Genomic DNA, 52,146 nt, shown 5'->3' with positions numbered 1-52,146 from the left:
AGCGGCCAACGCGGGCGTCGGCGGGGGATTTTTCAACGGCCTGTTAGAAGGGTTCTTGCCACCTGCCGCTTTTTTGCCGGCCAAGGCCTGCTTATGCGGGCGCCGCCGGCTCCCCTCCTCTCTGCTTTCCCGGGCCGCGGGCACCGAGGCGGATCGACCATCCATGGCCGCTGCCGAGGAACCGCGTTTCGCGCCATCCCTGGACTTAGGGCCTTTGGTGGAGAAACCGTCGCCGGCTTCGTGCACCAGCCGGAAGTCGATCTTGCGGCCATCGAGGTCGACGCGGCTGACCTGAACACGCACGCGTGCACCAATCGCATAGCGGATACCCGTGCGCTCCCCCCGCAATTCTTGCCGCGCCTCATCGAACTTGAAGTACTCCCCACCCAGTTCCGTGATGTGCACCAACCCTTCCACATAGAGGGCATCAAGCGTCACGAAGATGCCGAAGCTCGTCACCGTGCTGACGACACCGCCGTACTCTTCACCCAGATGCTCACGCATGTACTGGCACTTGAGCCAGGCTTCCACGTCGCGACTGGCCTCGTCCGCACGGCGTTCGTTCGCACTGCAGTGCAGTCCCGCGGCCTCCCACGCCTGCGTCTCCCGGACGCTGATAACGCCACCCGTCTTGGAAGGGCGTGCAGAGGATTCACCCCCCTTGGAAGCCAGACGCTTGGCCAGCTTGAACTGAGCCTCCCCCGGCGTCGGCAGCGCGGGCAGCACATATTTGGTGCCGCTCAAGATGGACTTGATCACGCGATGCACCAGCAGATCCGGGTAGCGGCGAATAGGACTGGTGAAGTGTGTATAGGCTTCGAATGCCAAACCGAAGTGACCGCTGTTGACAGGCGTGTAGATCGCCTGCTGCATCGAACGCAGCAGCATGGTGTGGATCTGCTGCGCATCCACCCGGTCCTTGGTGGCCTCGGCAATCGCCTGGAATTCTGCCGGCCGCGGGTCGTCCCCGATCGACATGCCAACACCCATGGCTTTGAGATATGCACGCAGGATCTCTTGCTTCTCCGGCGCAGGCCCCTCATGAACGCGATACAGCCCCGCCCGGCCGGCATGACCGATGAAATCGGCGCTGCAGACGTTGGCGGCGAGCATCGCCTCCTCAATCAGGCGGTGCGCCTCGGTGCGTACACGCGGGACGATTTTCTCGATACGGCCATTGTCATCACAGACGATTTGCGTCTCGGTCGTCTCGAAGTCCACGGCGCCGCGCGCCTGCCGCGCCGCTAGCAATGCGCGGTAGACCTCGTAGAGGTTGAGCAGGTTGCCCACGCGCTCTTGATGCTTCAGCGCTTCCGGGCCGCGCGTATTGGCCAACACCGCAGCCACCTCGGTATAGGTAAGCCGCGCGTGGCTGAGCATGACCGCAGGATAGAACTGATAGGCGTGAATTTCACCTTTGGCGGTAACCATCATGTCGCACACCATGCACAGGCGCTCGACATGGGGGTTCAGCGAGCACAGCCCGTTGGAGAGCTTCTCCGGCAGCATGGGGATAACGCGCCGCGGGAAATAAACGCTGGTCGCGCGGTCGTAGGCGTCAATATCGATGGCATTGCCCGTCTCCACATAGTGGCTCACGTCCGCGATGGCCACGAGCAGGCGCCACCCCTTGGCGCGCCCGATCTTGGCGGGCTCGCAATACACCGCGTCGTCGAAGTCGCGCGCGTCTTCACCATCGATGGTGACCAGGGGGACATCTGTCAGATCAACGCGTCGACGCTTGTCCTGAGCGCGCACCTTGTCCGGCAGCGCCTTCGCCTGGTCAAGGCACGCTTCGGAGAATTCGTGCGGAACCCCGTATTTGCGCACGGCAATTTCCACCTCCATCCCGGGGTCGTCTACCTCCCCCAGCACTTCGACCACCCGCCCCACGGGTTGCCCAAACAAAGCCGGCGGCTCGGTCAGTTCCACCACCACGACCTGTCCCGTCGCAGCAGCCCCCGTAGCACCCTTGGGAATCAGCACGTCCTGGCCGTACCGTTTGTCCTCAGGGGCGACCAGCCAGACACCGCTCTCCTGAAGAAGGCGCCCGATGATGGGTTGGGGCGGGCGCTCCAGAATCTCGACCACGCGGCCTTCAGGCCGGCCGCGCCGGTCCTGGCGCGCGATGCGCACGCGCACCCGGTCCTTGTGCAATACCGCCCGCATCTCATTGGCAGGAAGGTAAATGTCAGGCTGGCCGTCATCGCGCAGGACGAAGCCATGCCCGTCGCGGTGTCCCTGGACGGTGCCTTCGATCTCGTCCAGTGAAACTTTGGCGACGGATGATTCAGAGTGATTTTTTTTGCTATACAATCTATGACTTTCCTGAAATGCCCAGGTGGCGGAATTGGTAGACGCACTAGTTTCAGGTACTAGCGAGTAACATCGTGGAGGTTCGAGTCCTCTCCTGGGCACCAAAGACAAGCAAAAGCCGCTGATTTTTCAGCGGCTTTTTTGTTTGTAACGCCCCTGCAGGCCCGAGATTCACTGCTGGCGCAGCGAGCCACACAATAAACATTACCGGAGGAGAATCATGAAGCGACCCACTTTCGCCCTGCTGGGACTGATGCTCACACTGAGCGCTCCACATGCCCTGGCCCAAGATGCCGTGATCGGCCGGTATGGCCATCATGTGTATGTGATGGTGCCGACCGACAAGGCAGGCAACCGCGCCTATGTGCAGCGCGCCGCGGCCAATGCCTGCGAAGGCAAGAGCCTGTGCCATGCCTCCGTGTGGGCCGAGAGCCTGGACCGCCCCGAAGGCGCGCCGCCCCATCCGCGCTACGAAGAGAACAAGCTGGCGGCATTCCAACGCAACCGCAACGCCGGCGTGGAAGCAAGCCACTCGATCAATTGCCGGCTGTTCGCGCGCGACATCAATGTGCCCTGTCTCGCGGGCACTGAGTAGGCTTTCCCACCGATTCGCCCTACCGCCGGCGGACGCGCGGCCAGGGCCGTGAACGCCTCAGCCAGCCGAGTCGCGCGCCGCAGCGCTGGCATGGAGGCAGATGGCCGCGGCGGCCCCCACGTTGAGCGACTCCTCGCCCCCAGGCTGCGCAATGCGGATGTGGCGCCGCGCACGCTGCTGCAGGGCGGGCGAGACGCCCTGCCCTTCGTGGCCCATGATCCAGCCACACGGCCAGGGCAAGGCTGCGCGATGGAGGAAGTCGCCCTCGTGCGAGCTGGTTGCCAGCAACGGGACCTCCAGCCGGTCGATGTCTGCGGGCGCCAACCCCTCGACCAGCCGCAAGGCGAAATGGGCGCCCATGCCCGCGCGCAGCACCTTGCCACTCCAGAGCGCAGCTGTGCCTTTCAGCGCCGCCACTTGAGTGAACCCGAATGCCGATGCGCTGCGCAGGATGGAGCCCACGTTACCCGCATCCTGCAGGCGGTCGAGCACGACAGTCGGCATCCTGCCGTCCAACCCCTCCGCTTCAGGCAGCGGCAACACAAACCCCATGGGCGCCGGAGATTCCAGAGCGCTGATGTCACTCCAGAGCACATCAGCGATCACTACATTTTTTATAGCTGCTCGCGCATATTCAGCAGGCGCTTGGGGCCAAAATGACTCCGAGAACACCGCTATCGCTGGCTTTTGTCCACGCGCCAGCGCGGCGCTGCACAGATGATCTCCCTCCAGCCACACACGGCCCTGCTTGCGGTATGCGGAACTGTCCTGCGACAGGCGGCGCAACTCCTTGAGCAGTGCGTTGTCGCGCGATTGGATGAAAGCAGGCGTGGCGTGCATAGGAAACGCAAAGGGGGATAGCGATCTGACTCAGGCAGCGACGGGCGCCTGCAAGGCGCGCGCCACCGGCGCGAACGAGCGCCGGTGCTGGGGACAGGCCCCATGCACTTCCAGCGCGGCCAGGTGCTCTGCCGTGCCGTAGCCCTTATGGCCGGCAAAGCCATACACCGGGTATTGCTGGTGCAATTGCGCGCACCAGCGGTCGCGCGTGACCTTTGCAAGGATGGAGGCGGCTGAGATCGACGCGACCAGCGCATCGCCCTTGACGATGGCCTCCGCCGGAACGTCCAGCGGCGGCAAGCGATTGCCATCCACCAACACCCGCACCGGCTTCAGCCGCAGCCCCAGCACCGCACGGCGCATGGCCAGCATCGTGGCTTGCAGGATGTTGTGTTGATCGATCTCCTCCACCGATGCTTCCGCAATGCTGCAGCACAGCGCCTTGGCGCGGATCTCGTCGTAGAGCTTCTCGCGCCGTGCGGCCGTAAGCACCTTGGAGTCGGCCAGGCCGGCGATGGGCTGCAGGTCGTCCAGGATCACCGCAGCCGCCACCACGGGGCCGGCCAACGGCCCACGCCCGGCCTCATCCACGCCGGCGACGAGGCCGGGCGGATGCCAGTCCAGGGCGGCCTGTTCAAGCAAGGAGGTTCTGGATCGCATGGGCAGCCAGTCGCGGGGTATCGCGCTGCAGATCGTCGTGCAATGCCGTGAAGCGCTGTTCCAGCCGTTGGATACGGGCCGGATCCTGCAACCGCGCGTCCAGCCAGTCCTGGACCGCGGTGGCCAGTGCGTCGGGCGTGGCGGCGTCCTGCAACAGCTCGGGCACCACGAACTCCCTGCACAGGATGTTGGGCAAGCCCACCCAGGGCTGCAACTGCTTGCGGCGCATGAGGCGCCAACTGATCGGATGCATGTGGTAGGAGATGACCATCGGCCGCTTGAACAGCGCGGCCTCCAGCGTGGCGGTGCCACTGGCAATCAGCGTCACGTCGCAGGCCGCGAGCACCGAGTGCGATTGGCCCGTGACGATGGTCAGCGCATCCAGCACCCCGCATTCGCGCGCGATCTGCTCGATACGAGCCCTCAGGGCCGGCACAGCGGGCACTACTATTTTTATAGCTGATCGCGCTTTTTTGATAAGCGCTGCAGCCTGAAAGAACGGCTTGGCAATGTAGGCCACCTCTGCCGAGCGACTGCCCGGCAGGATGGCCAGCACTTCATCGTGTACCGCCAGGCCCAGCTGTGCGCGCGCAGCCGCCTTGTCGGGCACCCGGGGGATGACACTGGCCAATGGGTGGCCGACATAGGTGGCGGAGATGCCCTGGCGCGCGAGCAGTTCCGGTTCAAACGGAAAGATGCACAGGACATGGTCCGCGCTGGCACGAAGCTTCTCGACCCGTTCGGCGCGCCACGCCCAGATCGAAGGGCAGACGAAGTGCACCGTCTTTATACCCGCGGCACGCAGATCCGCCTCCAATCCCAGGTTGAAATCGGGCGCATCCACGCCGATGAAGACGTCGGGCTTGTCCGCCAGCAATCTGGCACGCAGCTGCCAGCGGATCCGCAGGATGCCCAGCAGGCGCCGCACCAGCTCGACGCTGTAGCCGTGCACGGCCAGCCGTTCGCTGGGCCACCAGGCCTGAAAGCCCCGTTCCTGCATGCGCGGCCCGCCGATGCCCATACTGGCCACGGCGGGCCACCGCGCACGCAGGCCGTCCAGTAGCAGGCCGGCCAGCAGGTCGCCGGAGGTTTCGCCGGCCACCATTGCGACGCGGGGAGACTCAGCCACCATGGCGCCAGTGGCGTCTCAGCGCGCGATACCGCGCTGCGACGCGATCACGAAATCACGCAGCAGGGCGATATCGCCTTCCGCCTCGGGATGCGAATGCGGCACGTCGGCCATGGCCGACAGCGCGGCCTCCAGCGTGAGGCCCTGGCGGTACAGCAGGCGGTAGGCCTGCTTGATGCCCGCCATGCGCTGCGCGGAAAAACCCCTCCGGCGCAGCCCTTCCAGGTTCAGCCCGCGCACGGCCAGCGGATTGCCGTCCACCATCATGAAGGGCGGAACATCTTGCGAGATGCGGCTGGCAAAGCCCGCCATGACGTGGGCGCCGATGCGTGAAAACTGGTGCACGCCGGTCAAGCCCCCGATGATGGCCTGGTCACCCACCTGCACATGTCCGGCCAGCGTGGCGTTGTTGGCCAGGATGGTCTGGTTGCCCACCACGCAGTCGTGCGCGATGTGCACATAGGCCATGATCCAGTTGTCGTCCCCGATGGTGGTGACGCCCCGGTCCTGCACGGTGCCGACGTTGAAGGTGCAGAACTCGCGGATCGTGTTGCGGTGGCCGATCTCCAAACGCGTGGGCTCGCCCGCGTATTTTTTGTCCTGCGGAGCTGCTCCCAGCGAACTGAACTGGAAGATGCGGTTGTCTTCGCCAATGCGCGTATGGCCCTCGATCACGCAGTGCGCGCCAATCGACGTGCGCGCGCCGATTTGCACATGGGGGCCGATAACCGCATACGGCCCCACCGTAACAGTAGGGTCCAACTGCGCGGCCGCATCAACGAGGGCCGTGGAATGTATGTTGGGCGCCAAGCGAAATCCTCGGCCTGTCAGGCCACCGTGCGCATGGTGCACATGATCTCGGCCTCGCACGCGACGCTGTCGCCCACGCGCGCGACGCCCTTGAACTTGTAGATGCCGCCCTTGATGCGGTCCAGTTCTACGTCGAGGATGAGCTGATCGCCTGGCTCCACGGGGCGCTTGAAGCGCGCACCATCGATACCGACGAAGTAAAAGACCTTGTCGTCGCCCGGCGCCTCACCCATCATGTCGAACGACAGCAAGCCCGCCGCCTGCGCGAGTGCTTCGAGAATCAACACCCCCGGCATCACCGGGCGTGCGGGGAAGTGCCCCGTGAAAAACGGCTCGTTGATGGTCACGTTCTTGATGGCCAGGATGCGCTTGCCGCGTTCGAGCTCATTCACCCGATCCACCAGCAGGAACGGATAGCGGTGGGGCAGGAGTTTGAGAATTTGGTGGATATCCATCATTTTTCTGTGAGCGGCCTAGCCGTCTTTTCGTGTTTGTTCGAGAGCCTTGATGCGTTCACGCAGCCGGTACAGCTGCCGCAGCGTGGCCGCGTTCTTTTCCCACTTCGCATTGTCGTCCATGGGAAACACCCCGGTGTACTGCCCCGGTTGCGTGATCGAGTGCGTCACCACCGTGTTGGTGGAGATGTGCACATTGTCCGCCAACTGCAGGTGCCCCACGATGGACGCGGCCCCTGCAATCGTGCAGTGCGCGCCGATGCGGGTGCTGCCCGCCACCGCGGAACAGCCCGCCATGGCGGTGTGGCGGCCGATGTGCACGTTGTGCGCGATCTGGATCAGGTTGTCGAGCTTGACGCCGTCTTCGATGACCGTGTCGTCGAGCGCTCCGCGGTCGATGCAGGTGTTCGCACCGATCTCCACATCGTTGCCGATGCGCACCGCGCCCAGCTGCTCGATCTTGATCCATTCGCCGCGCTGCTGCGCAAAGCCGAAGCCGTCGGCCCCGATGACCACGCCAGGGTGCAGGATGCAGCGCTCGCCAACCGTGCAACGCTCGCCGACCGTCACCCGCGACTTGAGCACCGTGTGCGCTCCAATCACTGCGCCGCGCTCGACCACGCACAGGGGACCGATGGAGGCCGTCGGGGCCACCTGGGCTTGAGGATCAACCACGGCGCTGGGGTGAATGCCCGCAGGCGCACCTTGGCCATGCGCGCGCACCCACAGCTGCGTCACGTGTGCAAAGTACGTGTAGGGCTGCTCCACAACGATGCAAGCGCCGCGCTCCAAGGCTGCATTGCGCATCGCGGGGGCCACAATGACACAGGCCGCCTGGGAGGCGGCCAGTTGTGACTGGTAGCGCGGATTGCTCAGGAAGGACAGGTCACCCGGGCCGGAGGATTCCAGCGGGGCGATGCGGAGGATTTCGGTATCCCTGTCCCCTCCTTCCAGGCTGCCCCCAAGTGCATCGACGATCTGCCCGAGTCGCAAGCTCACGCGCTACTGCCTCGTGCCGGTGCTTTACTTGCCGCCGTTGGCAGCGTTCATCGCCTTGATCACCTTGTCGGTGATGTCGTGCTTGGGATTGATGTAGACGGCCTCCTGCAGGATCACGTCGTACTTCTCCTGCTCGGCCACCTGCTTGACGACGCGGTTCGCGCGCTCGAGCACCTGGCCCAGTTCCTCGTTCTTGCGCGCGCCCAGGTCCTCCTGGAATTCGCGGCGCTTGCGCTGAAATTCGCGGTCCTGGTCCACCAACTGGCGTTGCCGTGCGGTGCGCTGGCTCTCGGCCATCGTGGGCGCCTCACGCTCGAACTTCTCGGTGGCGGACTTGAGCGAATTGCCCATGTCCACCAGTTCTTTCTCCCGGCGGGAGAACTCCTGCTCCAGCTTGGCCTGCGCCGCCTTGGCGGTGTTGGCTTCGCGGAAGATGCGGTCGGTATTCACAAAGCCGGCCTTGAACTCCTGTGCCTGTGCAGGCACGGCGGCAGCCAGGGAGCCCAACAGGACGACCAGGGGAATGTGGCGGGAAAGGGATTTCATTAGAAAGACGTTCCGATCTGGAATTGCAGTTTCTGGATTTTATCGCCGGCGAACTTGCGCACCGGTTGCGCGATGGCGATACGTAGCGGGCCCAGCGGGGAAATCCAGCTCAGGCCCAGACCAGCCGAGACGCGCATGTCGCCCAGCTCCCAGCTCTCATCCTCGCCGTACACGTTGCCCGCGTCCACGAAAGTGAACCAGCGCAGCGTGCGGTCGTTGCCGGCGCCGGGGAACGGCGCGATGAGTTCGGCATTCAGCGTGATCTTCTTGGGGCCGCCCAGCGACGCACCGGTCACGTCCCGCGGACCCAGTGTACCCTGGTCGAAGCCGCGCACCGAGCCCAGGCCGCCGGAGTAGAAATTCTTGAACACCGGGAAGGGACGGCCATTCATGCCCTTGCCTAAGCCCAACTCGCCGTTGAAGGCGATGGTGAACTGCTTGTTCAAGGGAATGTACTGCTGGTATTGGTAGTTGGCTCGCACATAGCGCGCATCGCCGGCTACGGACCATTCGGAGTTCAGGCGCTGGTACCGCCCGGAGTTCGGTGCCAACGCACTGTCACGGTCATCGCGCGACCAGCCAATGGTGAGCGGCACGGATAGGCTGTTTTCACCAAACTGCTGCGCATAGGCGAGGTAGGCGGCGGGGATATTGGTACCGGCCTTGATGCGCGTCTGCTCCACTCCCCCCCCGAAGAACACGGTGTCGGTCTCGCTGAAGGGTACGCCCAAGCGCACACTGGTGCCCGCGGTGACCAACTCATAGTTGCCGCCCTGGTCTTCATAGGGCTTGGCCGTGCGGTAGTACACGTCGAAGGTACGGGAGATGCCATCCTGCGTGAAGTATGGATCGGTGGTGGAGAACACCAGCGTGCGACGGTATTTGCTGGTGTTGACGTCCACGCCAAGGTAGTTGCCCGAACCGAAGACGTTCTCTTGCTTGATGGCAAACGACACCGATACCTTCTCGGCGCTGGAAAAGCCCGCCCCCAGTTGCAGCGATCCCGTAGGCTTCTCGGCCACGTTCACCACCAGGTCCACCTGGTCGGGCGCGCCCGGCACCTCCTGGGTTTCCACATTCACCTCAGTGAAATAGCCCAGGCGGTCCACGCGGTCGCGCGACAGCTTGATCTTGTCGCCGTCGTACCAGGAGGCTTCAAACTGGCGGAATTCGCGGCGGATGACTTCGTCGCGGGTGCGGTTGTTGCCGCTCACGTTGATCCGGCGCACATAGGCGCGGCGCGAGGGCTCTGCACGCAGCACCAGGGCCACGCGGTTGTTCTCGCGGTCGATCTCGGGCACAGCCTCCACACGCGCGAAGGCGAAGCCGAAGTTCCCGAAGTGGTCAGTGAAAGCCTTGGTGGTTTCGGCCACCTTGTCGGCGTTGTAGGGCTCGCCAGGGCGGATGGTGATGAGCGACTTGAACTCGTCATCGCGGTCCAGGTAGTTGCCTTCCAACTTCACTCCTGAAACCACATAGCTCTGGCCTTCGTTCACGTTGACGGTGATCGAGATGTCCTGCTTTTCGGGCGAGATTGCCACCTGCGTGGACTCGATGCGGAACTCCAGGAAGCCGCGCGCCAGATAGTACGAGCGCAGCGTCTCCAGGTCTGCATTGAGCTTGGCGCGCGAATAGCGGTTGGATTTGGTGTACCAGCTCATCCAGCCGCCCGTGTCCTGGTCGAACAGCCCCTTGAGCGTGGATTCGCTGAAGGCCTTGTTGCCGACGATGCGGATTTCCTTGATCTTGGCGGGCTCGCCCTCGGTGACGGTGAAGGTGAGGTTGACGCGGTTGCGCTCAATCGGCGTGACGGTGGTCACCACCTCCGCGCCGTACAGGCTGCGGTTGATGTACTGGCGTTTGAGCTCCTGCTCGGCGCGGTCGGCCAGGGCCTTGTCAAAGGGGCGCCCCTCGGTCAAACCCACGTCGCGCATGGCCTTCTTGAGGGTGTCCTTGTCGAACTCCTTAGTGCCGGCGAAATCCACGTCGGCGATGGTCGGGCGCTCTTCCACCACCACCACCAGCACGTTGCCGGAAGCCTCCAGGCGCACGTCCTTGAACAGGCCAAGGGCAAACAGCGCGCGGATGGCTGCTGCACCCTTGTCGTCGTTGTACTCGTCACCCACGCGCAGCGGCAACGACGCGAAGATGGTGCCCGGCTCCACACGTTGCAGGCCTTCCACACGGATGTCCTGCACCTTGAACGGCGCCAGCGCCCATGCGGCTTGGGAGGCAAAAACCATGGCTGCGAGGGCGGATGCCGTACGCACGCCCAGGCGATTGATATGTTTTCTCATGGATGAAGCTGGAGCCGACAGTGCAGCGCAACGGCGGCGAAAAGGTTAGCCAAAAAGCCGGGTGAGGTCGTTGAACAGGGCGATGGACATCATGAGGAGAAGCACCGCGACGCCTGTGCGCTGCAGCCGCTCCATCCAGGCTTCGGACACGCCCCGTCCCGTCACCCCCTCCCAAAGATAATACATCAGGTGCCCACCATCCAATACGGGCAGCGGAAGCAGGTTCAGCACTCCCAGGCTCACGCTGATGAGTGCGAGGAAGCTGAGGTACTGGGTCAGCCCCATGCTGGCGGAACGGCCTGCGTAATCGGCGATGGTCAGCGGCCCGCTGAGGTTCTTGAGCGAAGCCTCACCGATCACCATGCGGCCCATCATGCGCAGCGTGAGGACCGACACCTCCCATGTGCGCACCGTGCCTTTCCAGAGCCCTTCCAAGGGGCCGTAATGCACGTTCACCATCTCGGGCGGCGCGCCCACATAGGCGCCGACGCGTCCCACGGCGCCGCCCGCCTCCTGCGCCACTTCGGGCGTGACTTCCAGGTCGCGCGGCTGACCGTCGCGCTCGATGCGCCAGACCTGCGTGAGCGGCTGGCCCGCCTGCACGGACGCGCGTATCAGCTCGCGCAGTTGCACGCCATCCACCACCGCCGCACTGCCCAGGCGCAGAACCACATCGCCAGCGCGCAGCCCCGCACGCGCAGCCGCGCCGCCTGGCACGACCTCGCCCAGCACGGGTCGCGTCCAGGGCGCGGTGATGCCGATGCGGCGATACAGCTGCACATCGGCCTCGCGCACGTCCAGCTGATCTATGCGCAACAGCACCTCGCGCGGCGTCGATCCGCGCTCAGGCTGCAGCAGCAGCCGCACGTTCTGCCCGTCCAGCGCGCCGCGCGTAAGCGTCCAACGCAGGTCTTCGAACGAGCGCACGGGCTCGAAATCGCCCTCGCCCAGCCCGGCGGACACCACCAGTTCGCCGCCGCGCAGGCCCGCCTGCTCGGCCACCGAGCCCGCTACAGGGCTGGCCAGGTAGGCCTTGGGCTCGTCCACGCCGCTCCAGTTGACGGCGGCATACAACAACACCGCCAGGAGCAGATTGGCCAGCGGCCCCGCGGCAACGATGGCGGCGCGCGAACGCAGGGGCTGGGTATTGAAGGCCAGGTGGCGTTCATGCGGCTCGACGGGCGCCTCGCGCTCGTCCAGCATGCGCACGTACCCTCCCAGCGGAAAGGCGCCGATGACGAATTCCGTGGGTGAGCCCTTGGGCTGCCAACGCAGCAAAGGCTTGCCAAAGCCGACCGAGAAGCGGAGGACCTTGACACCGCAGGCCACCGCCACGCGGTAATGGCCGTACTCGTGCACGGCGATCAGCACGCCCAACGCGACGATGAAGGCAACGACAGTCAACAGCATGCCTGGGGTTTCCTACAAAAATCAGAGCGCCTTGCGCTTATCCAGCAATGGTTTGAATATAAAACGCACCTGTAACCCTTGTGTGACAAGCGCAAAACGCTCACCTTTTAAGAGCATCCTCACAAGCGCACCATCAACTCCGCGGACCGCGCACGCGTGCGCGCATCCAGCGCCAGCAGTGCGTCCAGCGAGTCCGGGTTGGACGGTTCGACGGCTTCCAAAGTTGCAAGGTTGAGCGCATGGATCTGGTCGAAACGTATGCGCTGCTCCAGGAAAGCCGCCACTGCCACCTCGTTGGCTGCATTGAGCACGGCCGTGGTGCCGGGCGCCGCGCGCAACGCCTGCCAGGACAGGTGCAGGCCGGGAAAGCGCGTGGCATCCGCTTCTTCGAAGGTCAGCGCTGCCAGTTGCGTGAAATCCAGGGGTGCCGCGCCGCTTTCCACCCGCTCGGGCCAGGCCAGGCCACAGGCGATGGGCACGCGCATATCGGGCGTGCCCAACTGGGCAATGATGGACGCGTCCACAAACTGCACCATGGAGTGGATGATCTGCTGCGGGTGGATGACCACCTTGATCTGCTCGGGCGCCAGGTTGAACAGCCAGCGCGCCTCGATCACCTCCAGCGCCTTGTTCATCATCGTGGCCGAGTCGATGGAAATCTTGCGGCCCATCGAGAAGTTGGGATGCGCGCAGGCCTGCGCCGGCGTCACGTCGCGCAGCGTGGCCGGTTCGCGCGTGCGAAACGGCCCACCCGATGCGGTGAGCAGCACGTGGTCCACGCGCCGCGGCCAAGTGGCGGGGTCTTCGGGCAGGCTCTGGAAGATGGCGGAATGCTCGCTGTCGATGGGCAGCAGCGTGGCGCCGCCTTCGCGCACCGCGGCCATGAACACCTCGCCCCCGACGACCAGCGCCTCCTTGTTGGCCAGCAGCAGGCGCTTGCCCGCACGCGCGGCCGCCAGGCACGGCGCCAGTCCCGCCGCGCCCACGATGGCCGCCATGACCGCGTCCACCTCTTCGTGCGAGGCAATGGCTTGCAGCGCATCGGGTGTTTGCAGCACCTCGGTGGGCAAGCCGCTCTGCTGCAGTTTGTCTGCCAGCTGCCGCGCATGCGCACTGCTGGCCATCACCGCATAGCGCGGACGGAACTGCGCGCACTGCGCCAGCATCAGGTCCACCTGCGTGGCCGCGCTCAGCGCAAAGACTTCGTAACGATCGGGGTGGCGTGCCACCACGTCGAGGGTGCTGGTGCCGATGGATCCCGTAGAACCCAGCACCGTGAGACGTTGTTTCATGCGGATGCGAAATGAGAAAGCATCATGGCCAGGGGTAGCGTGGGCAGCAGCGCATCAATGCGGTCCAGTACGCCGCCGTGGCCGGGCAGCAGGCCGCTGCTGTCCTTGACACCGGCGCTGCGCTTGATGAGCGACTCCACCAGGTCGCCTACCACGCTCATGGCGGCCATGAACAATGCGCCAACGACCAGCAGCCATACGCCCTGGGCTGCCAGGCGTGAGTACAGGCTGGGCACGCTGGCCTGCCAGGCCCCATCGGCCGCGGTCCAGGCCGCGGCCAGCACCAGCACACCCAGCATGCCACCCCACACCCCTTCCCAGCTCTTGCCGGGGCTGATAGAGGGAGCCAGCTTGTTGTGCGTGAAGCGCAGGCCAAAAGCGCGGCCGGCAAAGTAGGCAAAGATATCGGCCGCCCACACCAGGGTCAGAACCGACAGAAGGAAATTGACCCCCACCACGCGCGCCTGGGCCACGGCGAGCCAGGCCATCCACAGCGCCAGCACGCCGCCGGCCACGCGCAGCCCGCGCGGCAGCTGCGGCCAGCCGGCCACGCCCACGCGCAGCAAGGCGGCCCCACCCAGCACCCAGGCAGCGCCGCCCACCAGCCACAGCCAGGGCAGCGGCTGGTGCAGCCAGCCCGCGGCCCACCCGAGGCCGCACAGCACTACACACACCGCCCCCAGGCCGATGCTGGCGCCGCCGCCGAGACCGTTGAGCCGACCCCATTCCCACGCCGCCGCAGCCATCATGACCAGCGTCACCACGGCAAAGGGCACGAACGAGGGATAGAACAATGCCGGCAGCAGAATGGCCAGCAGGACCAAAGCGGTGATGACACGTTGCTTGAGCATCCAGGCCCCTTCAGCGATGTGCGGTGGACGGAATCAGGCACGCAGCGAACCGGGCTGCTGCGCTTGTACCTGGTCGGAGGTTTGGCCAAAGCGGCGCTCACGCGCCGCGAAGTCCGCGATGGCTTCATCCAGTGCGGCCTCGTCGAAATCGGGCCACAGGCGGTCACTGAAATACAGTTCGGTATAGGCGGCCTGCCACAGCAGGAAGTTGCTGATGCGCCGCTCGCCACCGGTTCGGATCAGCAGATCCGGATCGGGCACATGGGCCATGCCCATGGCGGCATGCAGGCTGGCCTCGGTGATGGGCTCGCCCCGCGCTGCAAGCGCAGCTGCGGCCTGCGTGATGTCCCAGCGGCCGCCGTAGTTGAAGCAGACATTGAGCACCAGGCGCTGATTGCTTGCGGTGGCCGCCTCGGCACGCTGAAGCCCTTCGCGCACCTGCGCCGAAATGCCCGATTTTTCCCCCACGAAGTGCACCTGCACGCCATCCCGGGCCAGTTGCGGCACCTCACGTGTCAGCGCCTTGGCAAGCAGATCCATGAGACCGGACACCTCGTCCGCCGGACGGTTCCAGTTCTCGGAGGAAAACGCGAACACGGTAAGCACGCCCACGCCGCGTTGGACGCAAGCATGTACGCAGCGCCGCAGCGATTCCACGCCCTGCCGATGCCCCGCCAGGCGCGGCAGGAAGCGGCGCGTCGCCCAGCGGCCGTTGCCATCCATGACGATGGCAATGTGGTGGGGAATGGCTCCCTGCACGGTGGGCATGAATCCAGGATCTATCCGCAAAACTGGATCAGATCGCCATGATTTCCTGCTCCTTGGCCGCCACCAAGGCATCGATCTCTGCAATGTGCTTGTCGGTGGTTTTCTGCACATCGGCCTCGGCGCGCTTTTGGTCGTCCTCGGAGGCGAGCTTGTCCTTGACCAGCTTCTTGACGCCCTCATTGGCGTCGCGGCGCAGATTACGGATGGCTACCTTGGCGCCCTCGCCTTCGGTGCGCGCCAGCTTGGTCATCTCCTTGCGGCGCTCTTCGCTCATGGGCGGCATGGGCACACGGATCAAGTCGCCCATGGAGGCCGGGTTCAGGCCCAGTTCGCTCTCGCGGATGGCCTTCTCGATCTTGGCGCCCATGTTCTTTTCCCAGGGCTGCACACTGATGGTGCGCGCGTCCAGCAGCGCCACGTTGGCCACCTGCGACAGCGGCACCATGGAGCCGTAATACTCGACGTGGATGGTGTCGAGCAACTGCGGGTTGGCGCGGCCGGTGCGGATCTTGGCCAGGTTGTTCTTGAAGGCGGCGATGGACTGATCCATCTTGGCTTCGGTGTTCTTCTTGATGTCGGCTATCGTCATGTGAGGTTCCTCTGCAAGCAGGCAATCAGTGCGTGAATGCCGTACACGGCAAAGCTTTCAAGCGTACACCAATGTGCCTTCGTCCTCGCCCATCACCACGCGCTTGAGCGCACCCGGCTTGAGAATGGAGAACACGCGGATCGGCAGCTTCTGATCGCGGCACAGGGCAAACGCCGTCGCATCCAAGATGCCCAGGTTGCGCACCATGGCCTCGTCGAACGTGAGCTTGGCGTAACGCGTGGCGGTCGGGTCTTTCATGGGGTCGGCGGTATAGACACCATCCACCTTGGTCGCTTTGAGCACCAGCTCGGCGCCGATCTCGGCGCCGCGCAGTGCCGCCGCCGTGTCCGTCGTGAAGAACGGGTTGCCCGTTCCGGCGGCGAACACCACCACCTTGCCCTCTTCGAGGTATTGCAGTGCCTTGGGCCGCACGTAAGGCTCCACCACCTGCTCGATGCCGATGGCGGACATCACGCGCGCCGTCAGCCCTTGCTTGTTCATGGCGTCGGCCAGGGCCAGCGCATTCATGACGGTGGCCAGCATGCCCATGTAATCGGCCGTAGCGCGATCCATGCCCACGGATCCGCCCGCCACACCGCGGAAGATGTTGCCCCCACCAATCACCACGGCCACCTGGACGCCCAGAAGCGTGACCTCTGCGATCTCCTCGACCATGCGCACGATGGTGGCGCGATTGATACCAAATGCATCATCGCCCATGAGCGCCTCACCAGACAACTTGAGCAGGATGCGCTTGTGGGCTGGTGCGGCGGGGGTCATGGGCAATTCTCCGTAAGGCTGGGCAGGATGGGGCGGACGAGGCGAAGGGCGGACGCTATCAGGCGGCAGACTTGGCGGCTGCGACCTGTGCGGCCACTTCGGCGGCGAAGTCGTCCACCTTCTTCTCGATGCCTTCGCCCACCACGTACAGGGTAAAGCCCTTCACATTGGTGTTCGCAGCCTTGAGCATCTGGGCCACGGTCTGCTTGCCGTCAGCAGCCTTCACAAAGACCTGGTCGGCCAGCGAGACTTCCTTGAGGTACTTTTGCACCGCGCCGTCGATGCGCTTGGCGGTGATTTCCGCGCTCTGCGCGGGCTTGCCGGCAGCCACCAGCTCTTTGTTGGCTTCTTCGGCCTTGCCCTCGGCCACAGCACGCTCCTTGGCGATCAGCTCGGCAGGCACGTCGGCGCTGGTCAGGGACACGGGCTTCATGGCAGCGACGTGCATGGCCACATCCTTGGCAGCCGCTGCGTCACCGTCGAACTCGACGACCACGCCGATGCGCGAGCCGTGCAGGTATGCAGCCAGGTTGGAGCCGTCAAAGCGCTTGAAACGGCGGAACGACATGTTCTCGCCGATCTTGCCGATCAAGCCCTTGCGCACGTCTTCCAGCGTGGGACCGAAACCATCCTGTTCGTAAGCCAGTTGGCCCAGGGCTTGCAAGTCCGCGGGGTTGTGCTCGGCGATCAGCTTGGCGGCGGCATTGGCCATGGCGATGAAGCTGTCGTTCTTGGACACGAAGTCGGTCTCGCTGTTCACCTCGATCAGCGCACCCACGGTGCCGTTGATGAAGGACGCCACCACGCCTTCGGCCGTTACGCGGGAAGCGGCCTTGCCAGCCTTGGTACCCAGCTTGACGCGCAGCAGTTCTTCGGCCTTGGCCATGTCGCCCTCGGCTTCGGTCAGGGCTTTCTTGCACTCCATCATGGGGGCGTCGGTCTTGGCGCGCAGTTCTGCGACCATGCTTGCGGTAATTGCAGCCATCGTGTTTCTCCAGTTCTCGGGTTCAGTTCTTGCAGGATCAAAAGCTAAAAAAAAGGGGGCTCACCAGGGGCCCCGCTTTTTTGCGACGCATCGCGCAGCCCGTTATCAGGCGGCGTTTTCGTCCACTTCCACGAATTCGTCGGAGCCTTCGCCGGCAACAGCCTTCACAACGTCGTTCACGGCGTTGGCGCGGCCTTCCAGGATGGCGTCGGCAATGCCGCGAGCATACAGAGCCACGGCCTTGGCAGAGTCGTCATTGCCAGGAATCACGTAGTCGATGCCTTCGGGCGAGTGGTTGGAATCCACCACGCCGATCAGCGGAATGCCCAGCTTCTTGGCCTCAGCCACTGCAATCTTGTGGTAGCCCACGTCGATCACAAAGATGGCGTCAGGCAGGGCCGTCATGTCCTGGATGCCGCCGATATCCTTTTCCAGCTTTTCCAGCTCGCGGGCAAACATGAGCTGCTCTTTCTTGCTCATGCTTTCGAGGCCGGCTTCCTGCTGGGCCTTCATGTCCTTCAGGCGCTTGATGGATGTCTTGACGGTCTTGAAGTTGGTCAGCATGCCGCCCAGCCAACGCTGGTCCACGAAGGGCACGCCAGCGCGCTGCGCCTGCTCGGACACCAGCTCGCGGGCCTGGCGCTTGGTGCCGACCATCAGAATGGTGCCGCGATTGGCCGCCAGCTGCTTGGCGAACTTCTGCGCCTCCTGGAACATCGGCAGCGATTTTTCCAGGTTGATGATGTGAATCTTGTTGCGATGGCCAAAGATGTAGGGGGCCATCTTGGGGTTCCAGAAGCGTGTCTGGTGACCAAAGTGGACACCGGCTTCCAGCATTTCGCGCATGGTGACGGACATGAAGTTTCTCCGAAGGTTGGGTCTAAAATCCAGCGCCAATAATCACGATCCGCCAGAGCCAGCAAGTGCGCGCCGGCAATATGCCTGGCATTTGAATCACTGCTGTTCAACTGTGTTGTGCGGGCCGCAACACCTTGTGGGGGCTGGTTTGCGATTAGCCTCACCGATTACTGCGCGCCGCGCCTGCGTTGATTACGCATCCACAGCGGCCCAGATACCAGCAAAGCCGAAAGAGTTTAGCACATGCCCATGCATCCCGACCTTATATCTGTCCGCAGCCAGATCACTGGCGAGCGTGTCAGTGCGCTTGACGTACTGGAGCGCTGCATCGCCGCGGCCGAGTCCCCCGTCTGCGCCCATGTTTTTCGCCAGACCTGCTACCCCGCAGCCCGCGCAGCGGCCACCGCCGCGGGCGTGGAGCAACGGCCGCTGGCCGGACTTGCCGTATCGGTCAAGGATCTGTTTGACGTCCAGGGCATGACGACTGCCGCGGGCTCCGCCGTGCTGGCGGACGCACCACCCGCGCAGGCTGACAGCCCGGCCGTGGCGCGCCTGCGCCGCGCAGGGGCGGCGATCATCGGGCGCACCCATATGGTCGAGTTCGCCTTCTCGGGCGTGGGTGTGAACCCCCATTTCGGCACGCCAGCAGCCTACGACACACGCCACGGCGCCCTGCCCGGCCCGGCGCGCGTGTGCGGCGGTTCCTCGTCGGGCGCGGGGGTGTCGGTGGCCACGGGCGCGGCCTTCATCGGGCTGGGCTCGGACACCGGTGGCTCCATCCGCATACCGGCCGCGCTCAATGGCATCGTGGGTTTCAAAAGCACCGCGTGCCTGGTGCCCACGACAGGCACGGTGCCGCTGTCCACCACGCTGGACACCGCCTGTGCGCTGACCCGCACGGTGCGCGACGCCATCGTGGCGCACGAAATCCTGGCCGCGCGGCGCATCACGCGCAGCCCTGCGCCGTTGTCTGCATGGCGGCTGGCCGTGCCCTCCACGCTGTTTCTTGACGGGTTGGATGACACCGTCGCTGCGGCATTCGAGCGCACGCTGACCCAGTTGCGCCGCGCGGGCGCGCACATCACCGAGATCGCCCTGCCCGAGACTGCGCAGCTGGCCGAGGTGAATGCCACAGGCGGTTTTTCCGCCGCCGAGAGCTACGCCTGGCACCGGACGCTGCTGCAGCGAAGCGGCAGCGGCTACGACCCGCGCGTCAAAAGCCGCATCGAGCGCGGCGCCAGCATGTCCGCCGCCGACTACATCGACCTGCTGCAGGCGCGCCGCGCATGGATTGAGCGCATGCGGGCGGCCACAGCGGGCTTTGACGCCCTGCTGTCGCCCACGGTGCCCATCGTGGCGCCCACCATCGCGTCGGTGGCGCCTGGCAACGAGCGCGATGCCGAATTTTTTCGCGTCAACGGTCTGCTGCTGCGCAACACCGGCGTGGTCAACATGCTGGACGGCTGCGGCCTGTCGCTGCCCTGCCACCAGGCGGGCGAGCTGCCGGTGGGCCTGATGGTGTGGCATGGCGCGCTGCGCGACGACGCGGTGCTCAACATCAGTCTGCTGATCGAGAAGGAACTACAAAAATAGTAGCTGCCAGCGCTTATCCTTTCTGGGTTAGACGCACTTTTCACTCAAACTCATGCAGATCGCAATCGTGGGCGCCGGCATTGTCGGCGCGGCCACAGCTTATGAACTGGCCGCCGACGGCCACCAAGTCACCGTTTTCGAGCAGCGCGCCGCTGCTGCTGAAGAAGCCAGCTTTGGCAGCGCGGGCATGCTGGCACCATCGCTTCTCGTGCCCTGGGCTGCGCCGGGCATCGGCGGGCCGCTGCGCCGCCAAATCCGAGGCACAAACGCCACGCCGCGCCTGACCAGCGGCGCAGGCATGACCGGCCTGGGTTGGCTCTGGCGCTGGTCGCGGGCCGCGCGCGGGCCGGATGCGCAGGCACGCCTTGGCGCGCTGCAGCGCCTGGGCAGCTACAGCCTGGAGCGCACGCGCGCGCTGGCGCAGCGGTTTGAAGCAGACCTGGAAACCAGCCGCGGCACCCTGGTGCTGCTGCGCCGGCCGCAGGATCTGCAGCGTGTGCAACCTGCGCTGCAGGTGCTGCGCGATGCGGGCGTCGCCCTGAGCGAAGTGGACGCCGCCACCGCCCGCCTGATCGAGCCCGGGCTGGCCGCCGACGTGCCGCTGGCCGGCGCCCTGCACGCGCCCGATGGCGAGGCCGGCAATTGCCGCCTGTTTGTGCACGCGCTGCGCCAGGCTGCCCAGAGCCAAGGGGCGCGGTTCCTGTTCAGCACACGGGTGCACTCGCTGTCCGCCCGCTCGGCGAGCCTGCGCATCGAGGGCGAAGACGCACCCCGGCACTTTGATGCCGTGGTGCTGTGCGCCGGTCTGGCCAGCGCAGCCCTGCTGCGCCCGGTGGGGCTGCGCCTGCCCATGGCGGGCGTGCACGGCTACACCGTCAGCGCGCCCGTGCGTGAAGACACCCATGCGCCGCAGGGCACCGTGATCGACCCGGTGCACCGCATCACCATCACCCGCCAGGGCCAGCGCGTGCGCGCGTCCGGCGGCGCCGAGATCGGCCGCGGCGCCAGTTCCCACCACGCGCACCATGCGCCCACGCTGCAGACGCTGTACCTGGCGCTGTCGGGGTGGTTTCCGGGCGGCGCGCTCACCTCGTCACCCCAGGTGCAGGTCTGGCGCGGCGCACGCCCCACGCTGCCCGACGGCGCGCCCGCCATCGGCGCCAGCGGCATTTCGGGGCTGTGGCTCAACGCCGGACACGGCGCCTGCGGCTGGGCCCAGGCCTGCGGCAGCGCGCGCGCCCTGGCCGACCTGATCGCCCAGCGCACACCCGCCATTGACCTGCAACCCTTTGCGCCGCAGCGCTTTTGACCCCGGCGGCCTGGCGCCACAATGCAGCGCATGCAGCGCATCGCACCTGACCAGCCTCACGCCCTGTTTGACACCGCGGCCACGCGTCGCATCGAATCCGCGGCCGCCGCGGCCCTGGCGCCACACACCCTGATGCAGCGCGCCGGGCAGGCCACCGCGCGCCTGGCGCTGGCGCTAGCCCCGCATGCGCGCACCATCTGGATCGCCTGCGGCAGCGGCAACAACGGCGGCGACGGGCTGGAGGCCGCCATGCTGCTGCACCGCAGCGGCCACCCGGTCGTGGTGACCTGGCTGGGCACGCCCGACACCGCACCCGCCGACGCCCGCCAGTCCTGGCAGCGCGCGCACGACGCCGGCGTGCCCTTTGCCGCCGAGCCACCGCCGCTGGGCCCGCAGGATCTGTGCGTGGACGCCCTGCTGGGCATCGGCCTGCGCGCTGCCGCACCCGCGTCAACGCACACCCCGCGCACGCCCGGCGCACGCCTGCTGCAATGGCTGACCCACATGCGCGCCAGCGCAGCGCCCACGCTGTGCGTGGACCTGCCCTCGGGACTGATCGCAGAGACCGGCCAATACGCCCCCGGGCTGGCGCCCGCCACGACGGCCACCCCGGCAGCCCCGCGCCACACGCTGGCGCTGCTCACGCTCAAACCGGGGCTGTTCACCGGCCACGGGCGCGATGCGGCGGGCAGCGTGTGGTTTGACGACCTGGGCGTGCCTGCGACAGCCGAATTACCCTGCGCCTGGCTGGCCGGGCCGCCCGCCGTGGCTGCACGCGCGCATGCCAGCCACAAAGGCAGCTTTGGCGATGTGGCCATCGTCGGCGGTGAAGGGCTGGCCGCACGCGGCATGGGCATGACGGGCGCGGCGCTGCTGGCCGCCAGCGCGGCCCTGCACGGCGGCGCCGGGCGCGTGCTGGTGGCGCTGCTGGACGCAGGCACGCTCACATCCACGCCACACCGCCCCGAGCTGATGCTGCGCCGCTTTGACGCGCTGGCGCTGCAGCACACCACGGTGGTCTGCGGCTGCGGCGGCGGCGCAGCCGTGGCCGCCGTGCTGGAGCAAGTGCTGCAGCAGGCGCCGCGCCTGGTGCTGGATGCCGACGCGCTGAACGCCATCGCCGCCAACCCTGCACTGCAAGCGCTGCTGCGCGCACGCGGCGGACAGCCCGACCGCGCCACCGTGCTCACGCCGCACCCGCTGGAGGCCGCGCGGCTGCTGGACACCCCCACCGCCAGCGTGCAGGCCGACCGCCTGGCAGCCGCCCATGCGCTGGCTGACCGCTACGGCTGCGCGGTGCTGCTCAAGGGCTCGGGCAGCGTGATCGCCGCGCCGGGGCGCGCTGCCGTCATCAACCCCACGGGCAACGCACTGCTGGCCACGGGCGGCACGGGCGATGTGCTGGCCGGGCTGGTGGGCGCGCGGCTGGCTGCCGCCGCAACCCACCGCCCGGACGGCGCCAATGCCCCCGGCAGCGCCTTTGCAGCTGCGGACATGGCCTTTGACGCCGCCGCCCACGCCTGCTGGCAGCACGGCGAAGCGGCCGACCGCTGGCCGCAGGGCCACACGCTGACGGCCGGCGCCCTTGCCAGCCTTCTGCCACCAGGGTGATGCAGGGGTGGGCCCCCAGCCAGCAAGCCTGACTACTTGCTTGCAGAAGTAATTGTGTTTGCAGGCATCGACAAACGGCCTTTTTGTACGCCCGGTCTGACACACGGGGCTCAGCTTTGGCAGTTAAATGGGGCCTGGCTTTAGCGCCTTCACCTTACCGATTTTTTCACCATACCGGAGGTCACTGCCATGAAACGCCGCCTGCGCCCCGGATCACACGCATCCGCAGCTTTTGCGATCACCGTGCTGCTGGCCGTTGCGGCCAGCGTAACGACCCTGGTGCCGCACCAAACGGCCCAGGTGGCTGACTCGCTGGTGCACAGCCAACTGGATCAGCTGGTGCCGGCGGGCCTGTTTGACTGACACCAGCACCACGACTGCAACCGCGCCAGGTCCGCACCAGGGCCGGATGCAGCCGCAGCGCCGAGGGCGATGTTCACCGGCGATTTTCCGCAGGCGCCCCGGCGCTTTCCACCAGGGCAATGCGCCGGCGCAGCGCGGCCTCCAGGGGCGCATCGCCCGCCTGCGCGGCGCGCTCGGCGCGCAGCAGCAGCCAGGCCAGCAGCGGGCGGCGCCAGCCCTGGGCGGAGGCGGTGTCGGTGGCCAGCACCATCACCTCGGGCGTGGCGCGGCCGGCCTGGTATGCAGCGCCGGCAGCCACCAGACGGGCCAGCGGGTCGGCAATGGCTGCGATAGCCTGCACACTGGCAGTTGCGGCGCGCTGCGCATCGGGCAGCAGCGCGGCCTGCGCGGGCGTGGCGCGACCGGCCAGGTAGTCGGCATAGGCTTGTTCGGGCGCCGCCGCATCGGCGCGCAGCGGCTCGAACGCGGCGCAGGGCTGCAATTGCACGCTGGCCACCTGGGCGGCGCAGCGCATCAGCTCCAGGCGCGACAGCAGTTCGGGGCGGCCGGTGCGTGCCACCTCGGCGCGTGCGCGGGTCCATTCCTGTTCAGCCACGCGGGTGTTGCCGGATAGATAAGCCTCGGTCGCCCGCCCGGCCGCGCTGTGGGCGTTCATCTGCCAGTCGGGCACCGGCGGTTGGCTGGTGCAGGCGGGCAGCAGCGCGGCCAGCAGCAGGGCCTGCGCAATCGCTGCGCGGCAGCGAAAAGCCGGGATCAAGGCGGGGACGCGCCGCATGGCAGTGATGACGGTCATGGCAGTTTCAGCTCCGTGTCGCGGGCAAAGGGCCATTTGCGGTTGATCTCGTTGACCAGACTGTCCACCTTGCGCAGACTGCTCTCGACCTCGGCGCGCAGCGCGCCCAGGTCGGTGGTGGCCTCGCGGGCGTTGGCGCCCACGGCCTGGGCCTCGGCCAGCACGGCGTCCACCTTGGTCAAACTCTGGCGTGCGTCGGCCAGCAGGGCATTGAGCTGCACCACGGCGGCGCGCACCTCGGGCACCAGGCCGGCTTCGCCCGGCGCGCCAAAGACCTGCCTGTCCGCCTTGGCCGCCATGCCGTCGATGCGGGCGAGCAACTGGTTGGTGCGCTCCAGCGTGGTCAGTATCTTTTTGGCATCCGCCTCGTTGCCCATCAGCACGCCCAGGGCGCCGCCGGGCGCGTTGAGCCGCTCAGTCAGCGTGCGCACCTGGACCAGGGCGCCGCCCAGGGCGGAGTCGGCGCCGGTCATGGCATTGAGGTTGTCCAGCAGCTGGCGCGCCGATGCCATGAGCTGCGGAATCTCCGCCGTGGCGTCGCCGCGCAGCACCGGGCGCTCGGCGCCGTCGGCCAGCGGCGGGTCGGTCAGGATGCCGCTGTAGGCCTTGATGGTGGTGCCGCCCACCAGCCCGCGCACCAGGGTGAACACGCTGGACGTGCGCAGCCAGTGCGCGTCGCGCCGGGCCACGTCGATGAGGATGCGCACATTGCCGTCCCGCGCCAGCTCGATGCGGCGCACCCGGCCGATAGGAAAGCCCGAGAACGTCATGTCCATGCCCACTGCCACGCCTTCGGAGTCGTCTGCAGTGAGCACCAGGCGCTGCGTGGGCTCGAAGGCGCCGCGCGCATACAACAGGTACAGGCCGGCGCCCACGATCAGCAGCAGTGTGAACAGCAGCAGCGCCACGGTCTTGCGCTCCAGATGGGCCACGGGCGGCGGCAACTCGGCCAAGGGCGGCTGGGACAGCGGTGGGTTGGGACTTTGCGGGTCGGTCATTGCATGAGTGCCGGGAAAATCAATGGCGTGGGTAGTGTCGGCAAGGTCGGTGACGTCGGTAATGTCAGTAGTAATTGCCCATGAGCGAGATCACCTCGATGAGCAGCAGCACGGCGAACATGCGTGCCAGCCCGCCCAGCTCCGAGTCGGGCTGCTGGGCCTGGCGTGCGTCGCCGCTCTCGTAGAGCCCCGAAGCCATGGGAATCAGCGCCACGGCCAGGCTGAAGAACACGGTCTTGAGCACGAACACCAGCGTGATCTGCGGCGCGAACACCTGGCCAAACATGCGCGTGTACACCGGCAGCCCCGCCGTGTTGAGCCCGTACACGCCCAGGTAGGCCATGACCAGCGCCACCACGCACGACAGCGCCGCCAGCGTGATGCTGGCGTACACGCCGGCCACCACGCGCGGCAGCAGCTCCATGCGCACGGGGTCGGCGCCGCGCTGGCGCAAGGCCTGAAGGTGGCCCGACTGGCGCATCAGCGCCAGCTGCGTGCCGTTGGGGATGGTGGCGCGCATCGCCACGAACAGCGCGGCGGTCAGCGGAATCAGCTCCAGCACCAGCACGCGGATCACCATCTCCAGCGCATAGCGCGACAGGCCGTAGCTGAGCGCCGTGACGACCACGATGCGCGTGATGACCAGACTGATGAGCGCCGCCAGCACCGTGAAGCCCAGCAGGATGGGCGCGGTGTCCTGGTACATGTGGCGCGCCAGCCGCCAGCGCGTGGCGCGGCCGTAGCTGGACGGCGAGAGCATCAGCACCATGACCACGGCGCCCAGGTAGATGATGCGCCACCACGCCACGGCCCAACGCCGCGCCTGGGCCCACAGGCGCCGGGGCACGATGGAAGGGTGCAGGCTGGCGTTCATGCGCGGATCATAGGCGAAGGCTGCATTCGATAAGTAACAAATTAGCCGCTAGCGCTTATGCAGCAAGCGCTAGCAGCTATTAACACCATAGCAACCTGTGCCATGGGCCTCATACATGCCTGCGGGTCGCCGGCCCTGCGGGCGGCACGGGATCGGCATCGGCGCGTGCATGCAACGCCTCGATCACGTGGCACTGCCCTCCCGTGCCGTCGCAACGGCTGCGCAGCGACAGCAGTTCCTGCTCCAGCGTCGCCAGCTCGGCCATGCGCGTGCGCACGTGCGCCAGGTGCTCGTCCAGCGTGACGCAGGCGGCATGGCCGTCGGCGGTACTGCAGGCGTCCAATGCCAGCAGGCCGCGCACCTCTTGCAGCGACATGTCCATGGCGCGGCACAGCCGCACGAAGCGCAGGTGGTGCACCTCCTCGTCGCTATAGAGGCGGTAGCGGTTGTCCGCACGGGTCTGCGCGGGCAGCAGGCCTTCTTTCTCGTAGTAGCGGATATTGGCCGGCGGCACGCCCGAGAGCCGGGCGGCATCACCAATGCGGTGGCGGGGGCTTTGTCGCAACATGGCTTGACCTTCGAGTGGCTTCAAGGTTTCCAATCATGGCATGAGCCACAACCTCCAATCCCGTTCCTACTCCCCTTCCCAAGACCCGGTCACGGCGCCCCTGCCCGCCCCCATTGCCGCCAGCGCGTGCAGCGGCTGCGCCTGCAGCGCACCGGCGGGCGATGGTCCCGACCACGGCACGCTGCCCGGCTGGCCGCGCATCGCCGCGGCGCTGGCCCTGGCCGCCAGCGCCGAGGTGGCGCACTGGCTGCAACAGGACTACGCAGGCATGGCTCTGGCCCTGGTGGCGATCGCGCTGTCGGGCCTGGGCGTGTACCGCGTGGGCCTGCAGGATCTGGCGCGCCTGCGCCTGGGCATCCATGCCCTGATGGCCGTGGCCGTCACCGGCGCCTTCCTCATCGGCCAGTGGCCGGAGGCGGCGATGGTCATGGCGCTGTACGTGGCCGCCGAGCGCATCGAGGACGGCGCCATGGATCGCGCGCGTCACGCCATTCGCAATCTGCTGCAACTGGCGCCCGCCACCGCTGACGTGCTGCAGCCCAATGGCACCAGCCAGCGCTTGCCCGTGAACGAGGTGCCGCTGGGTGCCACCGTGCGCATCGCCCCGGGCGCACACGTACCGCTGGACGGGACCATCGTCCAGGGCAGCAGCAGCGTGAACCAGGCCCCCATCACCGGCGAAAGCCAGCTGGCAGACAAGGCCCCGGGCGATCCGCTGTACGCCGGCAGCGTGAACCAGCAGGGCGAACTGCTGATGCAAGTCAGCACCCCGCCGGGCGACACGCTGCTGGCGCGCATCGTGCGCGCGGTGGAGCAGGCACAGGCCAGCAAGGCCCCCATCCAGCGCTTCGTGGACCGCTTTGCCGCCATCTACACGCCCGTCGTGTTCGCGCTGGCCGTGCTACTGGCGTTGCTGGCGCCGCCGCTGATGAAATGGACCTGGGCGCAATCGATCTACCAGGCGCTGGCGCTGCTGGTCATCGCCTGCCCCTGCGCACTGGTCATCTCCACCCCGGTCACGGTGGTCAGCGCACTCACCGCAGCGGCGCGGCGCGGCATCCTCATCAAGGGCGGTAGCGCGCTGGAGGCCGCGCGCAGCCTGCGCGTGGTGGCTCTGGACAAGACCGGCACGCTGACCACCGGCAGCCCCGCGCTGGTGCAGTGGCAGACGGTGAGCGGCGCCGATGCCGACGCCGCCGCCGCCGTGGCCTGGCAACTGGCCAGCCGCTCCGAGCACCCCGTCTCACGCGCCATCGCAGCCGGCCTGCCTGCGGCCACCCACAATGGCGTGCAACACCTGCAAGCCCTCCCCGGCCGCGGCGTGCAGGCCGACATTGGCGGACAGCGCTGGCTGCTGGGCAACCTGCGCCTGATGCGCGAACAGGGCCTGGCCGACGCCGCGCTCGAGAACGCCCTGGCGCAGCATGAGCGCCAGGGCCGCACCGTCACCCTGCTGGCCGACACGCACGCCGTGCGCGCACTGTTCGCCGTGGCCGACCCGTTGCGTGCCCAGGCGCGCCAGGCCATCGACCAGCTGCGCGCGCTGGGTCTGCATCCTGTCGTGCTGAGCGGCGACAACCCGGCCACTGCCCAGGCCATTGCGGCAGAGGCGGGTATCCGCGACACACAGGACGTGCTCGGTGGCCTGCTGCCGCAGGGCAAGCTGGATGCGCTGGCCGCGCTGCAGCGCACCCGCGGCCCCACCGCCATGGCGGGCGACGGCATCAACGATGCGCCCGCGCTGGCCCAGGCCGACGTGGGCTTCGCCATGGGCGGCGCACACAGCACCGGCATGGCCATGGAGACGGCCAACGTGGTGCTCATGAACGACGACCTGCGCCGCATTCCCGACACCGTGCGGCTGGCACGCCGCGCACACGCCGTGCTGTGGCAGAACATCACCCTGGCGCTGGGCATCAAGGCCGCGTTCTTCACCCTGGCGCTGCTGGGCATGGCCAGCATGTGGATGGCCGTGGCAGCCGACATGGGCGTGAGCCTGCTGGTGGTGGCCAACGGGCTGCGCCTGCGCCGCGGTGCCTCTATCGCGGCGAAGGAGGCCGCATGACCATGACCCAATCACCACAAAGCCGCCAGCGCGCCGCCTACGACTACCTGCTGCAGCGCTGGCGCACCAGCGTGGATGCGCCCACCGAACAGCGTTGGCGCTACCTGGAGGCCGCCCATGTGGTGGGCCAGAACCGCCTGGGCCTGCACTGGCGCGCGCACTGGCAGATGCTGCGCTTTGCGCGCCAGTTGGGCGACGCGCCGGAGGCTCGGGGCCAATGGGCGCGGCTGGGCCTCACGCTGGTGGGCCACCTGGTGCGCCGGCTGCCGCAGGGCAACATCGGCCGTGCCAGCGTGCCCGCGCTGCGGCCCATGGTGCCCAGCGTGGCCGTGCGCGCATGCATCACCGAAGCCATGCAGGCCACCCAGCCCCCCGGCACGCCGGGTGCGTCAGAGATGAGTCAAATCGACCTCTAGCGCCCGCCTGACAAGCGCAAACAGCTCACCTTTTAGGAGCATCACACCACCCAGACACGGGAATTTGACCCAGCGCAAGACACAACGACCGATGCCGTGGTGCAATCGCGCCCCCGCCGGTCACCACGGCGACTGCCGATCCCGCCCATGTCCACCACCACCGCCAACGCCGCTCCCGCCATGGTCCCGCACACCCGCACCGAAGACGCCGTGGCGATTGGCGTCGGCGTGACGCTGATCTCCGTGGGCGTGGCCTTCCTCGCCAGCGCCGGGCTGCTCACCGGCGGCATGGCGGGGCTGGCCTTCGTGCTGCACTACGCCACGGGCATCGGCTTCGGCAAGCTGTTCTTCGCGCTCAACCTGCCGTTCTACTGGCTGGCGCTGCGCAAGCTGGGCCTGGCCTTCACGCTCAAGACCTTCGCGGCCGTGGCGCTGCTGTCGGTGCTGTCGGAGCTGCAGTCGCAGTTCCTGCAGATCAGCGAACTGCAGCCGCTGTATGCGGCCATCACCGGCGGGCTGATCATGGGTATGGGCTTTTTGGTGCTGTTTCGCCACCGCTGCAGCCTGGGGGGCGTGGGCATCATGGCGCTGTACCTGCAGGACCGCTTCGGCTGGCGCGCCGGCAAGGTGCAGATGGCCGTGGACTGCTGCATCGTGCTGGCGGCGCTGGTCACAGTGGAGCCGCTGCGCGTGCTGTGGTCGGTCATCGGCGCCGTGGCGCTCAACCTGGTGCTGGCCATGAACCACCGGCCAGGGCGCTACATGGCGGTCTGACGGCACGCGGCCGGACCATCGCCGGGCGCTCGCTCTGGCGGGAACTTCCTGCACCGCGCCGGTATCATTCGCTGCATGCGCCACGCCGTTGCCATGATCCTGGGTCTGCTGCTGGTCCTGCGGGGCCTGCTGGGCGACGCCATGGCCATGGGCGTTGCACCGACCACGCCCGCGCAGCCCACCATCGCGGCAGCTGCTACCCACCACGCTATGGCAAGCGACACGCACGACCACGGTGGTCATGACGGCGACCATGCCAGCGCATCAGCACAGCCGCACTGCTGCGANCCGGCGGGGCGGTCCACGCGGAACACCCAGCCGGCTGTTCGGCCTGCGGCGCCTGCCATTCGGCCTTCTACGCGCCGGTCTGGGCGCCCGCCTTCCATGGACGGCACGACAGCACGTTGCAACCGCACCATGGCACCCCCTTTGCCAGCGCCACGGCTGCGCAAGCCATCAAGCCACCCATCTCCTGAGCACTGACGCCCGAAGTGCGTCCGCAATCGGCGGCATGTCCCCCGACGGGGCCGCAGCCGAGCGTCGCGGACGCGGTTGTGTCATGTTTGACGGGAGACTCCCATGCGCTTCGCGCACCCCACCAGCCCTGCGGCCATGATGGCCCTGGCGGCCCTGGCCGGCATCGCACCGCCGACCTGGGCGCAGGTTGACAATGTTCCTGCCGCCCCATCGCAGACCGCCACCGCCGACTCGGCACAGGCCCCCAGTCTGCCCTTGCACCACCAGCCCCTGCTCCCCAGCGGCGACGTGGCTGAGGCCGACATCGGCTGGAAGGCCGCCAACACCGCCGTGGGCGCCTTTCCCGGTGGCCACTCCGACATCGTGCGTTGGGAAGCCGAGCAGGCACGCGCCGCGCCGCCCAGCCATGCCATGCCCACCCCGAAACACCACCACGGAGGCCGGCCATGAGGCGCCCTCCGCTCGCCCTGGCTGCGCTGGCCGCTGCACTGGTGTTGGCCGGCTGCGCCAGCGTCGCCCCCGATGGGCTGCGCGGCGACGTGCAAAGCCATGTCCGGCCCCGCCTGCCCGACGGCGCGCAACTGCCCGCGCCCGATGCGCAAAGCCGCGGGGACGCGCAGGCCCAGATCACCGAATGGCTGCGCCTTCCCGTGGATGCGGACACTGCCGTGCGCGTGGCGCTCTTGAACAGCCCCGCGCTGCAGGCCCGCCTGGCCAATCTGGCCGCGCAGGATGCGCAGCGCGCACAGGCGCTGACCCTGTTCAACCCCACGCTGACGCTGGGGCGATTCACCAGCGGGCATGAGCGCGAGATCGAGCGCCAGCTCGGCTTCAGCCTGGTCAACGTGATCACCCTGCCCTGGCGCACGCGTTGGCAAGGCTGGCAGATGGAGCAGGCCACGCTGGCCGCCGCACAGGACGTGCTGCGCCTGGCCGCGGACACACGCCGCGCCTGGCTGCGCGCCGTGGCCGCCCGGCAGGTGCTGGCCGCGCGCGAACGCATGCACGAGGCGGCCGAGGCCGGCGGCGAGCTGGCGCGGCGCATGGCGCGCGTGGGCAACTTCAGCCGGCTGCAGCAGGCACGCGAAATCGCCATCACACAGGACGCGGCAGCACAGCTGGCCCGCGCGCGGCTGAATGCCGCGCTGGAGCGCGAGCAACTGGCGCGGCTGATGGGGCTGTGGGGCGCGCAGGCCGACTTCACGCTGCCCGATGCGCTACCCGCCTTGCCCGCGGCGGATGCACTGCGCAGCGGCGACGACGCCGAAGCCACGGCCCTGCGCGAGCGGCTGGACCTGCGCGCACTGCGCCGCGACCTGGACACCACCGCCGACCGCAGCGGCTGGGCCGGTGTTGGATCCGTGTTCGGCGACATCGGCCTGAGCTACAGCCGCAACACTGCCACCGAGCGCGCCTCCGGCCACCGCGAGACCACACGCGGCTGGGAGGTAGAGCTGCCTCTGCCGCTGTTCGACTGGGGCGGCGCCGCCACGGGCCGCGCGCGGGCCGAGCTGCAGCACAGCGCCGCACAACTGCAGGATGCCGCCATCCGCGCGCGCAGCGAGGCACGCAGCCACTGGCTGCGCTACCGCACCGCCTGGGACCTGGCGCACCAGCAGCAGGCCGAGGTTTTGCCGCTGGCGCGCTTCATGCAGGACGAGGCCGTGCTGCGCTACAACGGCATGTTCATCAGCGTGTGGGAGCTGCTGGCCGAGGCGCGCCGCGCCAGCCAGGCCGTGGCTGCCGCCACCGAGGCGCAGCGCGACTTCTGGCTCGCCCAGACCGACCTGCAACTGGCTCTCACGGGCACATCGCCCGGCGCGCCCACCGGCCTGCCGTCCGCTCCCACCACCCCCAACGCCCCTTCGGAAGGCCACTGACATGCAGCGCCGCCATTTCTTCTCCGGCGCCGCCACGGCCGTGGTCGCAGCCTCCGCCGCATCGGTGAGCCGCGTGGCCTTGGCCGCGCTGCCCGAGGCGCCCTCGCAATCCTCTGCCGACACGGCCGCGCCGCTAACCCCGTCCAGCGGCCGGCCCTACCAGCCCGTGGTCACGCTCAACGGCTGGACGCTGCCATGGCGCATGAACGCCGGCGTCAAGGAATTCCACCTGGTGGCCGAGCCGGTAGTGCGCGAGGTGGCGCCCGGCTTCATGGTCAACATGTGGGGCTACAACGGCCAGAGCCCGGGCCCGACCATCGAGGTGGTGGAAGGCGACCGCGTGCGCATCTTCGTCACCAACCGCCTGCCCGAGCACACCAGCGTGCACTGGCACGGCCAGCGCTTGCCGAGCGGCATGGACGGCGTGGCCGGGCTTACCCAGCCGCACATCCCCGCGGGCAAGACCTTTGTGTACGAGTTCACGGCGCGCCGCCCCGGCACCTTCATGTACCACCCGCATGCGGACGAAATGGTGCAGCTGGCCATGGGCATGATGGGCCTGTGGATCACGCACCCGAAGGCGCGCCACCCCCTGATCGCTGAGGTGCAACGCGACTACGCCTTCCTGCTCAGCGCCTACGACGTGGAGCCGGGCAGCCTCACGCCCAAGGTCAACACCATGACCGACTTCAACATCTGGACCTTCAACAGCCGGGTGTTCCCCGCCATCGACCCGCTGGTGGCACGACAGGGCGACCGCGTGCGCATTCGCGTGGGCAACCTGACCATGACCAACCACCCCATCCACATCCATGGGCATGAGTTCGAGATCACGGGCACCGACGGCGGGCCGACCCCGAAGGCCGCGCGCTGGCCCGAGGTGACCACCGACGTGGCCGTGGGCCAGATGCGGCAGCTGGAGTTCATCGCCGACGAGCCCGGCGACTGGGCGCTGCATTGCCACAAGAGCCACCACACCATGGGCGCCATGGGCCACGGCGTGCCCACCATGATCGGCGTGGACCATCGCGGCCTGGTCGGGAAGATCCAGAAGATCATTCCCGACTACATGGTCATGGGCGAGCGCGGCATGGCCGACATGGGCGCGATGGAAATGCCGCTGCCCGACAACACCTATCCCATGATGACCGGCACCGGCCCCTTCGGCCCGCTGGAGATGGGCGGCATGTTCACGACCTTGAAGGTCCGCCAGGGCCTGGCCGCCCAGGACTGGCGCGACCCGGGCTGGTACCAGCACCCGGCGGGCACGGTGGCGCACGAATGGGCCGGTGCGCCCTTGGACGCCACAGCCCCGCGGCAGACCCCGCCCGGCCGGGCCCCCGGCGCCCCCAGCGTGCGCAAACCGGGCGCCAGCCACGAACACCATTGAACTCTCGGAGAAACCCATGAAATCTATCAAATTCATAGCTGCTTGCGCTTTACTGGCGGGCGCTACAGCCAGTTTTGGCCATGAGAACATGCACAACAGCCACCCTGCCGTCGCACCCCAGCAGCAGGAATGGGGGATTGCGGGAGAGGCCAAGGGCGCAAAGCGCACCATTACCTTGCGCATGACAGACGACATGCGCTTTACCCCCTCGCACTTCACCGTCAAGCAAGGCGAGACCGTGCGCCTACGCGTGGAGAACAAGGGCCAGGTCATGCATGAGGTGGTGCTGGGCACACAGGGCACGCTGGACCAGCATGCGGCCATGATGCGCCAGTACCCCGACATGGAGCACGCCGAACCCCACATGGCCCACGTGGCCCCGCGCGCCAAGGAAGACCTGGTCTGGCACTTCAACCGGCCCGGCCGCTTCGACTTCGCCTGCCTGATCCCCGGCCACTACGAAGCAGGCATGCGCGGCACCTTCACCGTCACGCCCTGAACAACACCACCATCCGCATCATCAGGAGTCCACCATGCGAATCACGCAACCCACCCGCCGCCAATGGATGACGGCCCTCGCCGCCGGCTTGGCCGGCGCTGCCCTGCCCGCCCTGGCCCGTGCCGCCGCCCCGCAGACTGCCGTGGAGGTCTGGAAAGACCCCAACTGTGGCTGCTGCAAGGATTGGGTGACCCACATGCAGGCCAACGGCTTCACGGTCACCGTGCACGAAACGGGCAACGCCGCCGTACGCGCCAAGCTCGGCCTGCCCACGCGCCTGGGCTCATGCCACACCGCGCTGGTGGGCGGCTACCTGCTCGAAGGCCATGTGCCCGCCGCCGACGTGCGCAAGCTGCTCAAGGACAAACCCAAGGCCCTGGGCCTCACCGTTCCGGGCATGCCGGTGGGCAGCCCCGGCATGGACGGGCCCGAGTACAACGGCCGCAAGGACCCGTACGACGTGCTGCTGGTCACCAAGAACCTGATGAACAGCGACGTCTCCACGCGCGTATTCACCAGCTACCGTTGATGCACACCATGAAAGGCCACGCCATGCCATCGCACACCCTGCCAGCGCGCGCGCCGCGCATCGCCCTCGCACCCGTGGCCGCTCTGGCACTGCTGGGCCTGCCCGGCAGCTGGGCACATGCCCAGGGCTCGGACCACGACGCCCATCACACCGAAACGCCCGCCGCGTCCGGCGACAGCACGCAGGATCTCAGCGAGGGTGAAGTCACGCGTTGGGATGCACGCAGCGGCAAGATCACGCTGCGCCACGGCGAGCTCAAGAACCTTGCCATGCCGCCCATGACCATGGTGTTCACGTTGCGCGACCCGGCACAGGCGGCCACCTTCAAGCCCGGCGACAAGGTGCGCTTTCGGGCCGAACGGGTGAAGGGCGTATTCGTCGTCACCCATATCGAACCATTGCGCTGACGCCCCACGGACCGGGCGGCAGTTGCCCGGCCCCTTGCCGCACCAAGGAGCCCTCATGCATTCCCACAGCACGCCGCCCGCAGCTACCCCACACGGGCAGCACCTACACCACAGCCCCCACGTGCCCCGGCCATCGGCCGCTCCACACGCCCCACCAACCGCCGACACGGTCTATACCTGCCCCATGCACCCGCAGGTGCGACAGAGCGGCCCCGGCCACTGCCCCAAGTGCGGCATGGCGCTGGAGCCGGTACTGCCCAGCCTGGACGCAGCCGATGACAACCCCGAACTGCGCGACTTCTCGCGCCGCTTCTGGTGGACGCTGCCGCTCACCATGGTCGTCACCACGCTGGCCATGGCCGGGCACCGGCTGGGTTGGGTCGGCATGGCCACGCAAAGCGGGGTAGAGCTGGTGCTGACGCTGCCCATCGTGCTGTGGGCCGGCGCGCCGTTCTTCGTGCGCGGTTGGCAATCCGTGGTGCAGCGCAGCCCCAACATGTGGACTCTGATCAGTCTGGGCACGGGCGCGGCCTTCCTCTACAGCGTGGTGGCCACCGTGGCGCCGGGCGTGTTCCCGGCCTCATTCCAGTCCATGGGCCGCGTGGGCGTGTACTTCGAGGCGGCCGCGGTCATCATTTCGCTGACGTTGCTGGGCCAGATGCTGGAGCTCAAGGCGCGATCACAGACCTCGGCCGCCATCCAGTCGCTGCTGGGCCTGGCACCAAAGACCGCGCGCCGCATCGCCGCCGATGGCGGCGAGGAAGACGTGCCGCTGGCCCACGTGCATGTGGGCGACCTGCTGCGCGTGCGTCCCGGCGAGAAGGTGCCGGTGGACGGCGTGGTCGTCGAAGGCAGCAGCGCCGTGGACGAGTCCATGCTCACGGGCGAGCCGCTACCAGTGAGCAAGCGCACGGGCGACAAGCTGATCGGCGCCACGCTCAACACCAGCGGGGCGCTGGTCATGCGCTCCGAACTCGTGGGTGCGGCCACGATGCTGTCGCAGATCGTGCAACTGGTGGCGCAGGCCCAGCGGTCGCGCGCGCCCATGCAGCGCATGGCCGACCGCGTTGCGGGCTGGTTCGTACTGGCCGTGGTCGGCGTGTCTGTGCTCACGCTGCTGGGCTGGGGACTGTTCGGGCCCGAGCCCAGGTGGGTCTACGGCCTGATCAACGCTGTGGCGGTTCTCATCATCGCCTGCCCCTGCGCGCTGGGCCTGGCTACGCCGATGTCCATCATGGTGGCCACGGGGCGCGGCGCCACGCAGGGCGTGCTGTTCCGCGATGCGGCCGCCATCGAGCATATGTGCCGCGTGGACACGTTGATCGTGGACAAGACCGGCACCCTGACCGAGGGCCGGCCGCGCTTTGAGCGCACCGTGGCCGCGCCCGGCTGGGGCGAGGCAGAGGTGCTGCGCCTGGCCGCCAGCCTGGACCAGGGCAGCGAGCATCCGCTAGCGGCGGCCATCGTCGCCGCGGCACGCCAGCAGGGGCTGGCGCTGGACGCGGCCGAACAGTTCGACTCGGCCTCGGGCATCGGCGTGCGCGGCCGGATCGCGGGCCGCACCTTGGCGCTGGGTAACACGGTGCTGATGCAGCAGTCCAGCGTGAATACGGGACCGCTGGCGCAGGCCGCCGAGGCACTGCGCGGCGAAGGCGCCAGTGTGATGTTCCTGGCCGTGGATGGGCAACTGGCGGGCCTGCTGGCTGTCTCCGACCCCATCAAGGCCAGCACGCCCGACGCGCTGGCCGCCCTGCATGCGGCCGGCCTGCGCATCATCATGGCCACCGGCGATGGCCTGACCACGGCAGGTGCCGTGGGACGGCGCCTGGGCATCGACGAGGTGCACGGCGAGGTATTGCCCGCCGATAAGCTGGCCCTGGTCGAACGCCTGCAGGCCGAGGGACGCACCGTGGCCATGGCCGGCGACGGCATCAACGACGCGCCGGCACTGGCGCGCGCCGACGTGGGCATCGCCATGGGAACCGGGACGGACGTGGCCATGAACAGCGCCCAGCTCACCCTGGTCAAGGGCGACCTGCGCGGCATCGCCACGGCGCGCGCACTGTCGCAGGCCACGGTGGCCAACATGCGCCAAAACCTGGGCTTTGCCTTCGTCTACAACGCGCTGGGCGTGCCGCTGGCCGCCGGCCTGCTCTACCCGTTCACGGGCTGGCTGCTGTCGCCGATGATCGCGGCGCTGGCCATGAGCCTGAGCTCGGCCTCGGTGATCACGAATGCCCTGCGGCTGCGCCGCGCACGGCTTTGAGAGCACCCCGCAAGACGCGGGGACAGGTGCCGGCGCGGCACCATAATCGGCGCCCATGCAAGCTTGCTCCCTGCACAGCGCCTGCGGCGCCATCACCGACGTTGCCGGCATCGAGGTCGGCCACTTCACCGACCCACGCCGCCCCACCGGCTGCAGCGTGGTGATTGCGCGCGAGGGTGCCGTGGCAGGCGTGGATGTGCGCGGCGCCGCCCCCGGCACGCGCGAGACCGACCTGCTGGCCCCGGGCAACTTGGTGGAGCAGGTGCACGCCATCATGCTGGCGGGTGGCAGCGCCTGGGGGCTGGAGGCCGCCACCGGGGCCGTGCGCTGGCTGGAGGAGCACGGCGTAGGGCTGGACGTGGGCGTGGGCCGCCTGCCACTGGTGCCAGCGGCCGTGCTGTTCGACCTGCACGTGGGCGACATGAAGGTGCGTCCCGATGCGGCGGCCGGCTATGCGGCCTGCGCCGCCGCCACACACAAGCCGCCAGCCGAGGGCAACGTAGGCGCCGGCGCTGGCGCCGTGGTGGGCAAGATGTTCGGCCTGCAGCACGCCATGAAGGGCGGCGTGGGCACAGCCTCGGTCACCGTCGCGGGCGTCACGGTGGGTGCGCTCATTGCCTGCAACGCCGTGGGCGACGTGGTCGACCCGGACACCGGGCGCCCATTGGCGGGCGCCCGCGCTGCCGACGGGCTGACGCTGCGCGATACACGGCACGCGCTGCTGCGCGGCGAGCCCCCTCATCCCCTGCTGGCCGGCAGCAACACCACGATCGGCGTGATTGCCACCGACGCGCGGCTGACCAAGGTTCAGGCTCAGCGACTGGCCGTTGCCGGCCACGACGGCCTGGCCCGCAGCATCAACCCCGTGCACACCATGAGCGACGGAGATACGCTGTTCACGCTGGCGACGGGCCACGTGCCGCACCACCCCGGCATGATGGTGTTGGCCACGATGGCGGCCGAGGCGGTGGCCCGCGCCACCGTGCGCGCCGTGCTCGCCGCGCGCACCCTGCGCACGGCCGAGGGCCTGGCACTTCCGTGCCATGCCGATCTGGCTGCCGGGAGCTAACCATGGGACAGATGTCACGCCGCCTGCGCATGGCGCTGCTGTCGCTGCGCGACCTGTTGGTGTCTGCCGGGCCGCTGGCGCTACTGGGCGCGGGCCTGGTGCTCCTGGCCTATTGGTGGCTCAACCCCACGCCGCCGCGCACGGTGACGCTGGCCACCGGCCCCGCGCAGAGCGCCTACGAGGCCTTCGGCCAGCGCTATCGCGACGCACTGGCGGCAAGCGGGATCAACGTGGTCTTGCTGCCCAGCGATGGCTCGTCATCCAACCTGCAGCTGCTGCGCGATGGCCACGCCGACCTCGCCTTCGTGCAAGGTGGCACGGGTGAGTTGCGTCCCGAGGACAGTGATGAGCTGGTCTCGCTGGGCAGCCTCTTTGTGGAGCCCATCTGGCTGTTCTACCGCGGCGATGTGGCGCGCCGCATCCACCGATCGGCCCGGCTGGAGGGGCTGCACCAGCTGCGCGGGCTGCGCGTGAACGTCGGCTCGCCCGGCAGCGGCGTACCAACGCTCATGGAGCGCCTGCTGGACGCCAACCACATTCCGCTGGATGCCCTGACGCTCACCCGTCTGGAGCAGACGCCCGCCACGGTGGCGTTCCTGGCGGGGCGGCTGGACGCCCTGGTGTTTGCCTCCGCCCCCGAGTCATTGATGGTGCAGATGCTGCTGCAAACGCCCGGCGTGCAGCTCATGCACTTCCCGCAGAACGAGGCCTACAGCCGCCGTTTTCCGTTCCTCACGCCAGTAGTGCTGCCACGCGGCGTGGTGGACCTGGCGGCCAACGTACCTCCGCGCGACGTACGGCTGGTGGCATCCACCACATCCCTGCTGGCGCGTGAAGGTACCCACCCTGCCCTGCTGCAGTTATTTGCCCAGAGCGCGCAGGGCATCCATGGCAATGCGGGCTGGTTCAACCGTGCGCGCGAATTCCCCAGCACCCGGCACGCGGAACTGCCCATTGCCAAGGAGGGCGAGCGCGCCATCAACGAGCCGGCGCCGCTGATGCAGCGCTATCTGCCATTCTGGATCGCCAACCTCGTCGAGCGCATGTGGCTGGTACTGGGTATCTTGATTGCCATCATGCTGCCGCTGTCGCGCGTGGTGCCGCCGCTGTACCAGTTCCGCGTGCGCTCGCGCGTGTTCCGCTGGTATGGGCATCTGCGCGACATCGAAGACGACATGGAACGAGGAGAGGCCACCCCCGACGCGCTGCGCGAACGGCTGGACCGCATGGAGGCGCAGGTGGAAAAAGTGAGCGTGCCACTGTCCTATGCCGACGAGCTCTACGCCCTGCGCAACCACATCCAACTGGTGCGCCGGCGCCTGCCACGCGCGGCAGGCTGAACGGCAGTCCCCGCGACCGGCGGAGCGCCCTAGCGCAGCTTGGCCGGCTTGGTGCGCACGGCGCGCAAAGCGCGGTCCACCACCGGCTGGTCGGAAATCAGGCGGAATGCCCCGTCGGAGGACAGTTTGTCGATCATGCGCCGCGTCATGGACTGCGTGCTCGCGTCGGCTCCGGTGAACAAAAAAAGTGTGTTGTGCGGGCTGCACCAGGTGAGCTGGGTTCGCACCGCACGCTGGTTGGTGATGATTTCCACCCACTGGCCGATGCGCAATGCGGGCTGAGCCACTGCTCCGGCCATCGACGGGTCCGCCGCGGCGGCCGTATCGGAAGACAGCACATCGTCAGCGCGGGTTTCAGGGCTGACCTCTTCCGCCGGCGTGTCGCCGAAGACGCTCGCCGCTGCGTAGTTCAGCGCTTCACCCTGAAGCTGCGCCAAGCGCTGCGTCACTTCGGCAATACGCTCGATCGGGTGGTCAATGCTCTCCAGCCCACGCACCAACACCGGCACCATGTCGGCAATGGCCTGGCCCAGGCGCTCCGGGTCCGAGCGCAACTGCTCGGGCTGCGCGCAGCACAGCAGCAGCGGCACCAACGCCAAATAGCCTCCGGGGTCTCCGCCGGTTTCTTGGGGCTGGCTGCTTTGCGCCTGCGCCACCACGTCCGCCCACGGGCCGGTCACGAAGGCCAGCAGGTCGGCCGGTACCTTGTCCGCATCGGGCAGGCGGCGGAAGTCGGCGGCAATCTTCTCGGCCAGCAATTCCCGCTGCTCCCGCTGGAGCAGTTCGCGCTGCTGCGCTTCATGGCGCTCAAGCTGGCGACGCTCCTGCGCGGTCCAGGCCTTTTCCAGCGCCTTGAGCACTTGGGCGAACGGTGCGGCATCCCGGATCTCGATGGAAGCCAGGTGGCCTACGGCTTCGTTCACCAGCCGCATGAAGCGGCTGAAGGCGGGCCCATCCTCGGCGTTGAATGCCAGGCTGCGCTGGGTCAACTCGTCCAGCAGGCGCCGGGCGGGGTGCTGCTCATCCGTGAAGAACCGCGTGTCGTGCTGCACCAACTCCTTCAGCGCGGGCTCCAGGCTTTGCACGGCACGCTGCATGGGGGGCAGCAGCCGCGAATCCTGCGCAATGTTGTCCATCATGCGGCTCACGACCTCATGCGCCGTCCGCGTGGGGGATACCGCCACCGGCGCATGTGCAGAGGTGCCGTTCCAGCCCGTCACCGGGACCGCAGCCCCTCCCGACAGACGACCCACGATGCGTTCCAGCTGCGCAATGTCTTCCATTGCTTCCACCGCGGCCGGCGTGACGTACGCGTTGGCCGGAGTAGCTGCCGTATAGCCGCCGCGTGCATCGTAGGCGAAAGGGTCACCACCACCGGCCAGCATCTGGCGCAGGATACCCACCGTCAGCAGCGCTTCTTCGGCCTGCGGCGCCAAGGCCACGTTGCCCGAGGCGCCTCCCCAGCCTGCCCCGTAACCTTGGCCATAGGCGCTCGCGGCACCATATTCGCTGGCCGGCGCACCATAGGCCGAGGGCGGCGGCGCGTAGCCCACGCCCATCTGGGAACTGTGGGCATATCCACCACCATTCCCGCTGCGCACACCCGGGGCTCCCGCCACCGCATAGCCCACGGGCTCGACGCCATGCTCGCGCAGGCTCTGGGCGGCGCGCTTATAGGCGCTTACCAGTTGCATGCCCAGCAGTTCGCGCATCTGGCTCATCCATAGCTGCCGCACTTCCCCGCTTACACCGGTATCGCTCACCACTTGCTGCAGCGCGCGGATGTAGTTCTCAGGGCGAAAAGGGTTGCTTTCGGGTTGCACGCTGTGCAGGCCCTGCGCCGAACTGACGAGCGTGTTGAGTTCCGCCAGCGTTGCCTCTGTCGCCAGAGCGGCGATCTGCTGCGCCCGCGACAGCTCCACCTGGACCAGCACGTCGGCATCGTCCATGAGGGCGAGCTCGCCCAGGTCCATTCCGCCGGGCTGCCCGGCCCTCGTCTTCGCGGCCGAGGGGCCTTCGGCAAAAATCTCCAGCAAGGCCATGGGGTAGGCCTTGGGCAACGACGCCTCGTGCTGCTTGAGTAGGCGCAAGGCGTCGCTGATCTGGGTGCGCTTGTGAAGGTCGCGGGTGGAGGATTCCTGCGCCGTGAGCGCTTCGCGCGTACCAGTCACCAGCGCCTCCATCAGGGCCTCGCTGTCCCTGACGGCGTTGACAACGCAGGCGCGAAAAACCGTACGGGCGCGGGACGCGGAAAGGGACATGGTGGGGACGGACGAAGAATGGGCGGCGGTCCGCCCGATGCTACTACCTGTAAGTGCTTATTTGAGGGCCTTGTAGCGCATACGCTTCGGTTTCGCACCCTCTTCACCCAATCGTTTTTTCTTATCAGCTTCGTATTCTTGGTAATTGCCGTCAAAGAATACCCATTGGCTGTCGCCCTCGGCTGCCAGGATGTGCGTCGCGATACGGTCGAGGAACCAACGATCGTGGCTGATGACCAGCACGGTACCAGCGTATTCCAGCAACGCGTCTTCCAGCGCACGCAGGGTTTCCACGTCCAGGTCGTTGGACGGTTCGTCCAGCAGCAGCACGTTGCCGCCCTGGATCAGCGTCTTGGCCAGGTGCAGGCGGCCGCGCTCGCCCCCGGACAGGTTGCCCACCTTCTTCTGTTGGTCTTGTCCGTTGAAGTTGAAGCGCCCGGCATAGGCGCGCGATGCCATTTGGAACTTGCCCACATTGATGATGTCCAGCCCGCCGGAGATGTCCTCCCACACGGTCTTGTCATCGGCCAGTGCGTCGCGGTGCTGATCGACAAAGGCCATCTTCACGGTCTGACCGATTTCCACGGTACCGGAATCAGGTTGCTCCTTGCCCGCGATCAGCTTGAACAGGGTCGACTTGCCGGCACCGTTCGGGCCGATGATGCCGACGATGGCGCCGGCAGGGATGTTCATGCTCAGGTTGTCGATCAGCAGGCGGTCACCAAAGGCCTTGGAGACATTCTTGAATTCGATGACCTTAGAGCCCAGGCGATCCGCTACAGGAATGAAGATTTCCTGCGTTTCGTTGCGGCGCTGGTATTCGTAATCGCTCAGCTCTTCGAAGCGGGCAATACGCGCCTTGGACTTGGCCTGGCGGCCCTTGGCGTTCTGGCGCACCCACTCCAGTTCCTTCTTCAAAGCCTTGGCGCGAGCCTCCTCGCCTTTTTGCTCGGCTTCCAGACGGTTGCCCTTCTGGATCAGCCAGTCAGAATAATTGCCCTTGTAGGGGATGCCGTGGCCTCGGTCCAGTTCCAGAATCCACTCAGCGGCGTTGTCCAGGAAGTAGCGGTCGTGGGTGATCGCCACCACGGTACCGCTGAAGCGGTGCAGGAATTGCTCCAGCCAGTCCACGGATTCGGCGTCCAAGTGGTTGGTGGGTTCGTCCAGCAGCAGCATGTCGGGCTTGGACAGCAGCAGCTTGCACAGGGCCACGCGACGCTTTTCGCCACCCGATAGCTTGCCGATCACCGCATCCCACGCCGGCAGACGCAGCGCGTCGGCCGCAATTTCCAACTGGTGTTCGGAATCGGTACCGGCCGCGGCGATGATGGCCTCCAATTCACCCTGTTCTTTGGCCAGCGCGTCAAAGTCGGCATTCTCTTCCGCGTAGGCGGCGTATACCTCTTCCAGGCGAGCTTTGGCGTTGTTCACCTCGGCCATGGCTTCTTCCACGGCCTGGCGCACGGTGTGCTCGGGATTGAGTTGGGGTTCCTGGGGCAGGTAGCCGATCGACAGCCCGGGCATGGGCAGTGCCTCGCCTTCGAATTCCTTGTCCACGCCCGCCATGATCTTGAGCAGAGAGGACTTGCCGGAGCCGTTCAGGCCCAGCACGCCGATCTTGGCGCCCGGAAAGAAGCTAAGGGAAATGTCCTTCAAGATCTGCCGCTTGGGCGGCACGGTCTTGGTGACGTGGTTCATCGAGAAAACGTATTGGGCCATGGATTTATTCAGGAAACGGGCAGAAGAAGGCGCCAAAATTTTTTGCGCACAAACGCGGATTATCGGCGCATGCGACAATAGACCCCGTCTTGGGCTCCAGTTGCCCACGGCATCAGCCTAGACAAGCTGGGGACGAAGGAAGAATTTTCCGGGCTCCCACCCTTGCAATCATCTGCCTAACAAACTGGCTCGGCGGCCCGTAAAGTCGCCTGCGACAGGCCGATACCCAGCGCCCCGGATGGGCGCATCCAATTACATGACATTTGAAGAACTGAAGCTGGCGCCGGCCATTTTGCGGGCCGTGCAAGAACAAGGCTACGACAACCCGACCCCTATCCAGGCCCAGGCCATCCCGGCCGTCCTCGCTGGACACGACCTCCTCGCCGGGGCACAGACCGGCACTGGCAAGACCGCCGCGTTCACGCTGCCCATGCTGCACCGCCTGGCCGAAGGCCAAGCCCCACGCAGCCAGTTTGGCGGCAAGGGGGTGCGCGCCCTGGTGCTCACGCCCACGCGGGAGCTGGCAGCGCAGGTCGAAGAATCCGTGCGCGGCTACGGCAAATACCTGGATCTGAACTCCACCGTGATCTTCGGCGGCGTCGGTATGAACCCGCAGATCGAACGCATCAAGCGCGGCGTGGACGTGCTGGTGGCCACCCCTGGCCGCCTGCTGGACCTGCAGCAGCAAGGCTTCATGGACCTGTCCACCGTCGAGATCCTGGTGCTGGACGAAGCCGACCGCATGCTCGACATGGGCTTCATCCACGACGTGAAGAAGGTGCTGGCGCTGCTGCCCCAGTCCAAGCAAAGCCTGCTGTTCTCGGCCACGTTCAGCGACGACATCCGTGAACTGGCCAACTCACTGCTCAAGAACCCGCAGAGCATCCAGGTCACCCCGCGCAACACCACGGTGCAACGCATCAGCCAGGTGATCCACCCCGTGGGGCGCGGCAAGAAGAAGCAGGTGCTGCTGCACATCATCCAGGAACACGACTGGAGCCAGGTGCTGGTGTTCACGCGCACCAAGTTCGGCGCCAACAACGTGGCCGAGTACCTGACCAAGAACGGCGTTTCGGCCATGGCGCTGCATGGCAACAAGAGCCAGAGCGCCCGCACCCAGGCGCTGGAGGGCTTCAAGACGGGCCAGATCCGCGCCCTGGTGGCCACTGACATCGCGGCACGCGGCATCGACATCGACGACCTGCCGCACGTCGTGAACTACGAAATCCCCAACGTGCCCGAGGACTACGTGCACCGCATCGGCCGCACGGGCCGCGCCGGCCGCGAGGGCCATGCCGTGAGCCTCGTCTGCATGGACGAGGAAGGTTTCATGATGGAGATCGAGCGCTTCACCAAGCAGGAAATCCCCGTGCAGGTGATCGACGGCTTTGGCCCGGACGAGGGAGAGAAGGCCGAGCCCATCGCCATGGGCCGCCAGACCATCTGGGGCGGCGCGGGCAAGCCGCCCAGCCGCGAAGTCATGCAGGCAGCGGCCAAGGCGGCACGCCAGGAGATGATGGAGCGCATCCGCACCAACAAGGCGGCCACTGGCGGCCAGCGCGGTTCGCGCCAGGGCGGGGGCCAGGGCGAAGGCCAGCAGCGCGCCGGGGGTCAGAACGGCAGCGGGGGCCGCGGCGGCAACGCAGGCAACGCAGGCAACGCAGGCAACGCAGGCAATGCAGGCCGTACTGCCGGCCCACGTGATCAGCAACGTCCGCAGAACACGGCCGGTGGCCGCCGCCGCGGCGGTCCCGCTGGTGCAGGCAATGGCGGGGGTAATGGCGGAAATCGCCGTTTCGACGACAGCCAGCCTCGCAGCGAGAACGCCCACCTGGGCACGCAGCTCGGCAACATTGGCATCGGCCCACGCCATGGCAGCGGCCGTGCCAGCCAGCCGGACCCCATGCGCACCAGCGTGGACAGCATGGCGGACCGCGGGCGTCGGGGCGGCTTCGGCCGTGGCAACGGCGGCGGCGGTGGTGGCCGCGGCCCACGCGGCGGCGGCTTCGGCCGCTGAGACCTTCACGACAACAGAAAGCCCGGCACAGCCGGGCTTTTTTCCATAGCCCCTGGGCCACCCACCCCGCCGCACGCGCAGGACATCAAAGCTGCCGGGTAACATCCGCCCCAGCACCACTTCCGCCACGCCCACCATGACGCCGAAGAATCTGCTCTCCCACACATACGCGCTGCCAATCGCCGCAATCGCAGCACGGCACCGCGCTACCGCGCTGCTGGGCGCATTCCTGCTGTCCGCCTGCTCCAGCACGCCCCTGCCTCCGTGGCCCGCGCAGTCCTCCCCTACCACGCCCGCTGGTCCGCAAACGTCCCGCGCCGTACCGCCGCCGCTGGGAACAGTGCAGCGTGGCGAAGTCGTGCCCAGCCCGGTCACGGTAACGCCCGTCGCCCCGGCCACCGAGCCGGCCTCCACCGCGCTCCCCTATAGCGCGGCTGTCGCGGCACGCTTTCCCGCGCCTTCCGTGCGGTACGAAACGCCGGGGCTCGCCGAGGGGCGCCAGGCTTTCACCACCAACGCTGAACTCACCCAATGGCTGCGCAATCTGGCCACGGCGCAGCGCGGCACGACCCGTGTGCAGATGTTGGACCTGGGGGTATCCCAGCGCGGCACACCCTTGCACGGCCTGGTGCTGACCCGCGCGGCTGGCACCAACGTGGCCGCGCTGGACGCCAGCCGCCGCCCCACGGTGCTGCTGCTTGGGCAGCAACATGGCGATGAACCCGCCGGCAGCGAGGCATTGCTCGTACTGGCGCGCGAACTGGCACAAGGGCTGCTGGAGCCCATGCTGGAGCGCATCAACGTGATCGTCGTTCCCCGCGCGAATCCCGACGGAGCCGAGGCCGGCACACGAGCCACGTCCAACGGCATCGACATGAACCGGGACCACCTGCTTTTGCAGACTCCGGAGGCCCAGGCACTCGCCAAACTGGTGCGCAACTATCGCCCGATCGCCATTTTCGATGCGCATGAATACACCGTCACCGGACGGTTCCTCGAGAAATTCCATGCCATCCAACGCTACGACGTGCTGCTGCAGCACGCAACGACGGCTAACCTGCCGGAATTCATGACCAAGGCAGCTCTGGAATGGTTCCACCACCCCATGATCAGGGCCCTGGAAGCGGAAGGCCTGAGCCAGGAGTGGTACTACACCACCTCGACCCGCGCCGAAGACCTTCGCCTGTCCATGGGAGGGACGCAACCCGATACCGGCCGCAACGTGAATGGTCTGAAGAACGCCGTCAGCATGCTCGTGGAAACGCGTGGCGTGGGCATTGGCCGCACCCACATCCAGCGGCGCGTGCACTCGCAGGTGACGGCCCTCACCAGTGCACTGCGCAGCACCGTGGACCGCGCCGCCGACTTGGAGCAGGTGCGCTCCTATGAAGCGCGGGACATTGCCTCCCAGGCATGCCGCGGCGAGATCGTGGTGGAAGCCACGCAAACCCCCGGCCAGCGCGACCTGGTCATGCTGGACCCCCAGACCGGCGCAGACCGGACCCTGCGCGTGGATTGGAATTCCTCGCTGCAACTCAAGCCGGTCAAAAAACGCCACCGCCCCTGCGGCTATTGGTTGGCAAGCGGCGCAACGGATGCAGTGGAGCGCCTGAAGCTGCTGGGCATCCAGGTGATGCACGTCGCCGAGGCGGGCTCCGTACTGGCCGACATCTATGAGGAAACCAGCCGGGAGAGCTCCGAGCGGGAGGACGTGCGCGGAGCCATCCCTGGCGCCCGCCCGATCATCCGCGCCACCGTGACCCCCATGCGCAGCGCCATCGACGTGCCGGGAGGCAGCTATTACGTGTCTCTCAACCAGCCCTTGGCCAATCTGGCCGTGGCAGCGCTGGAGCCCGATACGCAGAACAGCTATTTCGCCAACCATGTCATCGGCCAGCTCGGCGATGTCGCACGGGTCATGGCACCTCCATCGCTGGTGTTTGAGGAGATGGACTGAAGAGCACGCCGGACTGCGGCCACTCTTTAAATGATAGCTGCTTGCGCTTGCTGGATAAGCGCTAAAGGCATATTTGGCATCATACACAGCACCCGCATGCCGTCTTCTATTTCATGGGCTGCGCAGGCTGGTGCGGGAGCGCTCCGGGCGCCTGTATGATCCTGCACTCCGAGCGCGCACATCACCGCTCGCACCGCATACCTGCATCATCTGCCCGTAGCTCAACCGGATAGAGCAATTGCCTTCTAAGCAATAGGTCGGGGGTTCGAGTCCCTCCGGGCAGGCCACCTCACTTCGGCTGTGCCTCGGCATCCTGCGAAGACATCTTTCTGCGGCCGAGGTGCCACTGTCGGGCGGAAATGCGGGACGCCGTCCGACACTCTACAGCGCGTTGCGCGCTCTATGGTCTTGCTACCCCCTCACAGGAGAAGACCATGCTCAAGCGCCTCTTTGATCCCGCTGCCATGTATGCCCACCGTCTCGAGACCAGCCTGAATGAGGCGCGAATGGCGGCATTCGAACACGAAAACGCTGCCGAACACCATACTGCACTGGCACGGATGTACCGGCAGCGCATTGCACGACTGGAAGCCGAGCTGGCTCCCGCAACTGCGGGCATACCTTCGCGGTTGATCCTCGACCCGGCGGGGCCCATTCCACGTGTGACCCCGCTCAAGAAGCCTCGGGAGCCGCACCAACGCATGCCAGCTTATCTGCCTCAAGGGGCGGGAGGATAGTGTGCGGTGCGACTGTGCAGAGCAACCTTTGGTACCCCGCCCCCTTCCCAGGACTCACGCCATGACGCCCCAGGACCCGACAGAACACCCGCTGCACACTGTGCCAGACGACTTACCGCGCCCGCCCGGTGATTTGCCACCGGCCCCACCCCCGGCCTCGCCACCGCGGCAGCCCAACGAGGAAATACCAGCCAACTTGCCGGGTTAAACCACCTGCAGGCTCCACTAGCTTGGTTCTTGCATAGGGTCACCGGGTAGTTCGATGGGCGGCGTATTGTCGGGCGGATCAATGGGAATAGGTCGCGGCGGCACCTCGCCGGGATTCGGCGGGACGGGCGGGACCGGTTGAGGGGCGGGGGTTGCTGGCATGGGGCATCCTTTGTGCTGTTTGTAGTGCCTTTGCACTTGGCACTCCCGTCGGACAAAACCGTATGCAGGCGAACGGCTTCCGGCACGATCAGTCTGCTGTTCGGGAGTGCCTCTTCAGTCAGGCCACCGGTCACGCCAACCTTGTTGAATGCAAAAGCCCCCGCAGCTTGCGCTGCGGGGGCCTTTGTTATTTGGGGTGGCTGATGGGACTCGAACCCACGACGACAGGAATCACAATCCTGGACTCTACCAACTGAGCTACAGCCACCGTAGCCTTGAATTATAGCCTGATAAATCTACCCTCTGAGGTAACCGGCTTAGTTTTGTAGCTCTGCCTGGGCCACCGGTCGGGGGGCCTTGATCTGGACCTTGAAACGCTGCTTGAGCAAATCGTAATACGCTAGCGCCTCGGCCGACGCCCACGATTGCAAGTATTGCTCTCGCTCCATACGCGCACGAGCGTCGTCCACCCCGTCCCGGGGAACGACGCGGTTGATTTTCACCACGGCATAGCCCTGCGCACCAAGGTCCACACCTGTCCAGGCCGGGAGTTGGTCCACATTGGCACGCAAGGCGGCATCCACCACGGAACGAGGCTGATCCTGCAGCCGGTCCCGCGATACCGTCAACGCAGCAGTCAACCCGGAGGCTGCATCCGGCGCGGCCTTCCAAGCGGTCAGTTTGGCTTGGCCTTCCTGCCGCGCAAGTTCAGCGGACTTCTCGGCGATATAGATCGCGCGCACCTGGTCGCGCGCCTTGTCCAGCGGCAGCGTCATGGCGGGCTGGTATGCCGTAACGCGGCCGGCTGCCAGCACACTTGTACCGATCTCGATAGCCTCGGTATTGCGCTTGTTCTGCAGCGAGTCCGACTGGAACAGCGCCTCCAGGAAGCGTGCGTTGGCAAGCGGCCCCGCGCCACCGGCAGCCGGAGTACGGGTAACCCCGTCGGCCGTCTGAATCTTGAGCTTGAGCTTGTCGGCGACGGGTTGCAGGCTGTCCGCCTGTTCATACACACCATTGGCAAACGCCTCGGCCACTTCTGCGAACTTGCGTTGGGCCTGCTGCTGCTTGAGTTCTGCCTCGAGCGAGGGGCGCAGCTCCTCGAAACTGGGCTGGCGCGGAGTCTTGATATCGGAAAGCAGGATGATGTGGAAGCCGAAGTCGGTTTCCACTACGTCGCTGATCTCCCCCTTCTTCATGGAAAAAACGGCGTCTTCAAAGGGTTTGACCATGGCTCCCCGGCCAAAAAAACCGAGGTCACCGCCGGACGGTGCTGAGCCCGGGTCCTGCGACTCCTTTTTGGCAATCTCCGCGAAGCTGCCCGGCGCTTTGCGTACCTGCGCGAGCAGTTCCTCCGCCTTGGCCTTGGCCTGGGTGCGCGCATCCGCAGGGGCGTCTTTGTTGGCGTTGATCAGTATGTGACTTGCGCGGCGCTCCTCCTTGACCGCGAGGCGATTCAGGTTTTCCTTGTAATAGGTGCGCAGGTCATCTTCGCTGAGCGTGATTCCCGCTTTCACGGCATCAAGGTCAAGCACCACATACTCCACCGACGCTTGTTCAGCCTGCTGGAATTTCGCTGGATGGGCGGTGTAATAGGCCTCCAGGTCGGCATCCGTCACCACGACCTTGGACACAAACGCCGAAGCATTGAAACGGGCGATCTGGATTTCACGGCGCTGAAATAGTGCATCCAGTGCCAAACGTGCTTCCGTCGGGCCGCTGAACGCCGAACCCATGACACCGCCCATGACCTGGTTGACCGACAAGTCCTGGCGGATGCGTGCTTCAAGCCCCTCAGGGGTGAGTCCCTGCGCACCAGCCAGGGCGCGATAGGCTTCGGCATCCAGCGTGCCGTCAGCTCGTTTCAACGCCGCTATCTGCGGAATGCTCTGCAGCTCGCGTGCCAACCGCGCATCGCTGGTCAGCATGTGCATGTCCTGCGCCGCGACTTGCAGCACGCGGTCACGCACCAGCCGCTCCAACGTGGCATAGCGTGCCTGCGGTGAATCCAGCAGCTTGGCGTCGATACCTGGCGACTGAGCGCGGATTCGATCACTCTCCATACGGTGAGCGTTGTCCCAGTCGGCTTGGGTGATGTCCTTGCCATCGACCCGCGCTACCACTGGGCTTCCTCCGCTGAAATAGTTGCTGTCGATACCCACGAGGATGAACGACGGGATGATCAGCAAGAACAACAAGAACATGACGATCTTGGAGTGCTTGCGGATGGATTCGAACATGGTCAATCTTTCAACAGCTGCAAAAGAAAAGGCGAACTTGCGTTCGCCTTTGAATGGGGTGGTGGGTGCTAACGGGGTCGAACCGCTGACCTACGCCTTGTAAGGGCGCCGCTCTACCAACTGAGCTAAGCACCCCCCATATTTCACAATCAGTTCAAAGCATCTTTCAGTGCTTTGCCTGGACGGAACTTTGGAACTTTAGCAGCCTTGATTTTAATCGTAGCGCCCGTGCGGGGATTACGACCAGTGCGCGCAGCGCGCTTGCCGACGGCGAATGTGCCGAAACCGACGAGCGACACCGTGCCGCCCTTCTTGAGAGTCTTCTTAACCGCTTCGATCGTGGACTCCAGTGCGCGCGCAGCTGCAGCCTTGGAGATATCAGCGTTGTTGGCGATGTGCTCAATCAATTCGGTTTTATTCACAAGAAGCCTCTCGGGAAAAGAGTGGATGAATGTCTTTATGCAAATCTGGCCTCCGCGCCCCCTGCAACGGAAGCGGTCCGAAAGGCAGAGGCGGAGGGAACTGAAGCAGCGTCAGAAATTGCTGTGTCAGATTAAAGCCATCGCACTGTAGGGTGTCAATAAGACGTACCGCGTGGGCGACAGCATGGGAGCGAATTCTAGTCGTATTTGATCCCCGTCCCGGATTCGAGCACCGCTTTTGTTTCGACCTTGCGCGCTAGGCGCATTCCGTATTGACAAGCACTTTCGCCCTGCGGTGCCGAGTTGCCGCCACCAGCCGTCTCCATGTGGGCGCGGATTGCCTTGCTATGTCATATATAGCAATGAACCCTTTTGACACAAGGCTCTCCCAGCAGTAGCAAGAAACTTAACGGACTCTCGCTCGAATTTCTGGCAGTGCTTTTTGCAGGTAATAAACCATGGACCACACCGTCAGCACTGCGGCGCCCCAGATCAGCCAGGTACCCCACACACCCGTGTCAATGACGCCAAACAACTGCCCGTCATACAACAGGAAAGGAATGGCAATCATCTGCACCGTGGTCTTGAGCTTGCCGATCATGTGCACGGCCACACTCTTGCTCGCCCCGATCTGCGCCATCCATTCCCGCAAGGCACTGATAGCGATTTCGCGGCCGATGATGATGAGTGCCACGAACACATCGGCACGTTGCATATGCACGAGTACCAATAGCGACGCACATACCAAGAACTTGTCAGCCACGGGATCCAGAAACGCCCCGAACGCGGAGGTCTGGTTGAGCTTGCGTGCAAGAAACCCATCGAGCCAATCGGTGGCCGCAAAAACGATGAACATCACCGTGGCGATGAGGTTGCGCATCGCAGGGTCCAGCGGCGCATAGAACACTCCCACGATCAAGGGTATCGCGACAATGCGCGTCCAAGTCATGATGGTGGGAATAGTGAAAAACATGGGTGCGGGAGTGTCAGGATTTCTGTGTGTGAGGCTGTTGAATCCGTCAC

At 66.6% G+C, this 52,146-nt stretch carries 46 protein-coding genes and 4 tRNA genes; 22 read left to right on the top strand and 28 right to left on the bottom strand.

Annotated elements, in window-relative coordinates:
• Positions 1–2,316, bottom strand: a 2,316-nt coding sequence (rnr, locus tag OX89_RS14490; RefSeq protein WP_234305582.1) for a ribonuclease R, incomplete at its 3' end; no start/stop codon positions are given.
• Positions 2,317–2,335: 19 nt separating this feature from the next.
• On the opposite strand from rnr, the gene OX89_RS14485 reads away from it, so the two are divergent.
• Positions 2,336–2,420 (top strand) — tRNA-Leu (locus tag OX89_RS14485).
• A 116-nt stretch (positions 2,421–2,536) separates the two neighbouring features.
• Entirely contained in the window at positions 2,537–2,911 is a 375-nt protein-coding gene (locus OX89_RS14480) for a hypothetical protein (RefSeq protein WP_011805764.1), read from the top strand.
• A 57-nt stretch (positions 2,912–2,968) separates the two neighbouring features.
• On the opposite strand, the gene OX89_RS14475 is transcribed toward OX89_RS14480, so the two are convergent.
• The 16 genes from OX89_RS14475 to rpsB all read right to left on the bottom strand — a co-directional run bounded on the left by OX89_RS14475 (position 2,969) and on the right by rpsB (position 18,180).
• Positions 2,969–3,751: an RNA methyltransferase gene (locus OX89_RS14475; RefSeq protein WP_047351157.1), complete on the bottom strand. Its 783-nt coding sequence runs from the start codon at positions 3,749–3,751 to the stop codon at positions 2,969–2,971.
• 30 nt (positions 3,752–3,781) lie between these two features.
• Positions 3,782–4,411, bottom strand: coding sequence for a ribonuclease HII (gene rnhB / locus OX89_RS14470; protein WP_011805766.1), 630 nt, complete (start codon positions 4,409–4,411; stop codon positions 3,782–3,784).
• A complete protein-coding gene (lpxB, locus tag OX89_RS14465; protein ID WP_047351156.1) occupies positions 4,386–5,543 on the bottom strand; it encodes a lipid-A-disaccharide synthase in 1,158 nt (385 codons plus the stop codon). The genes rnhB and lpxB overlap by 26 nt, the downstream gene beginning before the upstream one ends.
• Positions 5,544–5,558: 15 nt before the next feature.
• On the bottom strand, positions 5,559–6,350 hold the full coding sequence (gene lpxA / locus OX89_RS14460) for an acyl-ACP--UDP-N-acetylglucosamine O-acyltransferase (protein WP_011805768.1): 792 nt from the start codon (positions 6,348–6,350) through the stop codon (positions 5,559–5,561).
• 17 nt (positions 6,351–6,367) lie between these two features.
• Positions 6,368–6,808: a 3-hydroxyacyl-ACP dehydratase FabZ gene (gene fabZ / locus OX89_RS14455; RefSeq protein ID WP_011805769.1), complete on the bottom strand. Its 441-nt coding sequence runs from the start codon at positions 6,806–6,808 to the stop codon at positions 6,368–6,370.
• A gap of 15 nt (positions 6,809–6,823) precedes the next feature.
• Positions 6,824–7,804, bottom strand: coding sequence for a UDP-3-O-(3-hydroxymyristoyl)glucosamine N-acyltransferase (lpxD, locus tag OX89_RS14450; RefSeq protein WP_047351155.1), 981 nt, complete (start codon positions 7,802–7,804; stop codon positions 6,824–6,826).
• A 24-nt stretch (positions 7,805–7,828) separates the two neighbouring features.
• Complete coding sequence (locus tag OX89_RS14445) at positions 7,829–8,350, bottom strand: OmpH family outer membrane protein (RefSeq protein WP_047351154.1); 522 nt, start codon at positions 8,348–8,350, stop codon at positions 7,829–7,831.
• On the bottom strand, positions 8,350–10,647 hold the full coding sequence (bamA, locus tag OX89_RS14440) for an outer membrane protein assembly factor BamA (protein WP_047351153.1): 2,298 nt from the start codon (positions 10,645–10,647) through the stop codon (positions 8,350–8,352). The genes OX89_RS14445 and bamA overlap by 1 nt, the downstream gene beginning before the upstream one ends.
• A gap of 45 nt (positions 10,648–10,692) precedes the next feature.
• Positions 10,693–12,057, bottom strand: a complete 1,365-nt coding sequence (gene rseP, locus OX89_RS14435) for an RIP metalloprotease RseP (protein WP_015912868.1) — start codon at positions 12,055–12,057, stop codon at positions 10,693–10,695.
• Positions 12,058–12,176: 119 nt separating this feature from the next.
• A complete protein-coding gene (ispC, locus tag OX89_RS14430; RefSeq protein ID WP_047351152.1) occupies positions 12,177–13,349 on the bottom strand; it encodes a 1-deoxy-D-xylulose-5-phosphate reductoisomerase in 1,173 nt (390 codons plus the stop codon).
• Positions 13,346–14,200, bottom strand: a complete 855-nt coding sequence (locus tag OX89_RS14425; RefSeq protein WP_047351151.1) for a phosphatidate cytidylyltransferase — start codon at positions 14,198–14,200, stop codon at positions 13,346–13,348. The genes ispC and OX89_RS14425 overlap by 4 nt, the downstream gene beginning before the upstream one ends.
• Before the next feature lie 33 nt (positions 14,201–14,233).
• A complete protein-coding gene (uppS, locus tag OX89_RS14420) occupies positions 14,234–14,968 on the bottom strand; it encodes a polyprenyl diphosphate synthase (protein ID WP_015912865.1) in 735 nt (244 codons plus the stop codon).
• A gap of 28 nt (positions 14,969–14,996) precedes the next feature.
• Positions 14,997–15,557, bottom strand: a complete 561-nt coding sequence (gene frr / locus OX89_RS14415; RefSeq protein WP_047351150.1) for a ribosome recycling factor — start codon at positions 15,555–15,557, stop codon at positions 14,997–14,999.
• A 57-nt stretch (positions 15,558–15,614) separates the two neighbouring features.
• Positions 15,615–16,337, bottom strand: a complete 723-nt coding sequence (gene pyrH, locus OX89_RS14410; protein ID WP_047351149.1) for a UMP kinase — start codon at positions 16,335–16,337, stop codon at positions 15,615–15,617.
• A gap of 58 nt (positions 16,338–16,395) precedes the next feature.
• Complete coding sequence (gene tsf / locus OX89_RS14405; RefSeq protein ID WP_047351148.1) at positions 16,396–17,322, bottom strand: translation elongation factor Ts; 927 nt, start codon at positions 17,320–17,322, stop codon at positions 16,396–16,398.
• Positions 17,323–17,427: 105 nt separating this feature from the next.
• Positions 17,428–18,180 (bottom strand): 30S ribosomal protein S2, encoded by a 753-nt coding sequence (gene rpsB, locus OX89_RS14400; RefSeq protein WP_047351147.1) that lies wholly within the window; start codon positions 18,178–18,180, stop codon positions 17,428–17,430.
• Between the two features lie 249 nt (positions 18,181–18,429).
• Between rpsB and OX89_RS14395 the strand changes: the two genes are divergently transcribed.
• From OX89_RS14395 to OX89_RS18865, 4 genes are all read left to right on the top strand, one after another.
• On the top strand, positions 18,430–19,773 hold the full coding sequence (locus OX89_RS14395; RefSeq protein WP_047351146.1) for an amidase: 1,344 nt from the start codon (positions 18,430–18,432) through the stop codon (positions 19,771–19,773).
• Positions 19,774–19,825: 52 nt separating this feature from the next.
• Positions 19,826–21,082, top strand: a complete 1,257-nt coding sequence (locus OX89_RS14390) for an FAD-dependent oxidoreductase (RefSeq protein WP_047351145.1) — start codon at positions 19,826–19,828, stop codon at positions 21,080–21,082.
• Between the two features lie 30 nt (positions 21,083–21,112).
• Positions 21,113–22,693 (top strand): NAD(P)H-hydrate dehydratase, encoded by a 1,581-nt coding sequence (locus OX89_RS14385; RefSeq protein WP_047351159.1) that lies wholly within the window; start codon positions 21,113–21,115, stop codon positions 22,691–22,693.
• Between the two features lie 189 nt (positions 22,694–22,882).
• Positions 22,883–23,056, top strand: a complete 174-nt coding sequence (locus tag OX89_RS18865) for a hypothetical protein (protein ID WP_199856255.1) — start codon at positions 22,883–22,885, stop codon at positions 23,054–23,056.
• Between the two features lie 73 nt (positions 23,057–23,129).
• Here OX89_RS18865 and OX89_RS14380 read toward each other — a convergent pair whose 3' ends face one another.
• From OX89_RS14380 to OX89_RS14365, 4 genes are all read right to left on the bottom strand, one after another.
• On the bottom strand, positions 23,130–23,711 hold the full coding sequence (locus tag OX89_RS14380) for a hypothetical protein (protein ID WP_369799296.1): 582 nt from the start codon (positions 23,709–23,711) through the stop codon (positions 23,130–23,132).
• Between the two features lie 134 nt (positions 23,712–23,845).
• A complete protein-coding gene (locus tag OX89_RS14375; protein WP_047351144.1) occupies positions 23,846–24,847 on the bottom strand; it encodes an MlaD family protein in 1,002 nt (333 codons plus the stop codon).
• Positions 24,848–24,911: 64 nt separating this feature from the next.
• Positions 24,912–25,721: an ABC transporter permease gene (locus tag OX89_RS14370; RefSeq protein ID WP_047351143.1), complete on the bottom strand. Its 810-nt coding sequence runs from the start codon at positions 25,719–25,721 to the stop codon at positions 24,912–24,914.
• A 109-nt stretch (positions 25,722–25,830) separates the two neighbouring features.
• Complete coding sequence (locus OX89_RS14365; protein WP_047351142.1) at positions 25,831–26,289, bottom strand: MerR family transcriptional regulator; 459 nt, start codon at positions 26,287–26,289, stop codon at positions 25,831–25,833.
• Between the two features lie 40 nt (positions 26,290–26,329).
• Here OX89_RS14365 and OX89_RS14360 point away from each other — a divergent pair, with 40 nt between their 5' ends.
• The 12 genes from OX89_RS14360 (at position 26,330) to OX89_RS14305 (ending at position 39,401) form a co-directional block, all read left to right on the top strand.
• The gene (locus tag OX89_RS14360) at positions 26,330–28,354 is read left to right on the top strand and encodes a cation-translocating P-type ATPase (RefSeq protein WP_047351141.1); all 2,025 of its coding nucleotides are present in this window, start codon (positions 26,330–26,332) and stop codon (positions 28,352–28,354) included.
• Complete coding sequence (locus OX89_RS14355; RefSeq protein ID WP_047351140.1) at positions 28,351–28,770, top strand: DUF3703 domain-containing protein; 420 nt, start codon at positions 28,351–28,353, stop codon at positions 28,768–28,770. The genes OX89_RS14360 and OX89_RS14355 overlap by 4 nt, the downstream gene beginning before the upstream one ends.
• 147 nt (positions 28,771–28,917) lie before the next feature.
• Positions 28,918–29,544: a YitT family protein gene (locus tag OX89_RS14350; protein ID WP_011805791.1), complete on the top strand. Its 627-nt coding sequence runs from the start codon at positions 28,918–28,920 to the stop codon at positions 29,542–29,544.
• A gap of 579 nt (positions 29,545–30,123) precedes the next feature.
• Positions 30,124–30,471: a hypothetical protein gene (locus tag OX89_RS14345; RefSeq protein ID WP_047351139.1), complete on the top strand. Its 348-nt coding sequence runs from the start codon at positions 30,124–30,126 to the stop codon at positions 30,469–30,471.
• On the top strand, positions 30,468–31,901 hold the full coding sequence (locus OX89_RS14340; RefSeq protein ID WP_047351138.1) for a TolC family protein: 1,434 nt from the start codon (positions 30,468–30,470) through the stop codon (positions 31,899–31,901). Before OX89_RS14345 ends, OX89_RS14340 begins: the two co-directional genes overlap by 4 nt.
• A gap of 1 nt (position 31,902) precedes the next feature.
• On the top strand, positions 31,903–33,291 hold the full coding sequence (locus OX89_RS14335) for a multicopper oxidase family protein (protein ID WP_047351137.1): 1,389 nt from the start codon (positions 31,903–31,905) through the stop codon (positions 33,289–33,291).
• A gap of 16 nt (positions 33,292–33,307) precedes the next feature.
• Positions 33,308–33,790 (top strand): plastocyanin/azurin family copper-binding protein, encoded by a 483-nt coding sequence (locus tag OX89_RS14330; protein WP_047351136.1) that lies wholly within the window; start codon positions 33,308–33,310, stop codon positions 33,788–33,790.
• 67 nt (positions 33,791–33,857) lie between these two features.
• Positions 33,858–34,319, top strand: coding sequence for a DUF411 domain-containing protein (locus OX89_RS14325; protein ID WP_172209192.1), 462 nt, complete (start codon positions 33,858–33,860; stop codon positions 34,317–34,319).
• 23 nt (positions 34,320–34,342) lie between these two features.
• Entirely contained in the window at positions 34,343–34,726 is a 384-nt protein-coding gene (locus tag OX89_RS14320; RefSeq protein ID WP_041836328.1) for a copper-binding protein, read from the top strand.
• Positions 34,727–34,781: 55 nt separating this feature from the next.
• Positions 34,782–36,992, top strand: a complete 2,211-nt coding sequence (locus tag OX89_RS14315; protein WP_084002076.1) for a copper-translocating P-type ATPase — start codon at positions 34,782–34,784, stop codon at positions 36,990–36,992.
• Positions 36,993–37,047: 55 nt separating this feature from the next.
• Positions 37,048–38,061: a P1 family peptidase gene (locus tag OX89_RS14310; RefSeq protein ID WP_047351133.1), complete on the top strand. Its 1,014-nt coding sequence runs from the start codon at positions 37,048–37,050 to the stop codon at positions 38,059–38,061.
• 2 nt (positions 38,062–38,063) lie between these two features.
• On the top strand, positions 38,064–39,401 hold the full coding sequence (locus OX89_RS14305; protein WP_047351132.1) for a TAXI family TRAP transporter solute-binding subunit: 1,338 nt from the start codon (positions 38,064–38,066) through the stop codon (positions 39,399–39,401).
• A 29-nt stretch (positions 39,402–39,430) separates the two neighbouring features.
• Here OX89_RS14305 and OX89_RS14300 read toward each other — a convergent pair whose 3' ends face one another.
• Positions 39,431–41,662: a DUF1631 family protein gene (locus OX89_RS14300; protein WP_047351131.1), complete on the bottom strand. Its 2,232-nt coding sequence runs from the start codon at positions 41,660–41,662 to the stop codon at positions 39,431–39,433.
• Between the two features lie 57 nt (positions 41,663–41,719).
• Positions 41,720–43,381 carry an energy-dependent translational throttle protein EttA gene (gene ettA / locus OX89_RS14295; protein WP_015912846.1) on the bottom strand — a complete coding sequence of 554 codons (1,662 nt, stop codon included), beginning with the start codon at positions 43,379–43,381 and terminating at the stop codon, positions 41,720–41,722.
• A 256-nt stretch (positions 43,382–43,637) separates the two neighbouring features.
• Between ettA and OX89_RS14290 the strand changes: the two genes are divergently transcribed.
• From OX89_RS14290 to OX89_RS18265, 4 genes are all read left to right on the top strand, one after another.
• Positions 43,638–45,398 (top strand): DEAD/DEAH box helicase, encoded by a 1,761-nt coding sequence (locus OX89_RS14290; protein ID WP_047351130.1) that lies wholly within the window; start codon positions 43,638–43,640, stop codon positions 45,396–45,398.
• A gap of 136 nt (positions 45,399–45,534) precedes the next feature.
• Positions 45,535–47,355, top strand: coding sequence for a M14 family zinc carboxypeptidase (locus OX89_RS14285; RefSeq protein WP_047351129.1), 1,821 nt, complete (start codon positions 45,535–45,537; stop codon positions 47,353–47,355).
• Between the two features lie 210 nt (positions 47,356–47,565).
• Positions 47,566–47,642, top strand: a tRNA-Arg gene (locus OX89_RS14280).
• Between the two features lie 147 nt (positions 47,643–47,789).
• Complete coding sequence (locus tag OX89_RS18265; RefSeq protein ID WP_084002075.1) at positions 47,790–48,092, top strand: hypothetical protein; 303 nt, start codon at positions 47,790–47,792, stop codon at positions 48,090–48,092.
• A gap of 561 nt (positions 48,093–48,653) precedes the next feature.
• On the opposite strand, the gene OX89_RS14275 is transcribed toward OX89_RS18265, so the two are convergent.
• The 5 genes from OX89_RS14275 to pgsA all read right to left on the bottom strand — a co-directional run bounded on the left by OX89_RS14275 (position 48,654) and on the right by pgsA (position 52,096).
• Positions 48,654–48,729: transfer RNA gene (locus tag OX89_RS14275), tRNA-His, on the bottom strand.
• A 49-nt stretch (positions 48,730–48,778) separates the two neighbouring features.
• Positions 48,779–50,701, bottom strand: coding sequence for a SurA N-terminal domain-containing protein (locus OX89_RS14270; RefSeq protein WP_047351128.1), 1,923 nt, complete (start codon positions 50,699–50,701; stop codon positions 48,779–48,781).
• Positions 50,702–50,760: 59 nt separating this feature from the next.
• Positions 50,761–50,836: transfer RNA gene (locus OX89_RS14265), tRNA-Val, on the bottom strand.
• A gap of 14 nt (positions 50,837–50,850) precedes the next feature.
• Positions 50,851–51,123: an HU family DNA-binding protein gene (locus OX89_RS18260; protein WP_011805814.1), complete on the bottom strand. Its 273-nt coding sequence runs from the start codon at positions 51,121–51,123 to the stop codon at positions 50,851–50,853.
• Between the two features lie 406 nt (positions 51,124–51,529).
• Positions 51,530–52,096, bottom strand: a complete 567-nt coding sequence (pgsA, locus tag OX89_RS14255; protein WP_041836028.1) for a CDP-diacylglycerol--glycerol-3-phosphate 3-phosphatidyltransferase — start codon at positions 52,094–52,096, stop codon at positions 51,530–51,532.
• Positions 52,097–52,146 lie beyond the last annotated feature (50 nt).

The organism is Diaphorobacter sp. J5-51, from assembly GCF_001023515.1.
GTDB lineage: Bacteria > Pseudomonadota > Gammaproteobacteria > Burkholderiales > Burkholderiaceae_C > Diaphorobacter > Diaphorobacter nitroreducens.
This window is presented reverse-complemented; position numbering and strand designations above follow the sequence as displayed.

Bases quoted from the DNA above. Each gene is read 5' to 3' on its own strand.
- OX89_RS14480 (WP_011805764.1), top strand. From the start codon at position 2,537: ATGAAGCGACCCACTTTCGCCCTGCTGGGACTGATGCTCACACTGAGC.
- OX89_RS14475 (WP_047351157.1), bottom strand. From the start codon at position 3,751: ATGCACGCCACGCCTGCTTTCATCCAATCGCGCGACAACGCACTGCTC.
- rnhB (WP_011805766.1), bottom strand. From the start codon at position 4,411: ATGCGATCCAGAACCTCCTTGCTTGAACAGGCCGCCCTGGACTGGCAT.
- lpxB (WP_047351156.1), bottom strand. From the start codon at position 5,543: ATGGTGGCTGAGTCTCCCCGCGTCGCAATGGTGGCCGGCGAAACCTCC.
- fabZ (WP_011805769.1), bottom strand. From the start codon at position 6,808: ATGATGGATATCCACCAAATTCTCAAACTCCTGCCCCACCGCTATCCG.
- OX89_RS14445 (WP_047351154.1), bottom strand. From the start codon at position 8,350: ATGAAATCCCTTTCCCGCCACATTCCCCTGGTCGTCCTGTTGGGCTCC.
- bamA (WP_047351153.1), bottom strand. From the start codon at position 10,647: ATGAGAAAACATATCAATCGCCTGGGCGTGCGTACGGCATCCGCCCTC.
- rseP (WP_015912868.1), bottom strand. From the start codon at position 12,057: ATGCTGTTGACTGTCGTTGCCTTCATCGTCGCGTTGGGCGTGCTGATC.
- ispC (WP_047351152.1), bottom strand. From the start codon at position 13,349: ATGAAACAACGTCTCACGGTGCTGGGTTCTACGGGATCCATCGGCACC.
- OX89_RS14425 (WP_047351151.1), bottom strand. From the start codon at position 14,200: ATGCTCAAGCAACGTGTCATCACCGCTTTGGTCCTGCTGGCCATTCTG.
- uppS (WP_015912865.1), bottom strand. From the start codon at position 14,968: ATGCCCACCGTGCAGGGAGCCATTCCCCACCACATTGCCATCGTCATG.
- frr (WP_047351150.1), bottom strand. From the start codon at position 15,557: ATGACGATAGCCGACATCAAGAAGAACACCGAAGCCAAGATGGATCAG.
- pyrH (WP_047351149.1), bottom strand. From the start codon at position 16,337: ATGACCCCCGCCGCACCAGCCCACAAGCGCATCCTGCTCAAGTTGTCT.
- tsf (WP_047351148.1), bottom strand. From the start codon at position 17,322: ATGGCTGCAATTACCGCAAGCATGGTCGCAGAACTGCGCGCCAAGACC.
- rpsB (WP_047351147.1), bottom strand. From the start codon at position 18,180: ATGTCCGTCACCATGCGCGAAATGCTGGAAGCCGGTGTCCACTTTGGT.
- OX89_RS14395 (WP_047351146.1), top strand. From the start codon at position 18,430: ATGCATCCCGACCTTATATCTGTCCGCAGCCAGATCACTGGCGAGCGT.
- OX89_RS14390 (WP_047351145.1), top strand. From the start codon at position 19,826: ATGCAGATCGCAATCGTGGGCGCCGGCATTGTCGGCGCGGCCACAGCT.
- OX89_RS14385 (WP_047351159.1), top strand. From the start codon at position 21,113: ATGCAGCGCATCGCACCTGACCAGCCTCACGCCCTGTTTGACACCGCG.
- OX89_RS18865 (WP_199856255.1), top strand. From the start codon at position 22,883: ATGAAACGCCGCCTGCGCCCCGGATCACACGCATCCGCAGCTTTTGCG.
- OX89_RS14380 (WP_369799296.1), bottom strand. From the start codon at position 23,711: ATGAACGCCCACAGCGCGGCCGGGCGGGCGACCGAGGCTTATCTATCC.
- OX89_RS14375 (WP_047351144.1), bottom strand. From the start codon at position 24,847: ATGACCGACCCGCAAAGTCCCAACCCACCGCTGTCCCAGCCGCCCTTG.
- OX89_RS14370 (WP_047351143.1), bottom strand. From the start codon at position 25,721: ATGAACGCCAGCCTGCACCCTTCCATCGTGCCCCGGCGCCTGTGGGCC.
- OX89_RS14365 (WP_047351142.1), bottom strand. From the start codon at position 26,289: ATGTTGCGACAAAGCCCCCGCCACCGCATTGGTGATGCCGCCCGGCTC.
- OX89_RS14360 (WP_047351141.1), top strand. From the start codon at position 26,330: ATGAGCCACAACCTCCAATCCCGTTCCTACTCCCCTTCCCAAGACCCG.
- OX89_RS14355 (WP_047351140.1), top strand. From the start codon at position 28,351: ATGACCATGACCCAATCACCACAAAGCCGCCAGCGCGCCGCCTACGAC.
- OX89_RS14350 (WP_011805791.1), top strand. From the start codon at position 28,918: ATGTCCACCACCACCGCCAACGCCGCTCCCGCCATGGTCCCGCACACC.
- OX89_RS14345 (WP_047351139.1), top strand. From the start codon at position 30,124: ATGCGCTTCGCGCACCCCACCAGCCCTGCGGCCATGATGGCCCTGGCG.
- OX89_RS14340 (WP_047351138.1), top strand. From the start codon at position 30,468: ATGAGGCGCCCTCCGCTCGCCCTGGCTGCGCTGGCCGCTGCACTGGTG.
- OX89_RS14335 (WP_047351137.1), top strand. From the start codon at position 31,903: ATGCAGCGCCGCCATTTCTTCTCCGGCGCCGCCACGGCCGTGGTCGCA.
- OX89_RS14330 (WP_047351136.1), top strand. From the start codon at position 33,308: ATGAAATCTATCAAATTCATAGCTGCTTGCGCTTTACTGGCGGGCGCT.
- OX89_RS14325 (WP_172209192.1), top strand. From the start codon at position 33,858: ATGACGGCCCTCGCCGCCGGCTTGGCCGGCGCTGCCCTGCCCGCCCTG.
- OX89_RS14320 (WP_041836328.1), top strand. From the start codon at position 34,343: ATGCCATCGCACACCCTGCCAGCGCGCGCGCCGCGCATCGCCCTCGCA.
- OX89_RS14315 (WP_084002076.1), top strand. From the start codon at position 34,782: ATGCATTCCCACAGCACGCCGCCCGCAGCTACCCCACACGGGCAGCAC.
- OX89_RS14310 (WP_047351133.1), top strand. From the start codon at position 37,048: ATGCAAGCTTGCTCCCTGCACAGCGCCTGCGGCGCCATCACCGACGTT.
- OX89_RS14305 (WP_047351132.1), top strand. From the start codon at position 38,064: ATGGGACAGATGTCACGCCGCCTGCGCATGGCGCTGCTGTCGCTGCGC.
- OX89_RS14300 (WP_047351131.1), bottom strand. From the start codon at position 41,662: ATGTCCCTTTCCGCGTCCCGCGCCCGTACGGTTTTTCGCGCCTGCGTT.
- ettA (WP_015912846.1), bottom strand. From the start codon at position 43,381: ATGGCCCAATACGTTTTCTCGATGAACCACGTCACCAAGACCGTGCCG.
- OX89_RS14290 (WP_047351130.1), top strand. From the start codon at position 43,638: ATGACATTTGAAGAACTGAAGCTGGCGCCGGCCATTTTGCGGGCCGTG.
- OX89_RS14285 (WP_047351129.1), top strand. From the start codon at position 45,535: ATGACGCCGAAGAATCTGCTCTCCCACACATACGCGCTGCCAATCGCC.
- OX89_RS18265 (WP_084002075.1), top strand. From the start codon at position 47,790: ATGCTCAAGCGCCTCTTTGATCCCGCTGCCATGTATGCCCACCGTCTC.
- OX89_RS14270 (WP_047351128.1), bottom strand. From the start codon at position 50,701: ATGTTCGAATCCATCCGCAAGCACTCCAAGATCGTCATGTTCTTGTTG.
- pgsA (WP_041836028.1), bottom strand. From the start codon at position 52,096: ATGTTTTTCACTATTCCCACCATCATGACTTGGACGCGCATTGTCGCG.